At 60.7% G+C, this 57,007-nt stretch carries 53 protein-coding genes and 11 pseudogenes (2 of these 64 cut by a window edge); 25 read left to right on the forward strand and 39 right to left on the reverse strand.

The window, feature by feature from the left end:
* From biuH to E1956_RS43655, 6 genes and pseudogenes are all read right to left on the reverse strand, one after another.
* Positions 1-294, reverse strand: a pseudogene (gene biuH / locus E1956_RS43625) (biuret amidohydrolase) (it extends 399 nt beyond the left edge of the window).
* A gap of 78 nt (positions 295-372) precedes the next feature.
* Positions 373-1,299: an ABC transporter permease gene (locus E1956_RS43630; RefSeq protein WP_134760100.1), complete on the reverse strand. Its 927-nt coding sequence runs from the start codon at positions 1,297-1,299 to the stop codon at positions 373-375.
* On the reverse strand, positions 1,292-2,446 hold the full coding sequence (locus E1956_RS43635; RefSeq protein ID WP_134760102.1) for an ABC transporter permease: 1,155 nt from the start codon (positions 2,444-2,446) through the stop codon (positions 1,292-1,294). Before E1956_RS43635 ends, E1956_RS43630 begins: the two co-directional genes overlap by 8 nt.
* A 29-nt stretch (positions 2,447-2,475) precedes the next feature.
* Positions 2,476-3,573 carry a BMP family ABC transporter substrate-binding protein gene (locus tag E1956_RS43640; RefSeq protein ID WP_134760104.1) on the reverse strand — a complete coding sequence of 366 codons (1,098 nt, stop codon included), beginning with the start codon at positions 3,571-3,573 and terminating at the stop codon, positions 2,476-2,478.
* A gap of 38 nt (positions 3,574-3,611) precedes the next feature.
* Positions 3,612-5,469: pseudogene (atzF, locus tag E1956_RS43645) on the reverse strand (allophanate hydrolase).
* 1,231 nt (positions 5,470-6,700) lie between these two features.
* Entirely contained in the window at positions 6,701-11,131 is a 4,431-nt protein-coding gene (locus tag E1956_RS43655; protein WP_167760337.1) for a chemotaxis protein CheB, read from the reverse strand.
* A 441-nt stretch (positions 11,132-11,572) separates the two neighbouring features.
* Between E1956_RS43655 and E1956_RS43660 the strand changes: the two are divergent.
* A pseudogene (locus E1956_RS43660) lies at positions 11,573-11,745 on the forward strand (cold-shock protein).
* A 262-nt stretch (positions 11,746-12,007) separates the two neighbouring features.
* Here E1956_RS43660 and E1956_RS43665 read toward each other — a convergent pair.
* A complete protein-coding gene (locus tag E1956_RS43665; RefSeq protein WP_269467651.1) occupies positions 12,008-12,181 on the reverse strand; it encodes a hypothetical protein in 174 nt (57 codons plus the stop codon).
* Positions 12,182-13,417: 1,236 nt separating this feature from the next.
* On the opposite strand from E1956_RS43665, the gene E1956_RS46560 reads away from it, so the two are divergent.
* The gene (locus E1956_RS46560; RefSeq protein WP_167760338.1) at positions 13,418-13,582 is read left to right on the forward strand and encodes a hypothetical protein; all 165 of its coding nucleotides are present in this window, start codon (positions 13,418-13,420) and stop codon (positions 13,580-13,582) included.
* 99 nt (positions 13,583-13,681) lie between these two features.
* Here the strand turns inward: E1956_RS46560 and E1956_RS43670 are convergent, their stop codons facing one another.
* Positions 13,682-13,951: a hypothetical protein gene (locus E1956_RS43670; RefSeq protein WP_134760108.1), complete on the reverse strand. Its 270-nt coding sequence runs from the start codon at positions 13,949-13,951 to the stop codon at positions 13,682-13,684.
* Positions 13,952-14,604: 653 nt separating this feature from the next.
* Here E1956_RS43670 and E1956_RS43675 point away from each other — a divergent pair.
* The 5 genes from E1956_RS43675 to E1956_RS43700 all read left to right on the forward strand — a co-directional run bounded on the left by E1956_RS43675 (position 14,605) and on the right by E1956_RS43700 (position 17,681).
* Positions 14,605-14,931, forward strand: a complete 327-nt coding sequence (locus tag E1956_RS43675; RefSeq protein ID WP_134760110.1) for a hypothetical protein — start codon at positions 14,605-14,607, stop codon at positions 14,929-14,931.
* A gap of 172 nt (positions 14,932-15,103) precedes the next feature.
* Entirely contained in the window at positions 15,104-15,346 is a 243-nt protein-coding gene (locus E1956_RS43680) for a hypothetical protein (protein WP_134760112.1), read from the forward strand.
* 18 nt (positions 15,347-15,364) lie between these two features.
* Positions 15,365-15,877, forward strand: a complete 513-nt coding sequence (locus tag E1956_RS43685) for a DUF1643 domain-containing protein (protein WP_335930062.1) — start codon at positions 15,365-15,367, stop codon at positions 15,875-15,877.
* Positions 15,878-16,099, forward strand: coding sequence for an IS4/Tn5 family transposase DNA-binding protein (locus E1956_RS43690; RefSeq protein WP_232072599.1), 222 nt, complete (start codon positions 15,878-15,880; stop codon positions 16,097-16,099). It abuts the gene before it with no gap.
* 407 nt (positions 16,100-16,506) lie between these two features.
* Positions 16,507-17,681, forward strand: a protein-coding gene (locus E1956_RS43700) for an IS3 family transposase (RefSeq protein WP_134760114.1) whose coding sequence is annotated in 2 segments (ribosomal slippage) — positions 16,507-16,765 and positions 16,765-17,681 — 1,176 coding nt in all. Because the reading frame shifts where the segments join, the coding sequence is not laid out codon by codon here.
* Between the two features lie 156 nt (positions 17,682-17,837).
* On the opposite strand, the gene E1956_RS43705 is transcribed toward E1956_RS43700, so the two are convergent.
* The 4 genes from E1956_RS43705 to E1956_RS43720 all read right to left on the reverse strand — a co-directional run bounded on the left by E1956_RS43705 (position 17,838) and on the right by E1956_RS43720 (position 21,881).
* Complete coding sequence (locus E1956_RS43705; RefSeq protein WP_134760862.1) at positions 17,838-18,854, reverse strand: IS110 family RNA-guided transposase; 1,017 nt, start codon at positions 18,852-18,854, stop codon at positions 17,838-17,840.
* 282 nt (positions 18,855-19,136) lie between these two features.
* Entirely contained in the window at positions 19,137-20,267 is a 1,131-nt protein-coding gene (locus E1956_RS43710) for an IS110 family RNA-guided transposase (protein ID WP_134760116.1), read from the reverse strand.
* A 127-nt stretch (positions 20,268-20,394) separates the two neighbouring features.
* On the reverse strand, positions 20,395-20,997 hold the full coding sequence (locus E1956_RS43715) for a trypsin-like peptidase domain-containing protein (protein ID WP_335930063.1): 603 nt from the start codon (positions 20,995-20,997) through the stop codon (positions 20,395-20,397).
* Positions 20,998-21,596: 599 nt separating this feature from the next.
* Positions 21,597-21,881: a hypothetical protein gene (locus E1956_RS43720; protein ID WP_134760118.1), complete on the reverse strand. Its 285-nt coding sequence runs from the start codon at positions 21,879-21,881 to the stop codon at positions 21,597-21,599.
* A 1,121-nt stretch (positions 21,882-23,002) separates the two neighbouring features.
* Here E1956_RS43720 and E1956_RS43730 point away from each other — a divergent pair.
* Both E1956_RS43730 and E1956_RS43740 read left to right on the forward strand, forming a co-directional pair.
* A complete protein-coding gene (locus tag E1956_RS43730; protein ID WP_134760120.1) occupies positions 23,003-23,287 on the forward strand; it encodes a hypothetical protein in 285 nt (94 codons plus the stop codon).
* Between the two features lie 673 nt (positions 23,288-23,960).
* Complete coding sequence (locus E1956_RS43740) at positions 23,961-24,431, forward strand: DUF892 family protein (protein WP_167760339.1); 471 nt, start codon at positions 23,961-23,963, stop codon at positions 24,429-24,431.
* Between the two features lie 172 nt (positions 24,432-24,603).
* Here E1956_RS43740 and E1956_RS43745 read toward each other — a convergent pair whose 3' ends face one another.
* Positions 24,604-25,719, reverse strand: a complete 1,116-nt coding sequence (locus tag E1956_RS43745) for an ISKra4 family transposase (protein WP_167760340.1) — start codon at positions 25,717-25,719, stop codon at positions 24,604-24,606.
* Positions 25,720-25,722: 3 nt separating this feature from the next.
* Between E1956_RS43745 and E1956_RS46565 the strand changes: the two genes are divergently transcribed.
* The gene (locus E1956_RS46565; RefSeq protein ID WP_167760341.1) at positions 25,723-25,878 is read left to right on the forward strand and encodes a hypothetical protein; all 156 of its coding nucleotides are present in this window, start codon (positions 25,723-25,725) and stop codon (positions 25,876-25,878) included.
* A 405-nt stretch (positions 25,879-26,283) separates the two neighbouring features.
* Here the strand turns inward: E1956_RS46565 and E1956_RS43750 are convergent, their stop codons facing one another.
* Positions 26,284-26,535, reverse strand: a complete 252-nt coding sequence (locus E1956_RS43750) for a hypothetical protein (protein WP_197733035.1) — start codon at positions 26,533-26,535, stop codon at positions 26,284-26,286.
* Here E1956_RS43750 and E1956_RS47235 point away from each other — a divergent pair.
* A pseudogene (locus tag E1956_RS47235) lies at positions 26,515-26,712 on the forward strand (MocR-like pyridoxine biosynthesis transcription factor PdxR); the annotation flags it as partial. The gene E1956_RS43750 and the pseudogene E1956_RS47235 sit on opposite strands and share 21 nt — an antisense overlap.
* Positions 26,713-27,624: 912 nt before the next feature.
* Here E1956_RS47235 and E1956_RS43755 read toward each other — a convergent pair.
* The 3 pseudogenes from E1956_RS43755 to E1956_RS43765 all read right to left on the reverse strand — a co-directional run bounded on the left by E1956_RS43755 (position 27,625) and on the right by E1956_RS43765 (position 30,286).
* Positions 27,625-28,611, reverse strand: a pseudogene (locus tag E1956_RS43755) (MFS transporter).
* Between the two features lie 981 nt (positions 28,612-29,592).
* Positions 29,593-29,968, reverse strand: a pseudogene (locus E1956_RS43760) (SDR family NAD(P)-dependent oxidoreductase); the annotation flags it as partial.
* Between the two features lie 182 nt (positions 29,969-30,150).
* Positions 30,151-30,286, reverse strand: a pseudogene (locus tag E1956_RS43765) (DUF3096 domain-containing protein).
* Between the two features lie 490 nt (positions 30,287-30,776).
* On the opposite strand from E1956_RS43765, the gene E1956_RS43770 reads away from it, so the two are divergent.
* From E1956_RS43770 to E1956_RS43775, 3 genes are all read left to right on the forward strand, one after another.
* On the forward strand, positions 30,777-30,962 hold the full coding sequence (locus E1956_RS43770; RefSeq protein WP_134760124.1) for a hypothetical protein: 186 nt from the start codon (positions 30,777-30,779) through the stop codon (positions 30,960-30,962).
* A gap of 366 nt (positions 30,963-31,328) precedes the next feature.
* A complete protein-coding gene (locus E1956_RS47240) occupies positions 31,329-31,469 on the forward strand; it encodes a hypothetical protein (protein ID WP_232072601.1) in 141 nt (46 codons plus the stop codon).
* Positions 31,470-31,924: 455 nt separating this feature from the next.
* A complete protein-coding gene (locus tag E1956_RS43775) occupies positions 31,925-32,179 on the forward strand; it encodes a hypothetical protein (protein ID WP_134760126.1) in 255 nt (84 codons plus the stop codon).
* Positions 32,180-32,362: 183 nt separating this feature from the next.
* Here the strand turns inward: E1956_RS43775 and E1956_RS43780 are convergent, their stop codons facing one another.
* From E1956_RS43780 to E1956_RS43790, 3 genes are all read right to left on the reverse strand, one after another.
* Positions 32,363-32,719 (reverse strand): hypothetical protein, encoded by a 357-nt coding sequence (locus E1956_RS43780; protein WP_134760128.1) that lies wholly within the window; start codon positions 32,717-32,719, stop codon positions 32,363-32,365.
* A gap of 86 nt (positions 32,720-32,805) precedes the next feature.
* Complete coding sequence (locus tag E1956_RS43785) at positions 32,806-32,949, reverse strand: hypothetical protein (protein WP_167760342.1); 144 nt, start codon at positions 32,947-32,949, stop codon at positions 32,806-32,808.
* Positions 32,950-33,097: 148 nt separating this feature from the next.
* A complete protein-coding gene (locus tag E1956_RS43790) occupies positions 33,098-33,313 on the reverse strand; it encodes an SPFH domain-containing protein (RefSeq protein ID WP_418789386.1) in 216 nt (71 codons plus the stop codon).
* 262 nt (positions 33,314-33,575) lie between these two features.
* On the opposite strand from E1956_RS43790, the gene E1956_RS43795 reads away from it, so the two are divergent.
* Complete coding sequence (locus E1956_RS43795) at positions 33,576-33,929, forward strand: hypothetical protein (RefSeq protein WP_232072603.1); 354 nt, start codon at positions 33,576-33,578, stop codon at positions 33,927-33,929.
* Between the two features lie 87 nt (positions 33,930-34,016).
* Here the strand turns inward: E1956_RS43795 and E1956_RS43800 are convergent, their stop codons facing one another.
* Entirely contained in the window at positions 34,017-34,499 is a 483-nt protein-coding gene (locus tag E1956_RS43800) for a type II toxin-antitoxin system HicB family antitoxin (RefSeq protein ID WP_167760343.1), read from the reverse strand.
* 176 nt (positions 34,500-34,675) lie between these two features.
* Between E1956_RS43800 and E1956_RS43805 the strand changes: the two genes are divergently transcribed.
* Both E1956_RS43805 and E1956_RS43810 read left to right on the forward strand, forming a co-directional pair.
* Positions 34,676-35,257 (forward strand): BPSL1445 family SYLF domain-containing lipoprotein, encoded by a 582-nt coding sequence (locus E1956_RS43805; RefSeq protein ID WP_134760132.1) that lies wholly within the window; start codon positions 34,676-34,678, stop codon positions 35,255-35,257.
* Positions 35,258-35,320: 63 nt separating this feature from the next.
* Complete coding sequence (locus E1956_RS43810; RefSeq protein WP_134760134.1) at positions 35,321-36,187, forward strand: PRC-barrel domain-containing protein; 867 nt, start codon at positions 35,321-35,323, stop codon at positions 36,185-36,187.
* Between the two features lie 639 nt (positions 36,188-36,826).
* On the opposite strand, the gene E1956_RS43815 is transcribed toward E1956_RS43810, so the two are convergent.
* Positions 36,827-37,546 carry a Crp/Fnr family transcriptional regulator gene (locus tag E1956_RS43815; protein ID WP_134760136.1) on the reverse strand — a complete coding sequence of 240 codons (720 nt, stop codon included), beginning with the start codon at positions 37,544-37,546 and terminating at the stop codon, positions 36,827-36,829.
* Between the two features lie 775 nt (positions 37,547-38,321).
* Between E1956_RS43815 and E1956_RS47245 the strand changes: the two genes are divergently transcribed.
* From E1956_RS47245 to E1956_RS43840, 4 genes are all read left to right on the forward strand, one after another.
* Entirely contained in the window at positions 38,322-38,552 is a 231-nt protein-coding gene (locus E1956_RS47245; RefSeq protein WP_232072605.1) for a hypothetical protein, read from the forward strand.
* Between the two features lie 101 nt (positions 38,553-38,653).
* A complete protein-coding gene (locus tag E1956_RS43825) occupies positions 38,654-38,986 on the forward strand; it encodes a hypothetical protein (RefSeq protein WP_134760138.1) in 333 nt (110 codons plus the stop codon).
* A gap of 70 nt (positions 38,987-39,056) precedes the next feature.
* Positions 39,057-39,323: a hypothetical protein gene (locus E1956_RS43830; RefSeq protein WP_134760139.1), complete on the forward strand. Its 267-nt coding sequence runs from the start codon at positions 39,057-39,059 to the stop codon at positions 39,321-39,323.
* A gap of 433 nt (positions 39,324-39,756) precedes the next feature.
* Positions 39,757-40,284 (forward strand): hypothetical protein, encoded by a 528-nt coding sequence (locus E1956_RS43840; RefSeq protein ID WP_134760143.1) that lies wholly within the window; start codon positions 39,757-39,759, stop codon positions 40,282-40,284.
* 370 nt (positions 40,285-40,654) lie between these two features.
* Here E1956_RS43840 and E1956_RS43845 read toward each other — a convergent pair whose 3' ends face one another.
* Together E1956_RS43845 and E1956_RS43850 are read right to left on the reverse strand one after the other, a co-directional pair.
* Positions 40,655-41,677, reverse strand: coding sequence for a S1 family peptidase (locus E1956_RS43845; RefSeq protein ID WP_134760145.1), 1,023 nt, complete (start codon positions 41,675-41,677; stop codon positions 40,655-40,657).
* A 164-nt stretch (positions 41,678-41,841) separates the two neighbouring features.
* Positions 41,842-42,045: a cold-shock protein gene (locus tag E1956_RS43850; RefSeq protein WP_134760868.1), complete on the reverse strand. Its 204-nt coding sequence runs from the start codon at positions 42,043-42,045 to the stop codon at positions 41,842-41,844.
* 952 nt (positions 42,046-42,997) lie between these two features.
* On the opposite strand from E1956_RS43850, the pseudogene E1956_RS43855 reads away from it, so the two are divergent.
* Positions 42,998-43,298, forward strand: a pseudogene (locus E1956_RS43855) (PRC-barrel domain containing protein); the annotation flags it as partial.
* Positions 43,299-43,334: 36 nt separating this feature from the next.
* On the opposite strand, the gene E1956_RS43860 reads toward E1956_RS43855, so the two are convergent.
* The 3 genes from E1956_RS43860 to E1956_RS43870 form a co-directional block, all read right to left on the reverse strand.
* Positions 43,335-43,568 (reverse strand): hypothetical protein, encoded by a 234-nt coding sequence (locus tag E1956_RS43860; RefSeq protein WP_134760149.1) that lies wholly within the window; start codon positions 43,566-43,568, stop codon positions 43,335-43,337.
* 224 nt (positions 43,569-43,792) lie between these two features.
* Entirely contained in the window at positions 43,793-43,990 is a 198-nt protein-coding gene (locus tag E1956_RS43865; protein WP_134760151.1) for a hypothetical protein, read from the reverse strand.
* Positions 43,991-44,268: 278 nt separating this feature from the next.
* The gene (locus E1956_RS43870) at positions 44,269-44,496 is read right to left on the reverse strand and encodes a hypothetical protein (RefSeq protein WP_134760153.1); all 228 of its coding nucleotides are present in this window, start codon (positions 44,494-44,496) and stop codon (positions 44,269-44,271) included.
* A gap of 632 nt (positions 44,497-45,128) precedes the next feature.
* On the opposite strand from E1956_RS43870, the gene E1956_RS43875 reads away from it, so the two are divergent.
* Positions 45,129-45,377, forward strand: a complete 249-nt coding sequence (locus E1956_RS43875) for a DUF1488 family protein (protein WP_134760870.1) — start codon at positions 45,129-45,131, stop codon at positions 45,375-45,377.
* Between the two features lie 210 nt (positions 45,378-45,587).
* Here E1956_RS43875 and E1956_RS43880 read toward each other — a convergent pair.
* Both E1956_RS43880 and E1956_RS43885 read right to left on the reverse strand, forming a co-directional pair.
* Positions 45,588-46,252 (reverse strand): annotated as a pseudogene (locus E1956_RS43880) (dehydroquinate synthase/iron-containing alcohol dehydrogenase family protein); the annotation flags it as partial.
* Between the two features lie 57 nt (positions 46,253-46,309).
* Positions 46,310-47,029 carry an IS6 family transposase gene (locus E1956_RS43885; RefSeq protein ID WP_134760155.1) on the reverse strand — a complete coding sequence of 240 codons (720 nt, stop codon included), beginning with the start codon at positions 47,027-47,029 and terminating at the stop codon, positions 46,310-46,312.
* On the opposite strand from E1956_RS43885, the pseudogene E1956_RS47895 reads away from it, so the two are divergent.
* A pseudogene (locus E1956_RS47895) lies at positions 46,985-47,215 on the forward strand (recombinase zinc ribbon domain-containing protein); the annotation flags it as partial. The gene E1956_RS43885 and the pseudogene E1956_RS47895 sit on opposite strands and share 45 nt — an antisense overlap.
* On the opposite strand, the gene istB reads toward E1956_RS47895, so the two are convergent.
* The 9 genes and pseudogenes from istB to E1956_RS43935 form a co-directional block, all read right to left on the reverse strand.
* Positions 47,189-48,184, reverse strand: a complete 996-nt coding sequence (gene istB / locus E1956_RS43895) for an IS21-like element helper ATPase IstB (protein ID WP_418789387.1) — start codon at positions 48,182-48,184, stop codon at positions 47,189-47,191. The pseudogene E1956_RS47895 and the gene istB sit on opposite strands and share 27 nt — an antisense overlap.
* Positions 48,184-49,637, reverse strand: a pseudogene (istA, locus tag E1956_RS43900) (IS21 family transposase). The gene istB and the pseudogene istA overlap by 1 nt, the downstream one beginning before the upstream one ends.
* Positions 49,558-50,052, reverse strand: a complete 495-nt coding sequence (locus tag E1956_RS47640) for a porin (RefSeq protein ID WP_335930065.1) — start codon at positions 50,050-50,052, stop codon at positions 49,558-49,560. Before E1956_RS47640 ends, istA begins: the two are co-directional and overlap by 80 nt.
* 105 nt (positions 50,053-50,157) lie before the next feature.
* Positions 50,158-51,141, reverse strand: a complete 984-nt coding sequence (locus E1956_RS43910; protein WP_134760157.1) for an NAD-dependent epimerase/dehydratase family protein — start codon at positions 51,139-51,141, stop codon at positions 50,158-50,160.
* A 59-nt stretch (positions 51,142-51,200) separates the two neighbouring features.
* The gene (locus E1956_RS43915; RefSeq protein ID WP_335930066.1) at positions 51,201-52,004 is read right to left on the reverse strand and encodes an ABC transporter ATP-binding protein; all 804 of its coding nucleotides are present in this window, start codon (positions 52,002-52,004) and stop codon (positions 51,201-51,203) included.
* On the reverse strand, positions 51,994-52,740 hold the full coding sequence (locus E1956_RS43920) for an ABC transporter ATP-binding protein (protein ID WP_167760344.1): 747 nt from the start codon (positions 52,738-52,740) through the stop codon (positions 51,994-51,996). Before E1956_RS43920 ends, E1956_RS43915 begins: the two co-directional genes overlap by 11 nt.
* Complete coding sequence (locus E1956_RS43925) at positions 52,737-53,675, reverse strand: branched-chain amino acid ABC transporter permease (RefSeq protein ID WP_167760345.1); 939 nt, start codon at positions 53,673-53,675, stop codon at positions 52,737-52,739. Before E1956_RS43925 ends, E1956_RS43920 begins: the two co-directional genes overlap by 4 nt.
* A gap of 130 nt (positions 53,676-53,805) precedes the next feature.
* Complete coding sequence (locus tag E1956_RS43930) at positions 53,806-54,669, reverse strand: branched-chain amino acid ABC transporter permease (RefSeq protein WP_134760161.1); 864 nt, start codon at positions 54,667-54,669, stop codon at positions 53,806-53,808.
* Positions 54,670-54,713: 44 nt separating this feature from the next.
* A complete protein-coding gene (locus E1956_RS43935) occupies positions 54,714-55,895 on the reverse strand; it encodes an ABC transporter substrate-binding protein (protein ID WP_134760163.1) in 1,182 nt (393 codons plus the stop codon).
* A gap of 175 nt (positions 55,896-56,070) precedes the next feature.
* On the opposite strand from E1956_RS43935, the gene E1956_RS43940 reads away from it, so the two are divergent.
* On the forward strand, positions 56,071-56,742 hold the full coding sequence (locus E1956_RS43940; RefSeq protein ID WP_134760165.1) for a GntR family transcriptional regulator: 672 nt from the start codon (positions 56,071-56,073) through the stop codon (positions 56,740-56,742).
* A gap of 21 nt (positions 56,743-56,763) precedes the next feature.
* Here E1956_RS43940 and E1956_RS43945 read toward each other — a convergent pair whose 3' ends face one another.
* On the reverse strand, positions 56,764-57,007 hold the 3' end of the coding sequence (locus E1956_RS43945) for a PDR/VanB family oxidoreductase (protein WP_134760167.1). Its footprint extends 710 nt past the window's final position; only the last 244 of its 954 coding nucleotides appear in the window; its start codon lies off the right edge, out of view; its stop codon occupies positions 56,764-56,766.

Genomic DNA, 57,007 nt, shown 5'->3' on the forward strand with positions numbered 1-57,007 from the left:
ACCCGCCTGGCGGCTGCGCCAGCGCTTGTTCGCTGCCAGGTCGGACAGGTCCGGGCGATGCCCCTCGCGCGTATGAATGATCGTGAAGCCGAGTTCGCGCATGACCGCGAGCACCCTCCGGATCGGCTCGATCGGCGCGCGCGTGAGCGAGAGGTCCTAGCCCATCTTGTCGACGTAGCCGCCGTAGCCGCAGAAGTCGGTCTGCATGTCGATGACGATTAGCGCCGTGTTGTCGGGGCGCAGATTGCCGTCGTAGGGCCAGGGGTAAGGACGGGCTTCGATGTAGCGGGTCATGGTGATGCTCCGGTGCGTGCGCTGCGTGAGCGCACGCGAAGATCGGTTCGGTCGTTGAAATTGCGGTCCTGCTGGCGTTCAGCGCGTGAGGCTCAGCTCGCCAGGCGCGCCTGCGAGCGTGCGGTCCGGCCGGCAGTTGACGATCATGAGCACGAGCGTCAGCACGTACGGCGCCGCATTGAAGAGGTAGTAGCCGCTCGTCACGCCGATCGCCTGCAACGCAGGACCAAGTGCGCCGGCGGCGCCGAACAGCAGCGCGGCCCACAGGCAGCGCGGCGGCTGCCAGCGCGCGAAGATCACCAGCGCGACGGCCATGAGACCCTGCCCGCTCGACAGCCCCTCGTTCCAGCTGCCGGGATAGACCAGCGAAAGATACGCACCGCCCACACCGGCAAAGAGGCCGCCGACGGCCGTTGCGATGACGCGCACGCGCGTCACCGGATAGCCCATCGCGCGGGCGCTCTCGGCGTTCTCGCCAACGAGGCGCAACGTCATGCCCCAGCGCATCGAGCGCATGCCCCATTGCAGCGCAAAGGCGAGCGCGACGCCGATCACGAACAGCAGGTTCACGTGCAGCGCGTTATGCAGTTGTGGCGAGGCGGACCAGCCGCCGAGATCGATCGAAGACAGCATCGGCGCCTGGGGCTCGATGAACGGCTTGCCGAGATAGAACGCGAGGCCCGTGCCGAACAGCATCAGCGCGATGCCGAACGCGATATCGGAGACGCGCGGCAGTGAACAGACGAGCCCGTGCAGGCAGCCGAGCACGAGTCCGGCGAGCGCGGCGGCGAGCACGCCGATCCACGGCGATCCCGAGAGATACGACGCCGCGTAGCCGCACATCGCACCGGAAACGAGAATGCCTTCAAGGCCGAGATTGACGCGGCCCCCCTTCTCGGTGAGGCACTCGCCGAGGCTCACGAAGAGATACGGTGTGCTTACGCGGACCGCGCCCGCGAAGAGCGAGAGCAGCAACACGGCAACGGGCGAATGAAGATCAGACATGATGGGTACGTTCCAGAGAAACGGAAGGAGCCGCGAGCGCGGCGGCCTGCAGCCTCACGCGCCAGGCGGCAAGACGCGGACCGAGCGCCTCCCACGCGAGCAGGTTTGCGAACAGCAGGCCCTGCAGCACGAGCGTGGCCGCGTCGGGTAGATCGAGGCGACGCTGGAGCAGACTGCCGCTCGCCTCGATGCCCCCAATCATCAGTGCACAGACGATCACCGCGAACGGGTTTTGGCGCGCCGCGAACGCGACGAGAATGCCCGCGTAGCCGTAGCCCGAAAGCAGCGACGCATTGGCGCTGCCCTGCACGGCCGCGACTTCGAACATGCCGGCCAACCCCGCCGCCCCGCCGCCGAGCGCGCACGCCGTGAGCGCAAGCCCGCCCACCGGCAGGCCGACAAGGCGCGCCGCACGCACGTTGCCGCCGGTCACGCGCATGGCGAAGCCGAGCGTGCTTCGACGCACGAGCACCCAGGCGGCGAGACAGGCGAGCACGCCCCAGAAGAGCCCCCAATGCACGTCGAGGCCCGGCAGCGAGCCGACGGTCATGGCGTCCGGAACGGGCAGCGTCGAAGGCTTGTTGAGGCTCGCAGGGTCGCGCAGCGGCTCCTCGACGAGAAATTTGAAGACGGCGATCGCGATGTACGACATCAGCAAGCTGCTGATGGTCTCGTTCACGCCGCGCCTCTGACGCAGTGCACCGACGGCGCTGATCCACAGGCCGCCGGCGAGCATGCCTGCGAATGCCATCAGCGGTGTGGCGATGAACCAGGGCGTGGCATGCGGAAGGTACTGGGGCATGACTGCCGCCGCGAGACCGCCCAGCGCAAGCGCACCCTCCCCGCCAATGACAATCAGACCGACCTGAGCCGGCAGCGCGACGCACAGCGCCGTGAGCATGAGCGGCGCGGCACGCAGCAGTGTGTTCTGCCACGCAAACGACGAACCGAATGCGCCTTCGGCGATAAGACCGAGTGCGTCCGCTGCGTGCTGGCCTTGCACGAGCAGGAATGCGCCGAAGAGCACCAGCGTGGCAACGACCGCACACACTGTGGGTATGGCAGGCAGCACAGCGAGCAGCAGGCGCGCGAACCCGGTGGACACGCTACGGGACGGCCCGCGAGAGGGCGAAACAGAAGCAGACATCAGGACTCCCAGGAGGACGCGTGCGCCTCTCAGATCTGGCCGACCACACCGGCGACGAGGTAATTCATGCTTTCGAGCGCGATATCGGTTTGCGCGTAGTTCGTGCCGGCTGCGATGGCATTGCCACCCTTGTTGTCCTTCATCGGCCCCTTGAAGATCACGTACTGGCCGGCCAACATCTGCGCCTTGACCGCGTCCGCGTTCTGCTTCGCCTGCGGCGTGACCTTCGCACCGTAGGGCGACATCTTCACGAAGCCCTTCTTGAGCCCGCCGCGCAGGATGTTCGGTACGGGCTTGCCGCTCTGTGCGGCGGTAACGAGCGCCTTGTACGGCGTCACCCAGTCCCACTCGGCGCCCGTGAGATAGCCCTTCGGCGCGAGCGCCGCCTGGCTCGCGTGATAGCCGCAGCTCATCGCGCCGCGCTTTTCCGCGGTCTCGATCACGACCTTGGGCCCGTCCACGTGGCAGGTGAGCACGTCGCAGCCCTGATCGACGAGACTGTTGGCCGACTCCGCCTCCTTTACGGGCATCGACCAGTCGCCGGTAAAGATCACGTGCGTCGTGATCGACGGGTCGACCGACTGCGCGCCCAGCGTGAACGAGTTGATGTTGCGCAGCACCTGCGGAATCGGCTTGGCGGCAACAAAGCCCAGCTTCTTCGTCTTGCTCATGTGACCCGCCACGACGCCGTTCAGATACTGGCATTCGTCGATATAGCCGAAGTAGCTCGTGATGTTCGCGGGGTTGCCGCTCTTCCAGAGGCCGCCGCAGTGCGCGAAGCGGACCTTTGGATATTTGGCGGCCATCTTCAGCACGTGCGGGTCGAAGTAACCGAACGACGTCGCGAAAATGAGCGTCGCGCCGTCCTGCTCGATCATGGCCTCCATCGTCTTCTGTGCCGCCACGGTTTCGGGCACGTTCTCCTCTTCGACGACCTTCACGTTCGGCAGCTTCTTGATGATCGCGGCGGCCTGCGCCTGTGCTTGGTTGTAGCCATAGTCCCCGCGCGAACCGACGTAGATGACGCCGACCGTCAGCGGCTCAGCGCCGAAAGCCAGCTCGAAAGGGAATGCGCTGCCGAGAGCGAGCGCGCCTGCGCCTTTGAGAAAATCGCGACGATTGCTCATGGTTGGACTCCTCGTGATTCACGCTATTTGATGAACGTTTAGCGGCTGGACTGTGCTTCGGTTTCTGCTTCGGCTGGATTTGCCAGCCACGCGCGCCAGCCGCCGAACGAAGTAATGTCGCGCGCGCCGCTGGCCGGCCCGACCGCCGCCGGCTCGCAGATGAAACCCATGACCGTGCGTCCGTCCGCGGTCACCACGCTGCCGATGCCAAGCGGTGCTGGGACCTGTGCGACAAATGCCCCGAAATTTCGCAGCGGCATCTCCCACAATTCGATTTCGATTGCCTCACCCGCCTCCTGCGGCGTGTGGACCAGCGCGGGCTTGGGTGGCATCGTGCGGGCGAGCGCATACAGACGGTATTGCGACGAAGTCCTGGTCGTCTGAGCGAAGCGTGCTCCCGCTTCGAGCAGTTGCCAGCAGAGCGGTTGGCCGCGCAAATGAGCGCCGACCACCGCGAGCAGCACCGTTTGCTCCTGGAACGGCAATGGCGTGGCGGTGATTGCGGCAGCATCATCTGCGCAGGCGTCCGCCATGAAGAGCGCCTGGATCTGCGCGCCGAGCACGGCGAGCCGCTGGTCAGCGCCCGCAGGGGCAATCAGCGTCACGCCGGCCGGCAGGCCGTCCGCGCGGCGCACGCCGGGCACGGCGAGCGCACACAGGTCGAGCAGATTGACGAAGTTGGTGTAGACCCCAAGCTGGCTGTTCGCGCCAATCGGGTCCGCGCGCACATCGTCAAAAGTCGGATGCGTAGGCGTGGTCGGCACGATTAGCACATCGACCTGCTCGAATATCCCTTCGACCTCGCGGCGCAACGCGGCGAGTGCGTACTGGCCGTTGAATGCGTCGGCCGCACTGTAGTTGTCCGCCTTCGCAATCACCTCGGCGACCACCGGATTGATGTCGGCACGATTCGTTTCAAAGAAGGTGCCGAGGGCAGCACGCCGCTCAGCCACCCACGGACCGTCGTAAAGCAGTGCCGCAGTGCGTTGCATCGGTTCGAACGAAACACGCACCGGTGACAGACCGAGACGGGAGGAAATCGAATCGAGTGAGGCGACAAAGGCTCGTTCTGCCTTTACGTCACCGAAAAAGGTCAATGGCTCGGGCACGGCCAGACGCAGCGGCACATGCGCAAGACCGAGCGCCGGCACACAGCGCGCGAAGCCATCCTCCTCGTCGTACTTTGTACTTTGCCATTTGCAGCAGAACCTGCCAGGCATCGCCGACGTCGTGCGCGAAGATCGACACGCAGTCGAGGCTGCGGCACGCCGGCACCACGCCACGCTTGCTCACGAGACCCGGCGTGGGCTTGAGCCCAACCAGCTCGTTGAAGCCGGCGGGCACGCGCCCGGAACCGGCTGTATCCGTGCCGAGCGCGAATGCCACGAACCCCGCCGCGACCGCAACGGCCGAACCGGAACTCGAGCCGCCCGATATGTGTGCGTCGGACTCGAACTGACGCACGCCTCCATACGGCGAACGCGTGCCTACGAGACCCGTGGCGAACTGATCGAGATTGGTCTTGCCGACGAGGATCGCTCCCGCATCGAGCAAGCGGGCGACAACGAAGGCCGAGGTCGCCGGCGTGTACGCGAACGCATCGCAGGCCGCGGTGGTCAGGAGACCGGCAACGTCGATGTTGTCCTTGATTGCGAAAGGCACACCGAAAAGCGGCATCCGGTCAAAGACAGCCTGACCATGACGTTCGAGCGCGCTTTCGAGCACGGTGATGCGCGCGGCGAGGTTGGCCGCGCTCACGCGCGAAATCCAGACCTCGGGGCGGCCGGAAGCATTGATGCGTGCGGTCAGTGATTCGATGACCTCGCGAGGTGCGGTCTCGCCACTGGCGTAGGCGTCGAGCAACGCACGAACCTTGAAGGGAGCGTTCTGAGACATGAGTCCCATCTTGAATACAAGTTGGCGCTCATCAGAGCAGCAACTGTGCCAAGTTCCGACGCCTCGGTCTGGAACGCTTGCAGGACAAGGGTTTTCGCCTCAACGCGAGCGAGTGTTCGATATCCGGTCAATGACCCATCGTGGTTCGCAGCATGTTCAACTTGGTGCGCCACTCCCTTGGATTGGTGCATTACAGAAAGCCTTCGTGGCATGTCGGCAAAAAAGGCTGAGGATCGACCAGCAACCGCTGGCTATGGATTGGCTATTTCACGGACTTGCTCGTCTTCTATCTGCAGGCCAGTTGGTTGCCCACGCTGATGCAGCGTTCTCCATTCGCTTCGCGTGAGTCGGCTTCGATCGCCGCGCTGCTGCCATTTGGTGGAGTGCTCGGGACAATCGTAATGATTGATAGCACCGGCCCGAAAATTTCTTCACGGGCGATGGCCATTCGGTAAGCAGGAGCTTTGACACTGTCGTGGTCGCTGCACTGACTTCGAGCAGCCTCTCGCGCAGGCCATCCGACAGCGCCAGATGACCATACCGGGTCATCGACTCGATCAGCGTCGAAATCACGGCCTTCAGGCGCTTCCTGCACACCCGGTCAGCAGCTTCCCATAGCGTGATCAGCGCCGCGCGCACCTCGTCGTTGTAACGCCTTTGCGGGCCCGGTTTGGCCTTCGGTGCACAGTACCCGGATCGCGTGCTTGCGGTGATAGCCCGTTAGCCTGAGAAACTCCTCAAGGATCTGGCGCTTGCCATCCCGGCTCGCTCGCCGGTAACGCTCGCCGACTGCTTCTATCAATTCCCGGCGTGTTGCCATGCTGAGTCGCCTCGCCATAAGTCACCCCTGCCAGCCCTCTGGCAGGTAGCAAAATACATGAGGCAACAACCACGATCGGGTAACAAATATCCTGAGTCAATGCGCCGGCCAAAATGATTGTCGCCGCGCATCAGCTCAGGTGAAAAGCCGGGAGCACGTCAATCGGTCCGTAATTGGTCGCAAAGCTAACATTCGTATTCATCATCAGGCGATCCACGAACCACGCCGGCCCATCTCGTCTGATGGGCCACTTTTTATCTACGTCCGACACGCGAGACATGCCGGACGTCCACCGACGCCGCGGTTTCGCGAATTTTCGCAATGGAGGCATGGATGGGTCGTTGCACGGGGACGACCGTCTGCCCCCATCGCGGGTCGCCGCGACTCCGGGATTTTTACTGGCGACTGGCGTCAATTGTCCTGGTCTGGCTCTTCGGACGCGGCAGCATCATCGACCGACAACCGGGCAAGCAATCCTCCGATGTCGTCGATCGCGACGGGCTTGACGAGGTGGGCGTCGAAACCGGCTTCCCGGGAGTGGCGCCGGTCTTCTGCCTGCGACCAGCCGGTGAGTGCCACCAGCAGATAGCGCCCGTCAGCCCGCTGCGCGCGGATCCTCCGGGCGGCCTCGTAGCCGTTCAACCCTGGCAAACCGATGTCGAGCAGGATCAGGTCGGGCAGCAGGGCCGCCGCGTCCTCAACTGCCCGGGACCCATCGTACGCAATGTGGACATCGTGACCTAGCATTCGCAGCAGTGTGGCGAGCGAGTCAGCCGAGTCATGGTTATCGTCAACAACCAGTATGCGGCGGCCCTGTGCCGTCGACTCTGCGTGTCCGGGTCGTTTCGGGCGCTGTGGCTGCGACCGTTGCGCTTCAGTAAGCACGGGCAGCCGCACCACGAATTCGCTGCCCTGGCCTGCGCCAGCGCTGTGGGCGGCCACAGCCCCGCCATGCATTTCCACCAGCGTCTTGACCAGTGTCAGGCCGATCCCCAAGCCGCTACGCGTGCGTTCCAGCGAATTATCGGCCTGCGCAAACATGTCGAAAATGAGTGGCAGTTGCACTTGCGAAATGCCGATGCCGTTGTCGCGCACACGAACGAGTGCATCGTCCCCTTCGCGTTCGAGGCGCAGTTCGATCCGGCCGCCGCCCTCGGTGAACTTGCTTGCGTTGCTCAGCAGATTGCCGATCACCTGCAGCAGGCGCACAGGGTCCCCGTCGACGTAGATCGGCTCGGGCGACACGCTGACCACCAGCTCCTGCCGCATCGCATCGCATTCGCTGCGGGCAGCCTCGGCAGCGTGGTGAGCCAGCGAGTTCAGTTCGACCTCACCCCGGCGCAGTTCGATCTTGCCGCGACTGACGCGGCTCACGTCAAGGAGCTCATCGACCAGCCGAACCATCTGCGCCATCTGGCGTTGCATGATGTCGACCGCGGACCGATCGGCCGGCGTGCGTGTGCCCGACTGCTGCAGTATCTGCAGGGCGTTGCGGATCGGCGCAAGCGGGTTGCGCAGTTCGTGGGCGAGTATCGCCAGAAATTCGTTCTTGCGCCGGTCGGTTTCGGCAAGCCCGGCGGCGAAGGCTTTCAGCTCGTCCTGCATGCGCCGGCTCTCGCTGATGTCGCGCACCACTCTCGATATGCCGATCACCCCGCCGTTTGCGTTGCGAAGCGGCGAGATGGCGACCGACAGGTGCACCCGCCGCCCTTCCCGGTTCGTGATCGCGGTTTCGACATGGGCGATGCGCTCGCCCCGCCGCATCCGTGCCTGGACATCGGCCTCGCCGTTATCCTGTGCGGACGGCATCAGCCGCGCGAGAGGCGTGCTGATCGCCTCATCGGCGCGCAGCCCGAAAATCCGTTCCGCACCCGCGTTCCATGTCGTGATCACGTCGTCAAGGGTCGTGCTGATGATCCCGTCGTCGGAGCATTCGACAATCTCGGCCAGCCGCGCCTGGACCTCCCCCACGCGGGTGCGTTCGGTCACGTCCTCGAGCGCCAGCAGGATCAGTCCCGTCTCTTCCCCGTTGCGAACGATGCGGCGGGCATTGAGCAGCATGGTCCTGCGGCCGATCGCGTCGAAGGTCGCCTTGACCTCGTAGTCCTCGAAAGGCTTGCTCTCGGTGAGCACCTGCGCGAGCAGTGCGTGCAGCTCGGGAACGTTCCACTGACCGTTGCCCAGTTCGAAGAGACGGTGCCCCTGCGCATCGGTTGGCATCTGCCCGAACGTGCGATGGAAGGCCCGACTCGCCAGCTGGACGCGCAGCTCGCTGTCGAGGACCAGCAGCGGGTCGCGCGCTGTTTCGATGATGGCCTGGGCGTAGTCGCGTGCGTCGCGCAGCGCGGACTGAGCGAGCTTTGCGGCGTGAATGTCCTCGAGCGCGAGCACCGCGCCGTCGATCCGGTTGTCCGCGGTACGATAGGGCAGGACCCGGAACGCGTACCAGTGACCGGCTCCGTCCTGTACCTCGTGTTCGCGCATCTGCACGGTCTCGATGACCTCGCCCAGCAGCGCTTCAAGACCGGCAGTCGGCACGGGAAGTCTGATCTGGCTGGCCGGGCGGCCGACGTCGCTGGCGTGCAGGTGCAGCAGTTTCGTGGCGGGCGGGGTGAACCGGCGCACGCACAGGTCACTGCCGAACACGACGATCGGAACATTGACGCTGCCGAGCAGGTTGGTCATGTCGTCGTTGAGCCGGACGAGCTCGGCGTTGCGGACCTGCAGCTGTTCGTTGACCGTCGTCAGCTCCTCGTTGAGCGATTGCAGCTCCTCCTTGGCGGACTCGAGTTCCTCATTGGTGCTCTGCAGTTCCTCGTTCGACGACAGGATCTCCTCGTTGCTCGCCTTCAGCTCCTCATTGGCGGCATCCTGCTGCTCGATCACCGACTGCAGGTACTCGCGCGTGGAGGCCAGTTCCAGGCGTAGCGATGCCAGTTCATCGCCAGGCGGCTTCGCCGGCGCCGCGCTGGCGGGCGCCGCCGGCATCGGACCGGTGCGATGCACAGGCTCGGCAAACGAAATCAGGTAGCAGCGCTCCACCGCATTCGGCAGTTTGACCGGCATCACGTGCAGATCAATCTCCCGCTCGGCCGCTTCGGTCCGCACGCGTATGCCCTGACGGTGCACCGGGACGCCCTGCTGCTGGCTCTCGGCGAGCGCGGCACGCAACCCGACGAACAGCCCCTCGCGCGCCATCTTCAGCAGATTGTGGCTCGGCTCCCCGGGTGCCGGGGCAAGGAATGGGCCGGTCTGGCCGCGAAACTGCAGGATGTCCAGATTTTCGTTGACCAGCACGCCAGGTGGCGCGTACCGGGCCAGCGCGACGCGGTCAGCCTCGCGTTGCCAGTCTGCGACCGACATCGCGGGTGTCGGGGCGACGCTTCGCCCGGGCGCCACGACGGTTCGTTCAGTGAGGAAGTAGGGATACGACCGGGTTGCGGTTGCCCTTTTCGCGTAGATGCGGTTCGGCGGGTCGACGGCGGCGAAAAGCACGTCGAATGAACCGATGGTTTCAGACGCACCGAGTACGAGAAAACCGCCCGGGTTCAGGGCGTAATGGAAAGTCGGGATGACGCGTTTTTGCAGCGACGGCGCGAGGTAGATCAGAAGGTTGCGGCAGCTGATCAGGTCGACCCGGGAATAGGGGGGATCGGCTGCCACGTTCTGCCGCGCGAAGACGATCATGTCGCGCAGTGAGGGGGACACGCGATAGTGGCTGTCCTCCCGGCTGAAAAACCGGTTGAGCCGGCCGGCCGGCACCTCCACCTCGATGCTGCCCGGATACAGCCCCTGACGTGCCTGCTGGAGCGACATCGTATCGCTCAGGTCCGTGGCAAAAATCTGGACCGGCAGCGGGGCGCGATGCGTCTCCTCGAGAAATTCCGTGACGACAATGGCCAGCGAATAGGCTTCCTGGCCGGTCGAGCAGCCCGGCACCCAGATGCGCAGCGGCGTGCCGGGCTCCCTGTTCTTCATGATCGCGGGCAGCACGCGTTGTCTGATCGCATCAAACGCGTCGGGGTCCCGGAAGAAGCTCGTGACGTTGATCAGGATGTCGTGGTACAGCGCCTCGAGCTCGGTGCGGTCATCTTTGAGTCTGGCAACGTACTCGGCCAGACTCCCGAGGGAGTGCAGCACCATCCGGCGCGTGATGCGCCGCCTGACAGTCGTATCGCGATAGTTGCCGAAATCGACCTTGAACGCCACCTGCAGCCGGCCCAGGATCTCCCGGTAGTCCCGGTCTTCCGCGACAGTTTCGGGTTCCGCTGCCCGGGCAGAGGCGACATAGGGATGACGTCCGATGCGCGCCAGTTCGCGCGCCATGTCCGCGGGCGCCAGAACCATATCGATACAGCCCGAGCGGATCGCATTCAACGGCATGCCGGCATGGGCTGCGCTCTGTTCGTCCTGGGCAAACGTGATGCCGCCGGCAGCCTTGATCTCCTCCACGCCCAGGGTCCCGTCGGTGCCGGTACCCGAAAGGATCACGCCGATTGCGCGGGCCTGGCGGTCTTCGGCCAGTGACTTGAGGAAATGGTCAACCGGCAGATGCACGCCGCGCGCCTCGCCGCGTGGGCTGACCCGGAATTTACCGCCGGCCATGGCCAGCGTCGTGTTGGGCGCAATCACATAGATCTGGTCCGGTTCGACCGGCAGACCATCAAAGGCCTCGAGCACGGGCATCTGCGTCACTTCGGCCAGCAGGTCACGCAATCTGCTTTTGTGCTGGGGATCGAGATGCTGCACGATGACGAAGGCCATGCCCGTATCGGCAGGCAACTGTCTGAGGAGTTTGCTCAGCGCCTCCAGTCCACCAGCCGACGCGCCGATGCCGACCACCGGCCCAGGGTTTTCCCGGGCACGGTCTTCCCGTTGGTCAGCAGGGACGGCGGACCGTGGTGGTGAGACCACGGACGGTCGAGACGTTTTCCGGCTCATACACCATGCTCCAGCAGGCGAATCGCTGTTGCTGCCCGGCGCGACTGGCTCCAACGGGTTTCGACGAGGCCGAACGTGCAGTCGACAATTGAGCGGACCGAACGCAGTGGCACGGCGGGAATCCTCGCATCTATCGGGTGGCTGTGGAATCCGGCGCGCTGCCTGGATGTCGGGTCGAGAGTCCTGGGACGTAACCCGCGGTGCGCGATCGCCCTACCTTCACGGCGGCTCGCGCGAAACGCGTTCGGGCTCATCTTGCTGCAATTCGCTGTCCACCTTCGCTACTATACTTCGCCGGCGTCGGAATGGAGCCCGACCAGCCAATGGGCAGATCCGTCCCGGCTGTCAAAGGGCTTTGGCTTCACTACGCCCACGATGGCGGCGAAGACCTGTTTGCTCATTCTTCGGAAGTGGAGGCCGAGGGCTTCAAGTCTCTCAAGGACGGGCAAAAGGCGAGCGTCGTGGTCAAGCAAGGTCCGAACGGAAAGGAGGTGGCCAACATTCAGCCATCCTGACAAATTAGCGCACTCGCTGCACGCAAAAGAATGGTCCGCCTCGGCGAACCATTCCTTCCTAGCTATGCGCCGTGACACGGTCTCCCCAAGTTTGCTGGTTTCGGACATGAACCGGCAACAGGCGTAGGCGGACATCACGTGCGCCGGAATGAACGACCAGCGTACACGAGAGTTGGGCTTGTCGGGTCGCGGTTACAGCGCAATGTGCGCCAGGCGCATGCTAGCCGCGTCGTGCAACCCCGGGTTCAACGCTTTTTTTGAATTATTGCTTCGCCGTCTTCGCCGCTTTTTCGACTGACTGGTCAGCCGCTTCAGTCACCTCCGATGCCCCTTTTGTTGCGGCGTCCAGGTTACCTGGCGCGACTTCGACTACCTGCTTCGTTGCCTTTTGAACGCTTTCCTGAGCGGCGCTGGCCAGCGCGATAGCTGGTTTCACAAATGCAATTGCCGCTTCGGAGCCGACCGGGGCGTTTTGCGCCCTGCTTCCCGGTGATCTTGACGAAGGATTCCACGGTCTCTGGCAATGGCTGGTCTGCTCGTGCCGGCTAGCGCCCGCTCCAGCTCGGCCAGTGGGTCTACGTACCGCTCGATCGCCCCCCACGCCACCGCCCATGGCTAGGCACCAACCAGCATCTGTAGTACTTCCTCGCGCGCCATGATGGCCTACAGTGCGGCCGGACTTTCGTCGTAGGCGACGATTCAAGCTTCACGAAAAAAGAAGCCGCGGGTAGGCTCTCCCGCGGCCTGTTCCATTTGCAGCGCCGAAGTCCCTCCTGCGCCATCGCATCATCCTTTCACAAATATTACAGCATGAACAATAGGCGTATACGCTGCGGCGCAGAATCGCAGTGAGCGCCATGGCCACTCACTGGCCCCGCCGCTTGCGCAGCCGAAACGTTGCCGTATGCCAGCAGCAACCTTGCAAACAGAAGCCAAAGGCGCCTTCTGCACCCTATTTTGAAGTGATCGTTTAAGCACAGATCTGTGCCCCCCATTCAGCGCGTGGCGCAACTAAAAGCAAATATCTAGGCATTGGCTTGACGCATGACGTAGGCCTCGCCTAAGCCACCTTCACGCACTCATCGAACGCCGCGAAGCTCTGAAAGGGCGCGTCTCAAGTCGGCGCTGCGACTCTAAATAGCCCGTAACGATCTCCGATACGTGGAAACGGAACGAGACTCCCCCGCTCAGTGCTGCGATACCTAACGGAGCTTGAGATTTGAATCGAGCAGTCCGTGACAACGCCCTGCTCGGCGCGTGCAATGAACTCTACGGAAAGGTCGCGCATGTTGCCGGTGCTTTCGCCATGTTTGCCGGCGTTGGCCTTAGCTGGTATCTGATCGTCGCGCTTCGCGCTTAGCCCCGTAAAGGCTCACCTATGAGGATGCCTTATGTTTTCTTAGTAATCCTGCTCGTTCGGTTGTGGGTTTCTACGATGGATTCATCGCGGGGTCGCTTTGGTCGACGATCTGATTCCTCGATCGCCAGGCGCGCGAGCACGAATTCGCCGCTGACGCGCCCTACCTGCGCGTCCGGGAATGACCGCCATGCGTTGCCAAGTCCGCGGCTACCACTGCGCCACGTGCCGCTGCTTGAAGCGAAAACTCGACGAGTACATCCGCTACCGGCCTGCCCGGTTTGCGGCCGTCGCTCGTACCACGTCGACCGGTGGATGAATCGCCGCAACACCACGCACATGGCGTGTACCTGCGCGGGCTACTGGTTCCCGCACCGCCATGGCTCGCTGTTCTGCTGGAACCGCGCAGACGGCTCTCAGCGATACCCCGGCGATCCGAATTTCGCCTACTGCAACTACGACGGCCTCGCGGCCGCATAGAACAGTTTCGCGACGGCCCCCCGTGGGTGACGTTGTGTGTGTTGGCCGGCGCCCGTATGGGCTGGTCCTCTTTAGGGCTACAGGAAAATGCACATCCGTTCACTCGTCACTTCGCGGTTTGCGGGCATTGATTTCCCTGTCTATGTCGCGTCTGCAATCCCGGAATGCGGCCTCGAACGCTTCCTCTGCACTACGGAACGGACCGTCAACATGACCTTCCATTGCAGGTTGACGCACTCGGCTACTCGGAGCTTCCTGGTACGTGACCGGCTGAACGATGTAGAACTGAGTCGCGCCCATTCTGTTGACTCTGCTTTTGACGAAGACCTCCATCGTCCAGCCTTCGTAGATCTCGGTATGGGCTTCCATGCGGTATTCAGTGGAACATTTCGGGCGATCGTAGCATGAACACCTCTATGCCCAAGACTCCAGCATCACTCGCAGTCGCTGCGGCGCATTCATTCGGCAGGCGAGAGACGATCTCTGCCAGCAAGAGCCGCGCTATTTTGAGGCCCGCAGTAAAAGGAACCCCTCTAGCTGAAGCTTCGCCGATTGCGCAATCTGATCACCCGCTCGATGGATTGCCTACAGACCCTAAAAGCAGCGCGAAAAGCATCATCAGGACTATTAAACGGACCAGAGCAACCGCTCGCCACGATTGCTTGATTCTGCCGGACTACCGAAGATTCCCTGTATGTGACGGGCTCCACGATGTAGTACTTTGCCTCGCCCTTCGAGGTGAGCCTGCTTTCAACGACTGCCCGCATTTGCCAACCATTAAAGGTGTCGAGGCGCGTTTCCATAGATCCTCCCATCTAGAGTCGGAAAGACCATCGTGAGATCGAAAGTACGATTCCCGAACCTATGGTGCGCCTAATCTTGCACGATCACAAGGCATATATAACGAGCGCGATGGCAGAGGTTTCGCCATGCCAATGACAACACTACCGGCATCAATCGCAGTCGCGGCTACTGTGACTGCGGCATGCCTCTCGATCCTCTCAGGTTGGCAGCGCGGCGGCTTGCTCGCCGAGCGCGTGCTCTGGATCGCCGTCGGCGTCGTGCTCGTCGTCGCCGCCCTCGCTGACCCGGGGACTGGTGCCATGATCATCATCAGGCTTTCCGCCGCGCGCACCGACCTGATCGCCGGGCTCGCCTTCGCAGGTGCGCTGGATTGCTTGCCTGTTTCGCCTGGGTGCGCGCACTGCGCCCGGTGCCAGTGGCTGAAACCCCCGGTAACGCCCGTGGCAAAAGGCAGTCACGCCGAAGTAGTAACGGCGGTCACGCCGGAAAGTAACGCCGCCCCGACGGCTGTGGATCCCGTTATCGCGCCCGCCGCCGAGCGTTAGCCAGTGCTGGAGTCACCGGCCGCCGACCAGTCCGACGACGTGACCCGAGTCCGGGCCGCAGCCACCGCTGGCGAACTTCGCCGACCGTGATCGGGATCCGGAGGTACCTCGGATGCTCCCAGGCTCGGGCAGCAGCAGTCCGCAAGCGAATTGATCCAGTAAAGGAGCCGGCGTGAATCTATATGTCGCGTCGCGCGGCCATATGCTTCGTGACAACGATTCCCTGTTCGAGAGTTTCATCCTCAGTGGGGTACTCGATCCCGCTATCGAATATGGTTTCCGTGACTCCGTCGCCATGAAACTCGCGGTGAACAACGGTAACCGTATGGTCTCCGCCAACAAGTGGCACGGTGGTAACGACGAATTCGTGATTTCCGACAGCAAGCTCGCGCGTCGCCATGACAGCCCCCTTTGAGATCTGGGGAATCCTAGCATGAGCGCAATAATCAGCCCCTGCTGCAACTATCGCTACCGCTTCGAGCGAGTTCGCGCAGCTGGCATCGTCGCCGCCTCCTGCGGTATCAACCCGTCACGCGCGGATGCAAGCGTGCGTGACCAGACCGACCTGAAGTGGACGTGCTTCGCGCACCGCTGGGGCGCCCGCAAGTACATCGCCGGCAACCCGTTCGCGTACCACACCCCGTACGTCGAGGATTTGGTTGCGGTTATCGACCCGATCGGCCCGGAAAACGATGTCCACCTTGCGCGGATCATCGCCGATGCCGACGTGCTCGTGCCGTTCTGGGGTGACCGCAAGAAGCTGCCCGGGATTCTGCGCCCAGTCTCGACGCCGCCGCAGCGATGCTCCGCGCGTCTGGTATGCCCCTGCAGGCGTTCGGCCTTACGAAGGGGGAGATCCGAAGCATCCCTTTATGCTCGGCTACGACACGCCACTCGTCGAATGGCATGCAGCCTGATTCCCACCTCGCACTGCACCGAGATCTAAATGTCACATCTGTCCTTTCCACGTCACGACTTTCTGCTGGAGCGGTTGTGGAAAGGTCTGGGGCAAACCATCCCGCTTGCCTGCCAGGACTGGGCCAATACCAAGGCAGCTTATCGCTTCCTGGACAACGAGCGCGTCAATGAGCAGGACATTTTGAGCGGGCATTCTCAAGCGACGGCGCAACGCTTTGCAGTAACGGAAGAACCTCTCCCAGTCCGTTGAACCAATGAAATTGCACTGGCCCAACGGACTGATATGACTTCACGAGTCAATGGGATCGGTTTTCAGCTTCCTGAGTACATGTCATGTGAATTTCCTGAGGGCGACGTAGCAGTAAATCTCGACGGTGGATCACACTGATATTCGCGGGTTGGCTACCGCATTACAGAGGTCTACATGAACGCCCCCCGTTTGCGAGGGTTTTCGCATGTGTTGAGTGACAGGATAGGTTGCAGCTCTACATTCGGCCTTTTTGCAGCCTGCTTCGCTGCGGGCCCCGATGAAATCCGCTAACTCGCGCCTCATTCCGTCCTCGAGCTCAAGGCTCTCTCTGTAATCCAGGCTGAGCTTGCCCGCAAAAAATGGATCCCTTGCTGAGTGTGTAAGACTCACGCAAGGAGGAAGGAAAGATGGGTAATCCGAGAGCACGGTACACGCAGGAATTCATGATAGAAGCCGTGCGCATGGTCCGGGGCGGCCAGAGCATGGCGGCGGTGGCAAAGATATTGGGTATCAGCCCTAAGACGCTGCACAACTGGGTCAAGGCCGATACTGCTGGCAAGCTGAACGGCGCGGGCAAACAGGTTTCTGCTGAGCAAATGGAGATTGCGCGGCTGCGCGCGGAGTTGGCGCGCGTGAAGATGGAGCGCGACATATTGGAAAAAGCAGCGGCGTACTTCGCGAAGGGGTCGGCATGAAGTACGCCTGGATTGAGCGTCACAGCCGACAATGGCCGGTTTCGTTGCTCTGTCAGGCGCTGGGCGTCAGCCCCAGTGGTTACCACGCGCGCAAGGCCCGGGATATCGATACGGAGCGCCCGCGCCGGCGCATCAGCCACGACTCCCTGCTGGTCCACATCAAGGCCGTGCACGCGCAATCCAAAGGCGAGTACGGCTGGCCTCGTGTGTGGAAGAAGCTGCTTGCCCAGGGCATTCGTGTTAGCAAGGATCGTGTCCAGCAGCTCATGAAGCTGCACGGCATCAGGGCGAAGACCAAACGCCGCTTTAAGGCCACCACTGACAGCAACCACAGCCTGCCGGTCGCGCCGAACCTGCTGCAACGCGACTTCTCGCCCGGCCGCCCTGATCAGGCCTGGAGTACGGACATCACCTACCTCTGGACTGAGGAGGGCTGGCTGTACCTGACAGTCATCCTCGACCTGTTCAGCCGTCAGGTAGTAGGCTGGTCGATGCAGCCGCACATGCGCACGGAACTGGTGTCTGAAGCGCTGCGTATGGCGTGGTTTCGCCGCCGGCCGCAAGCGGGCCTGATCGTTCACAGTGACAGGGGTAGCCAGTATTGCAGCCGGGAGTTCCAGGACCTGCTCAAAGGCTACGGTATGCGCAGCTCGATGAGCCGTCGAGGAAACTGCTGGGACAACGCGCCGACCGAGAGCCTGTGGGGATCGCTCAAGCGTGCACGCATCCTCGGTCAGCGCTTTGCAACGCGTCGCGAAGCGATGGACGAGGTAATTGACTGGTTGAGCTTCTACAATCATTCGCGCTTGCACTCGACGTTGGACTACGTCAGCCCGATGCAATTCGAGCAGGACTGGCACGCCGCCCAGAATCAACGGGTGGCATAATCTGCACCCAGTTAAGGGATCCGAAATTCGCGGGCAACGTCAGGCTATGCGAGTTCCGGTCCGACCTGTCATGTCATCACACTCGATTGCCGCCGCAACCTTTGGACGCGCCATCCGTCCTGTAAGGGGTTCATTGCTCCATAAAACGTCCCGCGATCACGCCGTTTTGCTGACGTAGCCTTTTTCGTACGACTTCCCGTGGGCAAGCACGGCCCAGATGGTGCGGGCCATCTTGTTCGCGATAGCTACTATGGCGACGTTACGATGTCGCCGTTGGGTGAGTTGTTCGATCCATGCGCCCGGCTCCCGAGAGTGCGACAGTACACTTCGGGCGCCGTGAACGAGCAAAGTTCGCAAATATGTATCACCTCGCTTACTTATACCCAGTAGGACGGTCTTGCCGCCGGTGCCTACCTGCTTGGGTACCAGGCCGAGCCATGCAGCGAATTCGCGGCCGCTCCTGAACGCTTTCGGATCGCCCATTGTCGCGACGGCGGCGGTGGCAGTCAGAAGCCCGACGCCCGGGATCGCGGCAATTTTCCTGCATGCTTCGTCATCCTTAAGCCATGCCTGCAGGCGTCGCTCAATTTCGGCAATCTGCCGGTCGAGATCCTGAAGGTCATTCCACTGTTCGCGCAGTGACTCGATCAGCATTGCCGGTAGACGACCGGCGAGCCGCTCCAGTACCCCTGGGATTGCTTTATCCAGGGCCGCCCGGCTCTTGCCCATCACTTCGCCATATTCGGTCAGCAGACCGCGCAGGCAGTTCATCTGCATGGTGCGGAACTTGATCTTCTGTTGCCGTATCCGGTGCAGAGCAAGTACGGCTTGCTGGGCTTCCGTCTTGACTGCCACAGATTTGCCCGGCATCTGCGTGGCTATCCAGATGGCGCGGGCGTCTGCAGCATCGTTTTTATTGCGAATGTTGAACGCCTTGGCGAACTTAGCCGGTATCAGCTTCACCTGATGTCCCATTTCCATCAGTCGTCTGGCCCAATGCTGGGCGCCGCCGCATGCTTCCATGCCGATCAGGCAGGGAGCGCGATTCGCGAAGTGCTCCAGAAATGCCGCTCGCTTGATTGGCTTGTTGATGATCTCCCCGGTCTCCGGATCCACCCAGTGCAACTGCATCACGTTCTTGGCGATATCGGCACCAACTATCGTATAGTTCATTGTGGATCCTCCGGTTTGCCTTGGGAAATCGTCATGATCTCCCACCTTGGGCACTTTGATGCCGTCGGCCCGCGAGGATCCACCTTCCTGCATTTCCTCACCGGCCGTGGTGGGGGCGTTCATTCCATCCCGTCCAACGAGCCTGCCGCTATCTAGTGCCGCAAATCGGATGTTGTCCGTTGCGTAGTCCACGCGCGGGTTACTCGCATGCCGGGCTACGCCGCCTTCAGGAAACTCTTCCTCCAGTGGTTAGGGTGAGGTCAAGTGGGTTCAGGTGTTGCATTAGGCTGCGTGCACCTCGCGCGGTACAGCGAGCGACATCGCCAGCCGGCTGATGTCCCAGATGAACCCGCTGAGTTCGCGGGCGACGGCGACCACCGCGATGTTCTTCTCCTTGCCACGGGCGATGAGCTTGCGATAACGCCGACACAGTCGCACCTGCGCGTCCCAGGCGCGATCGATGATGGGCTTGGGGATGCCTTCATGTCGCCGCTGAATCTCGGGGCTCACACGTGCCGGGTGCTGGTATCTCCAGGCAGCCTCGACTAACAACTTTCTTGCATAGCTGTTACCCGTCTTGGTGATGCTGCCTTGGCGCCGTTTGTTGCCGGAGGAATGTTCTGACGGGGTAACGCCGAGCCAAGCCATCAGTTGGCGCGGGTGCGCGAAGCGTGAGAGATCGCCTAGCTCGGCGAGCATGCCCACGGCCGTAGTGAACTGCACACCGCGCATGGCCTGCAGGCCGAGGACCGCCGGATAGAAGCGCCAGTTGAGGACCGCCTCGCGCAGGGCGGCTTCAAGACGCTCGCATTGCGCGAGGCGGTCCTCAATCGTGCGCCGAAGCTCGTCGAGCGCGAGTTGCTGCCAAAGGTTGTCGAATGAAAACGCGCTTACCCAGCGACGGTGCGCGGCCCCCCAGTCGGCACGACCCACATAGCGCACACCATGTGAGAGCAGGAAGGCCTTCAGGCGTTGACGTGCACGCTTCATATCGTCTTTGGCGCTTACCCACGCACGTGCCAGATCACGGAACGCTTCATCGTCTACGGTGGGCACGTAGACGGCCGACAGGTCGCCGGTGCGGAGCAACCGCACGAGTTTTATAGCATCGCGCCGGTCAGTCTTGACGCGCTCGCCGGGCTTTCTGGGAATCAGTGACGGTGCGCACACCATGCAGTCAAAGCCCTTCTGCACGAGCTGACGGTAGAGCCCATAACCGCACGGACCCGCCTCGTAGACGACGCGTATGCGGGGTGCTTTGGACTGCAGGCGTTTGCACAGGCGATCGATGTCGGTCTGCGTCGTCCCGATCTTGCCAAGCAGTTCGACCTCGCCCGAACCGAGTGCGTACGCGACCGTGATCGAGTCCTTGTGAACGTCCAGGCCGACGTATAGCGTGCTATCGTGTTCCATGCTGGCCTCCGTGCGGGAAATCGCCGGGTGTGGCACCGTCCACACCGTGCGGCTCTGGCAGTAATGCTAACCCGCGTTTGATTCCTCACGGCAGGCCAGCCGTCTACCTCACGTGAAGTCATACTGCCTAGTGTGCCGTCAAGACCATCAAAATATCCGCATACCATGCGCTGTTCAGTCCGAGCGACTCATCGATATGCACATCCCTGCCGCCCATATCAATGCTCGAAGAATGGACGCCCAAAAGCAGCCACGGCAGTTCCTCAGGCGTCCGGCCGTCCGACGTTGCTCTCAGGACGACAGGTGCACCACTGGTGCCGCGGTGGGTTCGTGCGTCCGTGACGAAGCAGCCCTTCCCCTGAAAACGCAGGCCGAATGCCGATGCCAGCACACCTTGCCGAACGATGGACAAATGCTGCAGCGAGTCGTGGAACCCGAGCGGAAAACCAACGATCAGCAGCGACGCCCCAATCGGCATCGCATCACCCGGACGCGGCAGATGACCGGGGCCGAATGCCTGAAATCTCGCGCCCGGCGGCAACGCAGCCCTGTCGATCTCCATTACGGCTACATCGATCTCGCCACCATCATCCGTTCCCTGACGCCAGAGAGGATGCCCCGCGGTGTATAACGGAACGGCCAACCACGTGGCAGCGGCCAGGTTCTCAGCGTCGACATGAAACTCGATCTCCAGCCGATCGGGGAAATGTTCACCGGACACGTCAATCATGACGTGCCGGCTGCTCACGAGAAACAGGCGCCCCCCTGTCGGAAGAAAAAGCCGCTTGCATTGGTCAACCGACGCTCTTGCGCAAACGTACATACGCGCTTCACGGCGAGAAGCAGCGTGTCCGCAGCCCCTGTGGAATGCGACTCCGCAGCGCATAGCAGAGACGCCTCAAGGCCGCCGTGTGGCTGGGCAGGTTCTCTGCCGGGCGGAATTAGTACGGAAAGCAGGTCAACCAGGGCATTGTGCTCGGGCCCGTACCTCTCCGACGATAGAAACGCCGCAACCGCAAGTTCCGATACGACGCCCGACGACGCCGAATTCGGCACGTTGCGCACGACGGTAGTTTTGTGCCCACCGCGGCACAGAAGCCATCTATCACCGTTAGAACTGCGATAGAATTCGAGTGCATCCTCGCTCGATCCAGCTCCGGAATCCGGCTCGGTCATGCAAGAATTCATCGACACTCCTGATGTGACCGTGATCACAATGACCGATGGAATCGCGAGACGCAACTCCATGACACGACAGAATCGCCCCGATCATCCTGTTCGCTGGCGCGCGAGCGCATCCTGACGCGTGGTCTGCTGTGGTTGGACCACTCAAGCGGATTCCCAGATGGTGCGATCAGCCCCGTCACCATCAATCAACATTTCGGCGTAGGCCACGGACGCGCGCCGTGCGTCGCCGGCATTCAGGAAAGGACGCTTGCCGGGCACACGGAATAAGCGGCTCCGGGGACTGTCTATCACGGAATCTGGTTCGCTGATACGAATCGACGCGTCGAACCCCTCCTCGTAATTGTGACCATATCCCGTCTGGGTCGGGCGATGGGGATACACGAGCAGGGCAATATCGAGACCTCGATAATACCGAATGGTTGTCATCAGGTAACTCCTTCTGGCCACAGCACGCAACCGTTTTTTGATCACTTGCGATATCCGAAACGGCTGATGAGCCACAGCAACGAGGCGGAGCGGCCCGACGCGGGTTTCTTGGCGTAAAACTCGGACACAGGCAAGACAGTGATTTAAGCGGCTTCGCGACGGCCCTGCCAGCGAGCGTCGTGCCTCACATCGGCAAGCGCTCGCGCAGCCGGCATTCCGCTTACGTCTGCTGGATCGAACACCGCGCAGCCCTGAGCTAACGAAGCGGGGCACTGCCAGCCTCGCCTTACATTCGCCACATCATGGGGGGGGGCGCATCAGTCGCATGTGCGACGCAGCCGGTATCCTGGATCCGCCTCATCGCGCGACAAGCGGGCGTGGGGTCGGTGAATGTTCTTGAAGAACTCGCCACGTACAGTGGAGGAGGACCGAGGCTGATAGCCGTCATCAGGTCATCTTAAATAGCCGACTGCCGTACGGGCAGCAAACCGCTTTGCAGACCTCCAGATTCACCATACGCGCGAGGTCACATTCGGTCAATTCAATTCTGGTAACAGTCTCCGCGCCGCGCTACGTTGCTCGTTCCAGGGTATAGTGAGTCGTCCCTTGTGGAGTGACCAGCATGTCGACACACCCGCTTCTTCTTTACAAGGGATATGAACTTCATCCCCTCGTCTTCGCCCACACATTCAGTCGCTTTGACGGACATTCCCGTTACGCCGAAGGGTAGGAAATTGCGGTACAGTTATGCCGCCCGGGCGCGACAGCAACTTTCACCGCAAGCCGTGTTTTGAGGCTGAACCAACCGCATGCATTCTCCGACTTCGGTATGGCGAGGCGTGCCGCCCAGCATCAGGGAAAGGACCTCATCGACGGAAAGGTGAGCGAAGCTTCGGTCATCGACACGTGATAGGGCTGCTGGCGTGTGGCTTCAGAGCCGATTTGCTCAAGCGGCAAGTTGCTCCCTCCTTGATGGCCGATTTGACCGGCGTTGTTTCAGAAAAATGGCCACCGGCGGAGAGTATCCTTCGGCGCATTTCTTCGTTCGGTCAAAAGCAGCAGTCGGCCACGGCGGCGCGAGAAGCTGAACGCACGCATTCTTCCGCGCTGGTATCGCCTCCATGCAAGATGATCGCAATGAGATTCCGTACTACCTCGGTTTACGTAATGAATGTCCGCCCTACGTTCTGAACGCCGACCGCCATGTCCTGCGCCGCGAGGCCAGCCTTCTCCTGCGAGCGTTCGCGAGAGCTCGCGGCGCGCCGACTTCAATTGCGGGTGACGCGTGGAACGCTTTTTCCGGCTCGGAATTCATTTCGCTCCTTGAGCGCGCCGAGGTGCGGGCCTACGCACTGGTTCGCGGGGCCGAAAGTGAACATCAACTCCGGTTGTTGACCGCTCTCTAACTGCGCCAGCGTGCACACTCCTTGCCGACGGGGAACTCATCCACCAAAGCGTTCATTTGTCGGTCGCCTCGCACGGCGTATCCAGCCATCAATTCAATGGAGTGCTCCATGTATCGGATGATCGAGAATCGCGGATTCGAGATCCACGTCGAACTAGGTCACTCCGCAGGAGACCTCAAAGATGTAACGTTTCAGATCAAGGGCGGCCACAAACCTTACGTCGTGGGAGAACGCGAAGGTCGAATTCCGCTCCACAATGCCCCTGTACACGCCAAGGGACGTACCTTTCGCTGGAGCGGCAGGTCAGGCCGCAGTCGACGTGCTCCCTGGAACGATCGTCACTGACTGCGATAGCTGGCTGCGTCATCGCCATCGATCGACAGACGGATTTTCCGGATTGAAAAGTGTTACGAGAAATGCCAAGTGTTACCAGGAATGCCTTGACCGTATCTCGTGCGGTGTCTATTTTGAATTTGGTAGACAGGGATTTCAGATTTCCGCCGATCTATCACGCGCCCTGCCTTCAGTATTCGCTGGGCCCTTTACTGCCCCTAATTCGAATAGCGAATATCAATATCCTTCAATAAATTACTATGAACTACTTTTCTCTCGTGGCGTCTCGCAGCAATGGGCATTCTTGTTTGTCGACGCGATTACGAAACGGCGATTCCTCGTGAGTACCCGTCGAGAGGAATTGCTTTGCCTGCTGCGCGGCGCCTATATGTGCGAGCAAGGCACGGCAGAGTTGCTCATGGCGTTCCTCGAGCGTCACCCCGATCGCGGGCAATTGTCTGCCGCGATTGAAGCTCTACTGGCGAAAACGCTTGAGCATCAACGCCTGCTCGCCGAGTGCCTTGCACGGATAGAGGAAAGGACACATATTCAGCAACCGCAGGAAGGCGACTTTTTAACCTCACAATATCCGGGGGATCCTTCAACGGAAGATGCGCATCGCGGATTAGCTCACGTGCGCACATGCATACGTCAGGAAATTGAACTTTATCCTTCCGTGATCGCTTCAGCTGAAACCGGCGGTTTCTTCGAAACAAGGTTTGTTTGTGAGGGCATTCAGGCAGAGAAGTCGTCAATGGCCACGTCGCTGGAGGCACTGACATCTTCATGCGATCAGCCAAGGCCAGACTGACGACGATGCGCAGCTAGGGACCTTCCGCCCCCCTCCGATGTGTCATTGCTGGAACAGCCATGGAGGTAACGGCACGGATCAAAGCGATTGTAAACTTCCCCACCTGTTGGATGCATTTCGCTCCTCACACAGCTGTCAATGAGAGTGTGTAAAACTTGGGATGACGATTTCGTTAGGCATCCATAGTTTTCGGCATGGTTGCAGGGTCTGATTTGTTCGGTGGTCGGTGCCGACGTGGCGGTGCTGCTCCGATGCATTTACCGTGATGCGAGGCCGCCATCTCGAGCGCCAGGATGCGGTGGGGCGAGAATTCTCCGTTCAAAACCGCGACCCTGACCTGCGCCATGCAGTGCGCCCCTTCGTCACTCCAGCGCATCTGTCGCTTCTTGGCCATGCGATGGCTGATGACCTGGTTCACCGCGGACTCGGCGATGCTGCTGCTGATCGGCAGGCCATTGCGATGCCGGGCGCCATAGTTGACCAACGTGTGCGCGTTGTTCCTCAGATAGCAAGAGACGGTGTTCAGGTTCCACCACAACGTGCTGAATTCGTATCCTTCCCTCGTCAGCAGGCGACCGTTCAGTGCCTTGATCCGCTCCACCGCCTTGCTGCCCTTGCCATGCCAGACTAGCCACTTGGCGTGGATGATTTCGGTCTCCACCGACTGCCGTTCCATCGGGTCGATCATCTTGCTGCCGAACACGGAACGCTGCGCCGCCTGGAACTTCATCGCGATGTGGAACCAGTCGAGGATCTGGTTGCGAGCCAGCTGACTGCCCTGTACGGCCTTCTCGAATTCGCCAGCGTCGTCGCTGATCACGGTCACGCGTTCATCGGTCCCCACGCCGTTTCGGCTGAGAAACTGATCGAGTCGCGCTGCAGCCGAGATGACTTCCTTGTGCACATAGGCGTACAACTTTGGGGGACCATCTTTGAACATCGCTCGCCCGGCGACGATGTTCACGTTACGCAGCCCAAGGCCTCCCCCGGAGCCGCAATGCCACAACCATGCCGAGTCTACGCTCACGGAAATGACATGGCTGGATTTGCGAACCTGTCCGTCTGCACCGGCCTGGGGCAACTTGGCGATGTCACGCTTGATGTCGGCGTCGAGTTGTTTTCCGAGAGCGTGAATCCGATTCCGGGTGCCGCTGAACGAAATGCACTTGTCCAGCGGCAGCACTTCCTTGAGCATGGCCGTCGCCTGCCGGTACGGCAGATGGGCTGCCCACTCCGCCTGGAGGTATTCCAGCTCCGGCGTGGTATGGTTGGTCAGAACCTTGGACAAGGGATGCACCACACGCCGCGGCGCCCGCGAGCCTGCTGGCAAGCACACGACCATAGCCGCGGGCTCTTCGCCGTCACCTTGCCGTACACGGTGCGCAGCACCGTCGAGCGGCTGTCCTTGTGGCTCAACGCCGCGCCACAGCGCCGGCAATGGGTCTGACCCGAGAACCACCACTCCACCTGTTTCGAAATCAGCCCGGCCTACACCTTGGCCAGCAGCGATCGTCCCTCCGCGAGGGTCAAGCCCAGGTGCGCAAGACTGCAGTCACGGCGCTCAACCACCGCGAGGACTCCGTCACCGTCATGAACCGTGTCGCTGTCCTCGTCTGCCATCCTTGCTTCGATGATTAGCCGCATCGTTTGCTCCCATCGTTGCGATTTCGATCAGCGTATCCTGCACGAAGCCGGCCCCGCGTCTGGATGCGCGAGCGCGCCCCTCCCTGGAGGCCTCCCCGGGTTTTGCACACTCTCATCGCCCGCAACCCCTTGCCCCTTAGGGCCCAACATTGCTACATCCTACTGAAACCAGAAAAGTCTCAGCTTTAGTAGCAAATTCGTACCAACTTTAGTCCGTTTGACAACAGGCAGCAGTCAGACTGCGCCACTGTTCCTCACTGAGGGTCTGGTCGCCCAGTGAGAAGGCCAGCAGACGAGGCATCGCGGCCTTCATGCGCGGGTCGCGGTAAATCTCCAGGCGGAGGGCAAACAGTTCATCGGACAGTGCGTCAGGATCCAGAAGCGGCGCTTTCAGGGCAGCGGAAACAGTTTCCCAGCTCGGTTCGGCTGCGGCGGAAGAGCGGCGGGTCTGGGCGACCACGCCGTGGTCCAACCGGCCGCTCAGGAACGCGTCGCGGTGCGACCGGTGTCTCCAATGTTCGCACCAGGGACCGCATGCCCGGGACTCGTCCTTGGATTTGGTGGGTTCAGCAGTTCGCAGATGCACGATGGCGCTCAACGCCAGGCGAAAATCATCAGGCGTGCCGCGAAATCCTGAGCGCTCTTGCAGAGAGGCACGACGTCTTCGCACCACCCGGTTAGCTAGCCAGGAACCCCGACACATACCGCCACACGCAAGCCGTGGCATTCAAATCAATACGACCCGGATTAATCGTTTGTGTTATGAGTAACAATTCACTCATATAGTATGTGCGTCAGGCGGACGACACCTCCGGCCGGCGGGGTGCGCTCTTTGACCTCACCCGGTCCGTCCGGGTTATCCCGATACAGCGTAACGCGCGCACGCGCCCGAGAGGTGCGGCTCAACACCGCGATTTGAATGCCTACTTAAACACGCTTGAGCCCTCCACGCCCGCGCCGCCAAGCGCGCGGGCTTTTTTAGCGTGAGACGATCAGGCGCCGTCGGCCCCGCGCGTTGATAGGCGAACACGACGAAACCCTCGACGGCGTGCAGTATGGGGCGTAATATCCGGGCGCGATGCGATATCTTTCTCGCCGGCGGGCGAGTGGATGAAAAGAGGCCCGCAAGCGGGCCCCTCGGGATAAAACGTCAGCTCTCTACTGACTGTGCTAACCTGACTGTGTTGTTTGAAAAACCAACAGCGTTTTAAGAAATCTAAAACCCGACACAGTTGCGCATAGTTCGGCTCAATGAGTCAACGCAATGGCGACGCACACCGAGCCGGCGCAGTAGTACGCAACGGCAAGGAGCAAGTACAGGTTTGCTGTACCCATGTGCCCTCCCTAAAAGTGGGTTGCATGGCTCGAAGGGGCCGTCCAGGTTCCTGGAAAGATTCAGGACGGTTCCCTTCCCCTTCACAAAACGGCGCGAAATTCTCGCGCCGTTTCCTTTTTGGGCGCACAAGCATAACGCCCAAATCAATGCTAACAGGGTTTGGACCACTTCCCTAAATTGGGGGTGATACCAGCGCACTGTTATGTGCGTTTCTCAATCACTTGCCCGAATTGCTCTTTGGGGCAACACGTGCATATTGGCTGCGATTATAAGCCAGCACAGCACGAGCCCCGAGCACGCTTAGAACACCGCGCTCGCGCTCTCGCGCTTGAGCAGCCACCCGCCCACCACGCCGCCGAGCACGAGCCCGATCGCCTGGGTGGTGTTGTAGCCGCGCCCATGCGGTTGCCCGGCGCGAGCTTGGACACCAGCGAGGGCTGCGAGGCCTCCAGGATATTGAACCCGAGGAAGTACACGAACAGCACGGACGCCACAATTGCAATGGTATGCGCAAGCGAGCCAAGCAGAAGCTGGCCGATCAGGATAAGCCCAATGGCCGAGACGACCACGGCCTTCATCTTGCCCCGCTTTTCCGCGGCGATGATGGCGGGTACCATCAGGACAAACGAAAGGCCCAGCACCGGCAGATAGACCTTCCAGTGCGACGCCACGAGCAGGCGCGGCACGACGAGAAAGAGCGCGGTCTGTGTGGCTTGCAGCACGAGCACGCCGACGTTCAGGCGCAGCAGCTCCACGTTGTGCAGGACTTCGGCGAACGGCGCGCGCACGTGCGCGGGCTTGGGCGCATCGGGCACGATCCACAGCACAACGCCGACCGCCAGGATCGAGAACACGCCGACGAGCGCGAACAGGCCGCTCATGCCCAGCCAATGGAACACGATGGGCGCGCCCACGATTGCGACCGCGAAGGACATGCCAATCGAGCTGCCCACCATCGCCATGGCCTTGGTGCGGTGCTGCCCATGCCCTGGATCACCCGGCCGACGATGATCCACATCATGTCGTGCGCCCCCGCCGCGACGAAGCTGCCGGTCGCGAGACGTAGGCGCCGAGCGCGATCCCGACGAGCAGCACGTTGTCGCCGCCGAGGATGGTTTTCGCGTAGCCCGAAAACACCGGAATGATCTTGAAGAGGCCCGGCATGCGCAGCGCGAAGATCACGCAGTGCCATTCGGTCATTTCCTTGAACTCGCCGAACGCCTTGTTCTTGTAGCCGATCGGCAGGCCCGCGCCCACGAGCCTGCGCAGAACGATGAGAAACAGTGCCGTCTGAGTGGCGTGTAGCACGACCTCCTTTTGAACTCAGCTTCAGGCTCGCCAAGATTGTCGACGAGGATCACCTTGTTCAGCGGAGACCATGAGCTTCGCCCGGTGACGCGGTCCGGGCGCGGCACGCCGAAGTTCAGGCGCAGCAGCTCGACGTCGTGCAGCGCTGTGGCAAACGGCGCGCGACGAGCGGCAACCCGATGTCGGGGTCGAGCCGCTCCCTGTTGCTGCAATGCCGTCACGGCTTTGTGTGAGCGCGTCCGGTCCAATTTTCAGGTTTGCAAACGTCGCTAAGTCTTATCATCCGTATTATCGGCTTTACAGGCAGAGAATCGTCACAATAGACCGACGATGGGAGAAATTATTGACGACGCGTGCCGTAGTTCGGAGCTTTTCAGGATTTAATCTTCACGCGCCGGAAATTAATGTTTGCAAACCTAAATAAACGTGCGCCAAATTGGTATTATGTTAAATTAAGTGAACCCGGTCCATTCCCTATTAACCGAGCAATCGTTTGCCTCATGGACGGGTCGGGTTCTCATTCAGGCCGCAGAGGCCCACCCCGCAAGGGATTCCCGATTCGGGGGTGCGAGGCTACCCCCAGCTCTACCCACAGCGAACGGCGGAACATAGTGGACCGAGAGACCAGGGGAAATGCCGCGCGCCCCGCTCGCGCGTCCTTGCTGACTCCGTCCCGTTGTCACATTTTCGCAACGTACGACTGATACGCGTACGTTTCTGGCCGTCCTGCGTTTCTCGTTCGCCAATCAGACACCCCAGACCTCGCAGACCAATTGGCGTCCACTCCCCGCTTGACTGCTATCAATACTTTCAAGGCGCTCTCCTGACCTCTGGAATCGACCTGTCCACACATACCGTACCGGACGGCATCCGTCAGCGCATGCCGCAATCGATATCGATCGTCATGGCATTCAGATACGCATTTTCAACGATATGCCGCACGAGGCCCGCGAATTCCGGGGGCCTGCCCATACGGCGTGGGAACAGCATCTTCTCGAGCAGGCCGTCCGAGACCTTCTGCGGCATGCCGGCAGACATGCCCGACTCGAACAGCCCCGGCGCGACCGACACCACGCGAATACCGTGTTCGGCCAGGTCGCGCGATATCGGCAGCGTCATGCCAATCACGCCCGCCTTGCTCGCGCTGTACGCCGCCTGCCCCATCTGCCCCTGCCGCGCCGGAGGACGTGTTGATGATCACGCCGCGCTCGCCGGTCTCGTCGGGCTCGTTGGCCGTCATCGCGAGCGCATAGGAATACGAATTAACAATTTCTCATTTTATTTTTAAAATCAAATTAGTCATGCCAATTCTCTTGGTTGAGCAATCAGAACTCGAAAAAATATCGCTGTACCCTATGATGCCCACCACAGTACCGAAGCACCTTTGAGGCCGCTGGACGCGCAACGCAACCGTCGCAGCCGCGGCCTGATTCAGCGAATATGGCTACCAAAAAGCCCCAGCAGCCTGATGACGGTCAAGTAGAGAGTTCAAAAGGCGTGGAACCACAAAAATCAGGATTCCCGCAATCAACGAGACCAGCAGACCAGTGCTTGTGAAAAATTGCATGACATCCTCCGTCCCAAATGTCCGAAACGAGCCCTACGCAGGTGCTGAGCAGCGCCCCCCGGAAAATCCCCTGCAAACTTATTGCGATTGCACTTGCTTTGCTACACTAAAGAGCGCATAGTCATAACGTTCGGTGTGTCCTTAGCCACTGGCTCTGCATCGACGTCGCGCGAATCCTTCGGCTAACGCGGCTTCCCAAAAAGCATGTTATAACGATCCCGACTGCAGAATGGGAGCGACCAATTTCGTGCGCCGTCCGTTTGGCTTTAGCCCTGCATTAATCGGTTTGCCGGGCACTTAAGACGCTTTCCCACAAATTTCCCGGATCGGGACGATTTCAATCAGTAATCAGACCGGGCGACACTCCGTGATCTGCAGGAGGACGAACTTGGGTTGCGCCGTGGGGACGGACCGAAATTCGGTGTGCGTAACGAGTGCCGCCGCCAAGCTCGCAATTGAGGCTCCCTTTTTAATTTTTTATGGAATCAGCATGCGCCAACGAACCAAAGCGTATTCAGCTTCACCCATCAGGCAGTGCGACTTCGCCAGCACCCAGAAGGCGCGCGCCGCTGTCCTGGAGAAGGCGGAAAACGAACGCGCCCAGAAGCGCCGCGATAATGACGCTCGCCTCGATGTCAACGCCAGCAAGTGGCGATATGTCTGTACCAGCAATTAGACGAGGAAAAGCAACGCGTTGCTGGCAGTCTTCGACCACAACCGTAACCGAATTCTGGGGCTGGCAAGAGGGTCATATAAAGGCGGCCCGCAAAACAGTTACACAATCGCGTGTGTTAAGTATGCCTGTTGGCATTATTCCCACGCGCTTTCCTGAGAAGCTCCATTACCGTGGAGTAAAGCTCCACTCGCCTGAGAGTTTCTGCGCCGGCTTCGTGTATCGACTTTGGAGTGAGGCGTGTCCGGAGGTACTGGATCAATCCACTCGCGTTGTCTCACCGCAAAATAAGTAGCGACAAGGTTCCCCGACAGGCCCAGAATAGTGACATGGCAGCTGCTTCCGCGACTGAAAGATGGGAGAAATATCATGGCAAAGAGTCAACTGCGTGGTAACCGTGAGGCAAAGAAGCCCAAGCAACCCAAAAAATTGCTGTCTCCTACTGTAGAGGGGGCATGGCCGACACCGTCGAAAACCACTGTAACCAGCAAGCCAGCAAAGAAGAAATAGCAGGCTTCCCGTGCGTACTCCTGGCAGAGTCATGAGGGGCGTCACATTTCATCGCTCCACCCAGCCAGATTAGCGGCACAAATACAAACGTATCGCTCACCCCGATAACCGGCATGAGTGGCATGTACGGGTTGTGAAACAACTTGTCCGATGCCTGATAATAAATGAGCGTACCGAGCAGCGAAACAACCGTAAGCTCGGCAAGACGCCCCCTCCAGTTGCACGTTGAACGCCCGCACGGCACCGGTCATGACCGTGCCTGATGTGATGCGAGTGCGTTCGCTATCACTCCAAAGGCGTGCCCCTCTCCACCGGTCGCGATACCAAGGGACACCGTAACGGCTCGAGGCTTGTCTTCCACCCGAGGAAGAATCAGTACGGTAGCGTGCAGACATCCGAAGCCGGACTGAGAACAATCCACTCGATCCGTTAAGCTCACCGTCTCGAGGACTGCCATGCTGCATCATCAATTCGAAAAGGAGCTGACGCATCTCGAACTGATCTCCCCGTTATTTTCCCGGGACGGCCTTTTCGCAATGTCCTATTGGAGAAACCGGATAGCAGCGTTATTGGCCGACCAATACGTCATTCCTTCGGGAGCGCGGCGCATAGCCCGGCTGCTCGATCTGCTCGACGAGGTCGAGCAGCGGCCCCGCATCGAAGACCTTCGATTCCGCCACAACACGCCGGCATCGTCGTCGCGAACGTAAAATACCTCTGCGGGTGGTCGCTCACCGGATCGGTCGACTATGGCGTCAGCGGATGGTCGCGACGGTTCGAGACTCAGGTGTAGCCGCTGCCCTCGGTCGATCTCCGGATGCCGACGATCGCGCAAGTTGCCGGACTGGCCCGGCGCGCTCTTCGGCCACAACCATCTGCGAGGGAGGATCTGCCTATTTGTTGCGTGGAACGCCCAGGAATGCATCACGTGATTGGACTGGGGCAGAAAATGCCGTCGAGCCGCCCATTGCCTGATCAAGAATAGCAATCGCGCGGTTTATAGACGACACTTCGGCCCCATATTTCCTGGCTTCGCGCATATAGAAGTTCATTGCGTCAAGGCCCTCAATCTGACGATATTCATTCTCGAGCTGTCCGGGCCAACGTGCTCTGAGCATCGCCTCTTGGGGCAATGGGTCGCGGTCTTCCATGGAAAGCACACAGCCTGTCCCGATGTGAACAATCTCGCAGGCGAGACGGTCGGCATGAAATTGCGGGAGCGTCGCGAGAAACTCAAGGAGTGGGTACATATGTCCTCCGGCGTTTTGGTCGAGATCCCCACCCTGTTCCGGCAGGGGTTAAGTATGTGCGGCTGCCTGAACCGAACCAGGACCGGCTAAATACCGTCTTGCATACCCGTCGCGCGCCACAAGGCAGCACCTATCGACTTCAGCAGCGCAATGTCGGTCTCGCTCAGGCCATTCCACACGCCAGCGAGCCATTTTGCGAAGGCCGCGCAGACATGATGCAGATCGATCATCGCGCGACCTTCGCTGTTCAGTTGCTCAGAGTGTTGGTGCCGAAGCCTGCTTCGACACCAAGGGCGAAAATTCCGCTCCCTGGATCAAACGTCCGTCGCCCGGATCCACCGGCTCGACCGGCGCCGGCTACAACAGAACTCCACCTGCTCATGCTGCAGTCTTGAGTGCAGTCAGCGAAGCGCCGACTTGTTCATTTCCAGCAATCGCGAACGCGAGCGCCGGATTCAGGCTATCGACCATCGATGTCGGCAAGAGAGTTGTCGCACCACGTTCCTTGGTGGTCTCGTAGATGATATTCATGGCGCGAAGTTGCAGCGCGCCCGGCCGATTGCCGTACACCTTCGCGGCCTCGACAAAGCTCATGGCAATTGCAGCCTCCGCTTCCCCAAGGATCTCAGGATGCGCTCCATCCTCATGAAAATCGGTACGGTGACGTACGGCGCGTTGGGTGGCCGCACGCCGGACGGCACTGTCGCAGGCCAGTACGGCAGCGTACCGACTCCGCGCCCGCACGCGAGCATCGTATCCCTATGGGCCAAGCGGCCCGCGCTCCGGCTCCCGCCGCCCCCTTCCGCAACGCGTATTGCCGAAGCCGCCTCTTCAACCACGACACAACGGTGCACTCATGGTCATCAGCAAAAAAGTGACTTACCTCGTCAGCATCTTCATCGTGACGCCCACTGAGCAGCACGCGAGAATCCGGGACATCGTGATGAAGATATCGGGCGGTGACTATGAATTCGTCCATCTGCATCGGATGGGGGTCTTTCTGATTCTCAACACGAGCCGCGACGCCAAACAACTGGCGAGCGCTTTTGCTGAAGCGATCGCATCGGATGACCGGATACTGGTCTGCGAACTCGGCGACGATTACCACACGGTCGGCCTGAGCAAGGCCTCGTACTGGCTGCAAAACCATCTGGTCACGGCGACGCAAGCACCGACCACGAAGAAGGGCAATCCGTTCATCGAGTTGTGAGTTCCGAACGGCAATTCGCGCGGAACCCGGTCTTCTGCTAATCCAGCGTCGCGTCACGCCGGACGAAGCCCGCCCAATCCTTCTCGTTCAGAGGCGTGGGAGCGCGCGGTCATCACCCTCATGCGCCAGTTCATGGACGCAGGCGAGTGCGACATAGGCCGACCTGCCCATATGATGCCGTCGGGCCGACTGGTCGATCTCCTGCAGCAAGCGCTTGCCCAGGCTCAGCCGAACGAACACGGAGCTCGACTGGACGTCCGCGAGGTCGATATCGACGAAGATCCACAAGCCATCGCCATCGTCCATCTCGAGCGCCTGCAGCTTTGACGTATCGCTGGTCGGCGCAGGGATAATGCGCGCACTTCGGTGATACATCCGTTGCACGAGACGCTGTGCGACTAGCGCCAGATCGTCGATCGTATCCCGTTCCATTTCGAGCCATGGAAAATCCGCGAATGTGCCGCGATAGCCTTTGCCGTCGCGCCGTTGAACATAGAGGGGGTAGTGCACAAGCGTCTCCTCACTGACACGAGAGAGGTCCCTCGCGCGAACCCCGATCATGCGGCCCATGCGGTTGCACGTCTGTACGGTGCGGGACTTTCCCGCGCTCTGCGCCGCGATTCTTGTTGCAGTACTTCGATCACTCGATTCAACCCATCGGACAACGAATTTGTACGGTGTCGTACCGCATCTCGTGCAGATTCGGCATAACGTTGCAGGCATTATCGATTGATCAGGAGAAGGTCATGCGTGGACGAACCGTAATCTGGAACACGTCGGCTTTCGCCCTCGCCCTGGCCGTGCCCGGCTGCACCACCCCCAGCCCTTCAGATGCTAGTGGCGAGCAGATGGACAAACGTCAAACAATCGACGCAGGTTTCGACTCGACCCTTTCGCGTCTTTATATCGACGCAGAGGGCTCTCGCGAACTCATTTCCAAAGCGAAAGGCGTACTGATATTCCCGTCCGTGATTGAAGCGGGCTTCGTCGTCGGCGGGCAGTATGGTGAAGGATCGCTGCGCGTGGGCGGTCACACGGTTGGCAACTACAGCACGGCGACGGGTTCAGTCGGCTGGCAGATCGGCGCCCAGTCCCGCGCAATCGTCTTCCTGATCGTGACCGATGAATCTCTCAGGCAGTTCCGTAGCACGGACGGCTGGTCAGTGGGCGCAGACGCATCTGTCGCCATCCTGAAGATCGGCGCGAACGGCAACGTCGACACGAGCACCGCGAGTGGTCTGGTCGATGCGTTCGTGCTGACGAACACCGGCCTGATGGCCGGCGCATCGCTCGAAGGCACCAGGATCACACGGCTCAATTCACTCTGATTGACGTGGCGGCCGGCGCTCCGAATGCCATCGATGCGCCGGTTTCGACATCATGGAGGCGTCATGTTGCGAAGCATAAAGGATTTGCACGGATGCGACATCTGTGCTTCGGACGGCGAAATTGGCGGCATCTATCAGGTCTATTTCGACGACGAGACATGGGGTATTCGTTACCTTGTGGTCGAGACCGGAAACTGGCTCCATGACAGACAGGTGCTCGTTTCGCCTTACTCGCTCAAGCACGTGGACTGGTCATCCAACACGGTCTATGTGAATCTGACGCGGCAACAGGTGCGTGACAGTCCGACGCTCGACACGCACAAGCCGGTATCGCGCCAGCACGAAATCGAGTACCTGCGCTACTACAGCTATCCGACGTATTGGGATGGACCGAATCTGTGGGGAATGGGGGCCTGGCCGGCGTTCGATCCCGTGGCGCAGAGGCCCGCGGCACCCGCCCCACCACACCTCATCCCGCACGTCAACCGGGCGTTGCCGGACGTCCATTTACGCAGCACAGACGAGGTCAAGGGCTATCACATCGAAACGACAGACGGGACTATCGGCCACGTGTCGGGGTTCATCTTTGACGATCGGGCGTGGGTCATGCGCTACCTGAAGGTTGATACCCGCAACTGGTGGCCCGGCGGGAGGCCAGTCCTGATCGCTACGCGCTGGATCGAGCTTGTCGACTGGTTCGCCGCAACCGTATCGACATCGCTCACGCGCGATACGATCCAGCGTAGCCCGGCCTACGACGACGCGACACCCGTTCATCGAAGCTACGAGGTGGCGCTACACGAGTTTTACAACCGCGAAGGATATTGGTCGGAAGCTGGGGCACTCCCGCTGCCTCGCCGCCTCGAAGGTGAGCCGGACGCCGATCCGCGGGACATCCAGGCGGGATCCCGCCAGCCACGCTACGAATGAGCGCGCTGCATGCCCGCTAGTGTCTGCTAGCGGGCCGAGCGGGTTGCAATTCCCCATTTGCTGACCAGGCTACCCTCCCCGCTCGAAGGCGGACTGTCGCCGCGGATTCTTCGCTCGCCTGGTTGATCTCCATCGCGCGCATGTCTTCGTGCTTCAAGCGATATTCCAATATTTTTCATGAAAAAGCCGACGCTTCGCCGGCTTCCCCGTTTCCGTCTTTCAGGACGGACTGCCGGCCCTGATTGAGTTCCGGCTCTGATCAAAATTTCATGGCATCCGTGATGGTCCGAGGCTCCGCGCAACTCTTCGCGCTTCGGCCCTCGCCCGCCGCGCCGTTCTCGACCGCCGGTCTCGCTTGAGCTGCTGTTCTGCGGCACATTGCGTATCTCCGGGGTCGCCGGCCGCATTGCTCACTTCGCCGCTGCCCCGGCAGTGCATACGACGTATGCGTCGGCCATGCATCAACGATTCCGTAAGTCGGGACGCGCGTCTGTACGCAATTGGACAATGACTCCATCTCGATGCGGAAAAAACCTCCTTGTGGATCTGGTCCATCTCGAACTGATCGTCTCGCCGCTGCCGTGAGGCAATGCTATTGCGCTCTGCTACTGGCGGCAGTCGAGCAGCGTTCCTCGCCCATCACAGCGCCTTCAGATCGGGTAGCAAACGGTCGAATTCACGCTTCACCACGCTGTAGCACTCGCAGACGCGCTTTTCCAGCCCGGGCCGATCCAGTACCTCTATGTGGCCGTAGCTATAGCGGATCAACCCGGCTTCCTGAAGCTTCATCGCTGCTTCGGTGACACCCGGTCTGCGTACGCCCAGCATGTTGGCAATCAGCTCCTGGGTCATTTTCAGTTCGTTGGATGGAAGGCGGTCGAGGCTCAACAGCAGCCAGCGGCACAACTGTTGATCGATCGAATGATGACGGTTGCACACGGCGGTCTGTGCCATTTGCGTGATCAGTGCCTGGGTATATCGCAGGAGCAGCCGTTGCATCGGACCACCACGATTAAACTCCTCCTTGAGCACGCGGGTGTCGAGACGGTACGCCTTGCCCGCGCTCTGGACGACTGCGCGGCTTGGCGTCGTTTCGCCTCCCATGAAAATGGCGATGCCGACAATCCCTTCGTTGCCCACGATGGCAATTTCCCCCGATGCGCCGTTTTCCATTACGTACAGCAGGGAGATGATCGATGTCGTCGGGAAATAGACGTGGCTGAGGTGGTCACCCGATTCGTAGACAACCTGCCCCAGCGGCATGTCCACCTGCACCAGCTGCTGGGAGAGACGCTCCCACTCGGCCCCAGGAAGGACCGAGAGCAAGTGATTTCCGGTCAACCGCTGTTCGTCCGTCATGTCCTGCTCCATGTATGCGTACCGGAACCCGCGACCCTGAAGGGCGCATCGCATGATCGTTCCCGAATTCAGAAAATACTGTCAAGCGGCCGAAGCCAGGGCGCCCATCGGCGTACCGCCATGATATGCGCGGCCCACCTCGCTGCTTCTCAAACTATAGGACGCACATTCCGTGCTGCACGGCGCGCAACTGTCCCGCCCCGAGCAGAATGCCGACACCGCTGTGCCTGGGATTGCACCATTGCCCTCACGATGGCGTGGCCGATTCACAGACCGCCCGTGGTTTCGGGTATTGCCGGACGGCACCAGGCCGACAGACAGGAAATGTTCGCTGGCGCGTTGCCACCGGTCTCACCGCGATCCAGGGGCGATGCTGACGCGCGACGGTAGCGGCGCAACAAGATAACCGCACCGTCCGATGCCGTACCGACTGCCACGCAAATCTACCTTATTCTAAGCCTGTCAGACCGGTTCATTCCGGTCAATGCGGTCGGTACACACTTCAGGAATTTACCCTCACCGAGGCTACCCGACGGACTATGAGGCTACGGCTTCCACCCGAGCGAGTCCTGTGCATGAATGCATCGCATCGCCGCCAAAGCGAAGCCATCATGCCCCGGATCAGGCATCCACTGGCTGTGTTCCTCTCGGTAATAGCCGTGATAAATGGGCCAACCTGGGCTCAAGGGACGCCGCAATCCATCGCCACGAAGCGGGTCGAAGTGGTGCACGTGACCACTGGGCATCGAGCCTCGAAGATGAAAGGGTGGCGTCGGTGTACCACAACGGCAGGGACAGGATCGGAACGATCGATGATCTGATCGTCGGTCTCACCAGCCCGACGCCGTATCTCATCCATTCGGTTGGCGGCGGATCTGGTCTGACAGCTCATCGGGTTGCCGTTCCCTTCAGCAGTATTCAGATCGTCGACAAGGAGTTGCGATTGCCGGATGCGACCCATGAGTCCATGAAGGCACTCCCCGAACTCAAGTATGCATCAGACTGACATGGCAACCGGCCAGGATAGCCGGACGAGATTATTTACCAGCATTGCGCGACTGATCTGCGCCTGTCCCAAACGACAGCGGATCTCATATAGGGGGTTTTATGGCCAGGCAACATCACAGGGACAACGTCCGTAGCGCGAACAACCACAGAGCCGAAGCGACGCTGGTAACACTGACAATACAGATCTGCGGACTCCTCCACGAAGGGGCGCTCGATAGCCGCTGCGCCGCCAAGCTTGTCAGGCGGCTCAGAAAGGAAGCCGAAATCGTCTCGGAGGCCGGCAGGATAACGAAGTCCGGTCAGAAAGATCTGTTACATGCGTTCAACGCAGTCGATGTGGTTCTACACAGCCACGATGCGGGGCTGTTGGTCGCGGCTAACGCGGCGCTGCGCTCTACCGCCGGAGCACCCGGCACCCTGGCATCAACCTGACGACCGCGTCCGCAATCGGCTGTGTCGCTTACGACCGCCGGGGCGAGGTCGCATACTGAACGGAGTCATCATGACCTGTTTTTCGATTGGTCTATTCGACGTCTACGTCGACGTATTCGTCATCAATCGCGGAGTCGGACATCCGCCAGGCGAACCCGAGTTCTTCGGATTCTGGGGCGAAATAGTCCCGGCTGGCGGCATGCGGACATTTTCGGCCGCGCATCACTTCCGCTCGGTCGAAAAGCAGGGATACACGGACCGAAAGGAAGCGATCAAGCAAGGTCGCGAGCATGCTGAAGGGTTACTCCGCTCTTGCGAGCGCTATTTGCCTGGCTAAACCCAATCGCATTGTCTGGAGGTGACTATGCAACGGACGATTCAATACCGCGGCTGCGAAATCCACGTTGAGCTCGTTTCCACGTCAGTGGGCATGTTCGACGCTACATTTCGCGTCGAGTGCCCAGCATCGTCAACACAGCTTTCCTCGATGGGACCGCACGTACCGATCAGCAACGGGCCGTTCTCCCGCCGTTGGGCCTATCTCATCTCGGAGATCGTTGGCCGGTCTGCGGTTGACGTGATGCTTGGCCGACGTGATTCCCGACCGGGCCACACGATCTGAGCCGAAGTCCAGGGTCGCCGCCGCATGCAGTTCGGTGACCGGCGAGCAGGCCCAGTCGCCGCCGCTGCCCTTGAATGGGCTGCACCACTTCTTCGGATCTTCGTTTTCGTCGTGACGGTCGGGATTATTTGTCTGATAGCGGACAGCGATGTTTTCACAAACCGCAGACGAAAAAAATGCTGACGCGACCTCGACATCTCCAGGTCCAGAACTCCAGATCCCTCTGATTGAAGTAGGGTTTCGTGCAACGATTCCTGTCACGATTTCAAACAGGCTGACCTGCACCACCTTCAAGGCGATGGAATCATCCTATGGTAGCTCCGCTTTGGTATCTGCTGTCCGGGGGACTGCTCCTCAGCATGGTGCTCGCGAAGGCATGCTGGCACGGCTCCTGTTGAGCAGCGCGACGATCTATTTGTGCGTCGGCTACGTGGTAGGTCTCGGAGTCCTCAAGTCGGTCGCCTCCGACCCCGTGCTGGCCTCGGGCATACAGACCGAGCGCGGCACAGACCCTGATCGATTGCGCTTCAATCTTGCAGGTGAAGGCGCGTTGAATGACGCTACATCCTGGCCGTTCGTGATACTCGACTTGGCACTGTTGTCGCAGCACGATGGCATCTCCTTTAGCTTCTGGAACTGGGTTGTATTTGACCTGATGTGGGCAAGTTTTTTTTGAGGGGGGGGTGTTGATAGGTGCGACGCCTGGTGCTCTGATCGGGCATCTGATCGTGTATCTGTGAACACGGCATTCACAGGCCGTTGGCCTGGATGAATTCCTGGCGGTCGGCGTAATCACCATTACTTTCGGGGCAGCGCAGCTGTGCGACGCTTCGGGTTTCCTTGCCGTTTTCGCCGCCGGGCTTGCGCTTCCGAGGGGGGAGGACCGACCTCAGCCTGTACCAATTTTCCCGCTGTGGCCAGCGTGCGCTCGCGACTCGTCATTGAGCGTCGGTATGTCCCGATGAGGGACGCCGTGCGACATAAGGTCGGCGGCCCCGCGTCTTTGGAAGAACCGCGAATGCAACCGGTTTCGCGCCACCACTCGGCTAATTGTCCGTCAGCGTCATCAGAACGTCGGCATACCACGCGTTGTTGAGACCCAAACTCTCATCGACGTCTCTGTCGCGTGGTCCAATGTCGACGGTCGACGAATGAATGCCCAGCAGCATCCACGGCAGCGACGACGCCACTCCGTCCACACGCAGCGAAGCGGCACTCGTCACCACAGGCGCACCGCTCGTGCCGCGGTGCGTTCGCGCGTCGGTGATGAAACAGCCCTTGCCTTCAAACCGCAGTCCAAACGCGGACGCAATGACGCCCTGCCTGACGATGGGCAAATGATGCAGCGAATCATGAAAGCCCAGCGGAAAGCCAACGATCAGCACGGAAGCACCAACTGGCATCGTGTGGCCGGGCGCAGGCAGATGTTCGGGGCCAAAAGCGTCTAAGACGGCGCCGGGCGGCAATCGGTCTTTCCAGACTTCCAGCGCCGCGACGTCGACATCGCCGCCGTCGTCCGATGCTTGACGCCAAAGACTGCTCCCTCCCGAGTACAGAGGCAGGGAAAACCATGCCGAAGCGCCGAGGTTGTCGCGATCGACGTGGAGCTCCACCTCGATACGATCCGGAAAATGCTGGCTGGGCGGGTCAATCAGAACGTGACGGCTCGTGACGAGAAAGAGACGATCGTTGCGGGTGAAAAAAAAGCCGCTCGCATTTGTCATGTGATGCAGTTGCGAAAACGTGCGCACGCGGGCTGCGCTCAGCAGGAGTGCTTCGGCAGCGGGTTTGTGGACGATGCCGGCGGTGTTTGCTGGAGGTGATGACGGTGCGGTATCGCGCGGGGCCTCGTCAGACGTGGTTAGTGTGAGCAGTTCCTGCAACGCATCGTACTGCGGCCCCCTTTGCCAAGATTTTCCCGCTGCAAGAAATGCTTCAACTGCCACGTCCGTGACACTTCCACCCGACGCGGCGTTTGGCACGTGCCGTATGACAGCCGCCGCATTCACGCTGTCGCAAAACAGCCATCTGTCACCGTTCGGACTGCGATAGAGTTGAATCGTGGCCATTTTCACACCCTCCCTTCTTGTGATTTCGACATGCGCTGCAAAAACTGCATCGAATCGCGAACCGCCTCAGCGCGTGCCGTTCGGTCGCACTGTCGCTACGCGAAAAGTGCGGCCGCAGAGAATGCAGCGCCTCAGTCGCAGCAGCCCCGGCAAGCAGGGCACGCTCAGAGCGGCGTGATATCGGTCGCCTGCAAACCCTTCTCGCCGCGTTTCGTGTTGTATCTGACCTTCTGGTTTTCTGCCAGCGTCCTGAAGCCTTCCCCGCGCACCTCGGAGAAGAGTGCGAAGAGGTCATCACCCCCAGCGTCGGGTGTGATGAAGCCAAATCCCTTGTTGTCGTTAAACCACTTGACTGTACCGGTTTCGATGGAAATTCCCTGATGAGTAGACAAACCCGTCCACGAACAAACGGAGACGTGAGATCAAGGAAGAGAGAGGACAACGAATACCGCCGGGGGCGATTATTGATGAGCAGCAGTCAGATTCCTGAATTCACGGTCCAAGCTACGCACCACGCTCGATACGGTCAAGTCATTTCTGGTAACAGCGGCGAACCCAATATCGCGGCGCACGGGCATGGATACGCCGTCGTGCTTCTTCGTCCAGCGTTGTAACTATGCTGCTAACGGCAGCTCTTCATAAAGGTGGAACAGAGCCGGCCACGATTACCCGCCCCTGGATGCCCTACCGGCAAGGACACCCGCGCGCGGCTACGAGCGACTTGTCGCGGAAAGCCCCTGCGCGGTCTGGCACGATTGGTTATTTAGGAAACTTTACGGTATTGCAGACGATCGACCAGCGGATCTGGCAAACCGATCGCCGGAGCCCCGTCAACTACGCCGTTTGGGCGGCAAATTGACTATGTAGCTAGTTGCAACCATGCAAAGGGTTGCCGCAGCGACGACAAAAGAGAGGATCATGAAAATTGTTGCTACCCATTCAATGGCGGCAACAAGGATGGCATCCATTTTGAGAGACCTTTGCTTGCTTCACGTGCATGCTGCACTTGTGCGGATTCGAGTCTATCTTCGCTCCACACGCCGTGCAGGCAGAGCCGGCGCCGCCGCTTTGTCGAGGCCGTGAAACCCTGCGTTTCTTGTCTCGCGCTTCGTCGGCGGCGCCCCTACTCCACGCGTTATCCCATGAACGCCGGTCATGCTGTCGATGCCAATGCACGTCTGTACGAAACAGGACTTACCTGCGCGCTGTGGTTTCAGCTCGTGACGTGGCACATCGGATAACGAATTTGTACGGTGTCGTACCGCGTCCACTTTGGATCTGGCGTACCGTCGACGATATCTTCGGCGTCAAGGAGGCATCATGTTGCGATGCATTGAGGATCCGCACGGACGTACCTTTCGTACCTCGGACTGCGACGTCGAGAGCGTCAATCAGTTTTATTTTGACGACGAGGCCTGTGGCATTCGCTATCTCGTGGTCGAAACAGGAGACTTGCTGCATAGCAGGCTGGTGCTCGTCTCCATATTCCCTCAAGCACATAGACCGCTCATCGAAGGCGGCCCATGTGAATTTGGCGCGGTAACAGGTACGTGACAGTCCGACACTCGACACACACAAGCCCGTATCGCGTCAGCACGGAATCGAGTGGCTGCGTTACTATTGCAGTTGAGGCACTTGCGTGCGGGCGAACGCCACCTCAACGCGATTTGCGGCGCGTGAACAGACGCACCATGCCGCCACCGTCGATACCGCTTCCTTGACGCCAGACTTCTTTGCCTCGCTCCGTCAATTCGCCGCAACTGTGTTGCATGTCCGCTTCGGTTCCTTCTATCGCCATGCTGCCCCCAGGCTGCTCGTGCGCCCGCTGCCGGCGTCCCGCCCGAGCAGCCACCGCATCATCATGCGACTTTCCCGCATAGTATTGAGTCATCTTTTCGAACTCCTCATGTCTGAAGCCCACGAGTTATCGGTCGTCGCCCGCGCGTATATGCTGACGCTTCGCCTGCCGACGGCCGCTACGGCATCGGTCAGTGCGCGCTGTCATCGCGTGCCATAGTTCTATCGTTGTTGTCCGTGAAAAGGCCGACGTACCCCTGGCCTTCTCGCCTTCGACATTGCGACGGATCGCCTGCCCGGCCTGGGATCAGACGCCGCTCACGAATCCATCACGTTCGTCATAGCCCCAAACTTTCCCGGGTCTTTCCTTTTTCTCCGATCTCGCGTATCGCTGTGTTGTTGACCGGCCACCTTACGCGAAGCTCCATCTTCCGGCGCATTGCGCATGCCATCGTCCGTTGCGTTGTTGACGTCGAATTCCAGCCTTCTGCTTTCTGCGAGCACGTCGGCGTTCACACGGTTAGTCCTCATCTCATGCTCCTTTTGCCAACGACTTCCACGAGAGGACAGGCCGGACACCAAGGTCGGTTTCCCGCATTCATCGCACGTTCGACCCACCTATCATTCAACCAGTCGGGCCACACGTCTGTACGCTATCGGACCGTAGCCGTGTCCGAACCGCTACATCTGGTGCGCCGATTCTGAAGCTTACCGCGAGCGAGGCGTACGGGCGTCAGGCGCACTGCAGCGCCCTGTCCGCCCCGGATTTTCATATACGTACGTAAGCGTGTCCTTCAATGCATTCTCGCCTTCTCATCCCATGCTTCTTCCTCCCGCCAAAGCAGCATGCCCACGTGGACAAGAGCGTCCCAGTCATCTGCATTCATCGTTGCGTGCTCGCGCGCGAGGAACTCTGCCAGCCACTGCAGGCAATGGGCAAGAACCGGCTGGTCGGACGGCACCTCGGTACCTGAGCGAAACTGTTCGAGGATCGCTTCCACGCTGAGATAGGGCCTATTCATAGCGATCTCCGTCCGAGGGATGCCACCTGCTGTGCAACTCATCACGACCGTGCCTTTTCTCTGATAGCGTGAAGCGACTAGTGTTTGCGATGCATCCACCTCATATGATGTGAGTCCATCCACTGAATCACTCCCTCCCCTGGATATTCGACTCCGTACCGGCGAGCCAACGCGAACACGAGAACTGAGAGGACGACCAAACCCACTACAATACCAATCATTGACTGTGACATGGAACTCTCCTGCCGGGTCGCACGACCGCCACCCGTAGTTGAATTGTAGGCGTCGCAGGGAGCATTTACACGGTCGCGCTTTTTCCGCTTTGGAGCCGCCAGTCCGTGCCAGATCGACGGTTGCCAGACTCGGCGATTTACGTCGCTTCCCATATGCACGCGAATTTTTGCACGACCTCGGTTGGGTCGGCAGTTGCATCGCAAGATGCGACTAAAACGATAATTTCGCGATCTCACTTGCATCGCTATGGTAATAAGCGCATGCTCAATATGGACAATTTGCTGCCGCCACCAGTTCGAAGTCGACGCCCCCAGCTTGCTTCGGTCGCTATCGCAGACATTCGATTGCGTCGCTGATATGAATCCGTCCCAGAGAGTAGATTGAAAAAAGGTGGCGTGATGCTCAACTTTCCCAATCCCAGTCGAATCTACGACGCTTCCCGGCGCTGCGTGTGCTTCTGGGGCTACGACAAAGCTCGCGAGATTGCTTTTCTGGTCGACAATGCGATGCTGATGAAGCTGAACCCCGGATTGAATTCTGACGAGTCCTCGTTGCTCGCAACTTTCGACCACAACCGGGACCGGATTCTGGAGCTCGCACGAACCCTATATAAAGGCGGTCCCCATAACAGGTACACGATCTCGTGAGTAACAAGGTCTATAGGAACATTAACGGTTCTGTTGCAATAAAGGAGGCTGGTATGCTGCGAGACCCTACAGAATGAGGTGAACGACATTGAAAACGCTGAGGCCCGCGGTAGTCAAAGTGCTGATATGATCGCCAAGGGGCAAATAAATGAACTTCGTGTCCGACACCCAGAGTCGCGAAATGGGCCTTCGATTGTAATTGCCAGGCCTATACGCGGCACGATAGATAGTCAGTGCAGCGTGCTCGTCTAACGGTCGTGGATTGTTCAGAAGGAGCCGCGTTTGCAGCATCGCATCGCTCGCGAGGCGCGGCAGGTCCTCAGTCTCGATGCCCATTTCTCGCAATCGACGGGGAATGCCGGTCGCTTCAATCAAACGCTCGAGGTGTGTGATCAACGCTTCTGCTTTCGCATCGTCGTTTCCATGGCGTGTGAGGTCGGGCACCACGATATCCGCAACTTGCGCATAGAGATGCGATGGAGCCGGCGCGTTGAACCGCATGACGTGGGGGGCGGCACGAGCGCGTTCGACAGTCCATGCGGCACGTGAAAAATACCGCCTATCGGGTAGGCAAGCGCATGCACGGCCGCCACTGGCGCATTCGCGAACGCTTGCCCGGCGTACATCGCGCCCAGCAACATCGCTTCACGCGCGGCCAGGTCTGTGCCGCGATCGCAAGCGGGTAGCAGATGCCGCGTGAGCAGCGTCAGCGCCTGCGTCGCCAGCAGGTCCGAAACCGGATTCCTCAGCCTCGCCGAGGTAAAGGCCTCGACGGCGTGCACCATCGCGTCAATGCCCGTTTCCGCCGTGACATGCCGCGGCAAGCCCACTGTGAGCTCTGCGTCCAGGATAGCAAGGTCGGCAACCAGTTGCGGCGGGCTCTGGTGCAAATAGGTATGCAGGTCGAGAAATGTCTTTATATACAGGATACCTTATCGAGTAGACAGGACAACATTCCATACGGCAGGCGCAGTGACGTTCTTCAGCCCGAACTTCGCGAGATCGAACTGCCCCTTGCGAATTCGATGCATCAACTCGATGCCTGAGATCGTGATCGCGGCGCTCCTGAACCGTTTGAAACCGAGCATCACATTCGTTCTGGATTTGATGTGGCGATGGTCCTGCTCGATCACGTTGTTCAGATATTTCGACGATCGCACCATCGTGTCTTCGGGCAGCAGACCATCGGCCTTCATCTCTCGCACCGCGCGGTGCGAGGCAGCATAACCATCGAGCGTGATGGTCTCCGGCGACTGGCCCTGATGCCTGATGGCTTTGCTGAAGAAGGCTTTGGCGGCGGATACGTCTCGCCTCGCCCTGAGCATGAAGTCCACGGTCTGGCCGGCCCGATCTACCGCACGGTAGAGGTAGACCCACCTGCCACGAATCTTCAGGTAGGTCTCATCGACACGCCACGAACGACCTGTAGGTGTCGTAGAGCGGTTCCGGCGTTTGACGAACTCGGGCGTATAACGCCTCACCCAGCGCAGGATCGTCGTGTGAGCCAGCGACAAACCCCGTTCGGCCATCATCTCGACCAGATCGCGCAGGCTGAGCTTGTAGCGCAGGTACCAGCGAACACACAGAATGATGATCTCCCGATCGAAATGGCGTCCGCCGAACAACTCCTCCAGACTCTTCAGCATGCTCATCGCGCGGCATCAGTTCGCTTTGTTCCGACAACTCTAACCGATTCGCCGAGTTCATTTGCACCGGAGCCGGCGCTGCTGCAGGGGCTGCTGATATGCGGCTGCTGCGGCCGGGCGCTGACCGTACGCTACCAGGGTAACGGCGGCCTTTACCCGTTGTACTTATGCAGTGCTCGCCGCCGCGAGGGGCTGGCGACCACCGATTGCATGAACATCCGCAGCGACCTGCTTGACAACGCGATTGGCGAGGCAGCGCTCACCGCCCTGCAGCCACCCGAACTCAAACTCGCCGTCACTGCGCTGAACGAACTGGCGCTGTAGATCGTCAACTATCTTGGCCAAGTCGCCATAGTTGTCGCTCCTTCCGAATCGGTCTCGGGTAATTGACGCTTTCGCGCGCTTGTTGTCGCTGGCGTTACGACGCCGGTAGCTTTCAACGTTGAGCTCGAAGATCGTCGAGTGATGGACCAGGCGGTCGATGGCGGCGACCGTCATTGAGGGATCAGGGAACACGTCGTTCCAGCCCGAGAATGGCTGGTTGGCCGTGATCAGAAGGCTGCGCCGCTCGTACCGCTCGGCGATCAATTCGAACAGCACGCTGGTCTCGGCCTGATCCTTGCGTACGTACGACAGGTCGTCGAGGACGATCAAGTCGAAGCGGTCGAGCTTGCCGAGCATGGACGGCAACTGAAGGCTCTGGCGAGCCACCTGCAGTTTCTGGACGATCTCGCTTGTACGGGTGAACAGCACGCGGTAGCCGGCTTCGATCAGGGCATGGCCGATGGCGGAGCCCAGATGCGTTTTGCCGCCGCCTGGTGGGCCGAACAGCAGGATCGTGGCGCGTTTCTCTAGCCAGGAGTCGCCTGTTGCGAGTGCCATCACGTGGGCCTTTGAGACCATCGGCACCATGCCGAAGTCGAAGGTATCGAGCGTCTTGGTCAGGTCGAGATGTGATTCAATGCGGTGGAGTTCGATGCGTCGCTTGACCCGCTCAGCGAGCTCGTGCTCGAGCAGCGCGCCAATCAGGCGGGTGGCCTGCCAGCCCTCCTTGTCGGAACGCTGTGCAAACTCGGGCCATAGCCGCGCGATTGTCGGCAGCCTCAGCTCATTGAGCATCAGCCCCAGGCGTGCAGCGTCATAGGCGGCGGGCGCAGTCATCACGTCACCTCCGCGTCGAGCAAGGTGTCATACAGGGCCGCCTCAGGCATCTCGACTACAACATCCGGACACTGCGCTTGGCGAGGCGCGAATTCGTCGCGCAGCTTCCCGAGATCGGGCAGCTCGCCTGCAGCCAGCAAGGCATCGAGACGATCTGCGAGCACCGCCTCAACGCCGTGGTTAGCGGCCAACTCGAGTAACCCGACCATCGTCTTACAGGCGTCGCGCTGCGTCATCCGGGCGTCGAGCTGTTCCCACATCCGGCGATACGCCTCGCGCGGGAACAGGTCATCGCGAAACGCCAATCCCTTGAACGCCTGAGGTTTGCGCTTGAGCTCTTCGATGAAGTGCCGGTAGTCCAGCGCGCGGCGGCGGCTGCCGCCCGCGTGGGACCCGCGTACAGTGCTGTGCACAAGTGCACCCGACAGATAGCAGTCCGGACGGTCTGCATAGACACGGACCTTCAGACGATGTCCAATCAGACGAGACGGTGAGCTGTAGAGGATGCCGCGTACCGTAAAGGTTCCGCAGCGCGTCACGCGTGCTTCCTCTTCGACGAAGTCGGTGGTGCGCCGCAGCGGCAGGTCCTCCAAGTGCTCCCGTTCGACATTGAACGCAGCGGCGTTGCGGCGGTTGCGACGCATCACGACTTCGCGCACGAAGTCCTCATAAGCGGCGCGGTCGGCGAAGTCGCGATGGCCACGCAGCAGAGCGCCTGATCGATCGCCTCCTTCAGATGGCGATGTGAGGATTCGACGCTGCCATTCTCGTGTGCCACGCCGACGTTGTTGCGTGTGCCTGCCATGCCGTAATGCTCGAGCAGCGCCGCATAGCGCGCTGTGAAGTCCTCTTCGCGCTGGAGATTCTTGAACGCCGCCGACAGGCTATCGGTGCGATGTTCGCGCGGGCACCCGCCGGCCTGCCAGAGCGCATTCTGCAAGCCGGTAGACAGTGCTTCGAAGCTCTCACCACCATCAACGACGCCGGCGTATTCCCAGTGCGAGAAGGCAAGCACGAAGTGATACAACCGATGATGGAACGGCGCGCCGGCGACACTTACATGCAGGTCACCCATGTCTGTGAAGTCGGACAGCCCCTGCACACCGGGAAGGTGTTCCTGCGGGAAGAACACTTCCTTCCCCGGCCCTTCGATAGCTCGCCACTGGCTGACGCGCCGCTCTAGCGTGCGGCGCATGCTGTCCGGGAATTGATCGGGATGCGCCTCCTGCAGTCTGGCTAGCAATGTAACGGCCTTTAGCTTGGGCAAGCGGCGCAGGAGCGGGACGATCTCGCTGTCCCAGACGTCAGCGAATGGATCGGGACGAGTACGCCATGTGCGGGCCACCTTCTGCGAGGGCAGGAGGACGCCGTGCTCAATTCGCCGTGCCGAGCGCACGCTGATGCCAGCCATGGCTGCGGCAACTTCCTGAGTATGATGTTTGCGCTTGTTCATAAAGAGGCGGACCTGCTGGTCCGTAATGTGGGTTCCCGACATGGCTGTTCTTCTTCTTGATGAAGTCGATCAGTTCCGCCGATCCACCAGTAGTTGCTGGTCGCGTCGAAAAGGGATCGCCGGCGGCGTAGATATTGGGCCCCATCGTGTCGCCCGGCAGCGCCCAGTAGATCTGTGAGTACTGCCGTCCGAGCGTCAGCGTTCCCCAATGCCCCGCAAGCCCGACGTACGCTTGCCGGCCAAACAGGCGGCCGCCCTGGTTGAGCGTGCCCTGCGAGGGCGCGAAGGCTGACTCCATCACGAATACTGCGCTGAGCCCGCCCCCAAGGTCTTGTTTGCCGCGAAGACCCCACATCGACGGTATCGATCCCGTGAGAGTCAGCACGCGCACGGCACTGGACTTAGTAGCGCCCACGTTATTCCCCCATTCGACGCCCGTATCGATGATCCCGTATAGGGCAGGACAAGCCCTGGTGCTGTGTCGCGCCGAACTCGCAAATCCTCGCTCCGATGCCTGATTTCACGCCTCGTGGATCCGAAGCCAGTTCGCGTACTCTGCGATTGCGTGCTCCATCGAATATCTCGGTGCATAGCCGAGTTCAGCGCCAATGCGTGAAATGTCCATGTAGAAGTTGCCCATGCCAATCTCGCGGCCGAGGGCGGGCGTCGAAGCCGGCTCCGTGGAGCGAAGCTGGACCTGGAAGCCGGGAATCGCCTTTTCCACCGCGCGCGCGATCTCGCCATAGGTAGTTGCGCGCCCGCTGCCGAGGTTGTAGATGTGATGCTTCAAATCCGGTGCGCGCACGACGAGACTCATCCCGTGCGCAATGTCCTTCACGTACGACTGGTCGTAGCCGTCGCTCTCGAGAGGCACACCGCCCTTCGAGAAGTCCGGCGCGGTGCCGGACAGGCCTGCCTTGATCAGTCGACTGGGCAGGTTGAGGAAGGTGCGATAGAACGGGCCGAACATGCCGCTGCATCGTACGGTCACGATGTCCACGCCCTCCTGGCGGCGATAGAGATTGGCGATCACTTCGAGCGTTTTCTTCGCCCACGACTGAACGATGTAGTTGTCGCCGTCTTCCTGCAGTGGCACCGGCATGTCCTCTTTCAACGGCATGGATTCGGCGCCCAGCCCCCAATACGCGTCCGATGAGCTGGTGAGCACCACCCGCCTGACGCCGTTGAGCTTTGCGGCCTCGAGCAGGTTCAGTTGCGCGGTGACGCGCGCCCTCACCTCGGCCGAGGGCGCCAGCAGTTTCGGCGCGTAGCCGGACGTGTCGACAAAGGCGTCCGGCTTGTGCGTGGCGACCACCTTCATCACCGCATACGGATCCGTCACGTCGAGATACTCGACGAACGCCTGGCCCCGATCGATCGCATCGGCCAGAAGCCGCGGCACCTGGCGCCGCAGCCCGGTGACGACGACCGTTTCTCCGTGGTCGATGAGATCGCGGGCCGTGTGCTGCCCCAACATGCCTGTGCCGCCGAAGACAATGATCATGGGTAGGACTCTATGTGAAAGGTTGTGTCACCAATGCATGCCTGGTGTTGCCAGAGAGATCATGCGTAAACGCCAAGCAGGCGGTCGATCAGCGCCGGGTTGTGCAGTAGTTCGTCGCTCGCACCGCTGTGTACGACGCTGCCGTGATCGATCACCGCGCAGCGTTCCGAATGCGCGAGCGCGAGGTCGTATTTCTGCTCGACCATCACGATCGTCATTCCGGTTTCGATCCGCATGCGGTCAATCGCGTCGAGCATCTCTGCCACGATCAGCGGAGCCAGCCCTTCGACCGGCTCGTCGAGCAGCAGCAGCGTCGGGTTGGTCATCAACGCGCGGCCAAGCGCGAGCATTTGCTGCTCGCCGCCGGAGAGCTGGCTCGCGTAGTGGCGCCGGCGCTCCTTGAGCCGCGGAAACAGCGTATACACGCGCGCAATGTCCCACGGTCCCGCGCGACGGACGACGCTCAGGTTCACCTCGACGCTCAGCGAGCGGAAAACCTCGCGCTCCTGCGGCACCCAGGCAATGCCCGCGCGATTGCGCCGATGGGCAGGCAGACCGTCGACGCGCTTGCCGTCGAACCAGATCTCTCCGGCGTGGTGCGTCGTGAGCCCGATGATGGTTTCGATCAGCGTGGTCTTGCCGACGCCATTGCGCCCGATCACGACCAGGGTTTCGCCGCGCCGCACCGACAAATCGATATCGTGGAGCACGCGAGCCGATCCATAGCCGGCACACAACCCGCGCAGTTCGAGGAGCGTGCCGGCCGTCGAGGCCACAGGCTCGCGCCGCTCGACGGCCGGTGCACCCGCGCCGCTGGCGTCCGCCGGCACGGCAATCGCGATGTCATTCGGTCTAGCTTCCAAGGTATGCCTTCCTTACACGCTCGTTTGCGCGCACTTCGTCGGGTGTTCCTTGGGCGATCACGTCGCCGCCCGCGAACACCGAAACGCGATCGGCATAGCGGAACACCAGATGCATGTCGTGCTCGATGAAGAGGATCGTCGTCTCACCCGCCAGGCTCGTGAGCTGATCGAACAACGCAACGCCCTGCGCGGTTGACAAACCGGCCGCTGGCTCGTCGAGCAACAGCACGCGCGGGCGCATCGCGAACGCGAGCACCACCTCGAGCAAGCGCTGCTCGCCGTACGACAACGTGTGCGTCGGGGCGAGCGCCACATCGAGCAAGCCGAACCGGTCCAGCAGCGCCGACGCTTCATCGATCTGCTTCGTCATCCGGCTGACGGAGCGCCACGACGGACGCGCCTGCCCCTCGCGCTGGCACAGCGCCAGCACCACGGACTCGAGCGGATTGAGTGTCGGGAACAATGTGTTGATCTGAAAGGTGCACACGAGACCACGCCGCACACGCTGCTGGGGCGTCGCCGCAGTCACGTCGCGGCCGTCGAGCAGCAGTTGCCCACCGGTCGGCTTGAGCAAGCCCGTCACGAGATTGACAAAGGTGCTCTTGCCTGCGCCGTTCGGGCCGATGACCGCATGGCACTCGCCGCGGCGCATCGAAAAATTCAGGTGTTCGAAGATCTTCAAGCCGCCGAACGACATTTTCAGGTCGCGCGTCTGCAGTACGATGTCGTGATTCATGCGCGAGCTCCCCACCATTGCGCAAAGCGCCCAGCGAGCGTCGGCAGAATGCCCTTGCGGAACATCGTCACGATCAGCACGAGCAGCAGGCCGATCCAGAAGTACCAGTAGATCGGGTTGAACGCTGCCAGCTGATCGCGCAGCAGAATGAATACGGCCGCGCCGATGAAGCCGCCGTACAGAACCGCGGCGCCACCAATCACGAGCATCACGAGGACGTCCGCCGAGCGCGTGAACGCCAGCACTTCGGGCGACACGAACTGGCTGGTCTGTGTGAGCAATGCGCCCGCTATCCCGGCCAGCATTGCCGACATCCCGAACACGACGGTGACGTCGCGATCGATCGGCGTACCTAGCATGACCATGCGTCGCGAATTCTCGCGCGCGCCCAGCAACGACAGCCCGAACGACGATTTGACGAGCGCGCGCACAACCAGAAAACACAGCAGTACAACGAAGAATGTATACAGGTAAGCGGTGCGCCCCACCATGTCGAACCGGAACACGCCGAGCACGGGGGCGATATCGATGCCCTGCAAGCCGTCGTCGCCGCCTGTGAGGCTCGTCGAGCGCTCGACGAAGTCGAACAGGATCATGTTCAGGCCCAGCGTGACCATCAGCAAGCCGACGCCATGCAGCTTGCGCACGATATGACCGGTCGCGAGTCCGGCGAGGCCAGCCGTTGCTCCCGCAACCATCAGGCCGCTGATCGGCTCGGTCCAGCCGTACCTGCCGAGAAAACCCGCGGTGTAGGCGCCGATCCCGAAGAATGCCGCCTGACCGAGCGAGGCGATGCCGCGGTAGCCGAGCAGCAAATCCAGCGAAAGCGCGAAAAGACCCCAGACCAGAATCTGCGTTAGCAGCACGAGATTACTTTCCGGGACGAAAAACAGCGCAATCCAGGCCAACCAGAACGCGCATTCCCAGCGGCTCACGCGGGCGCGTGAATCGAAGTAGCGAACGGCGTCGCGATGCGTCGTCCCTATACTCGTCGCGCTGCCCCGATCGCGCTGGAGATCCCTTCTGGAAAGCATCGAACGAACTGAACGAAAGAGTCGCGTCATATCAAGCCTTCTTGCCGAGCAGGCCCTGCGGCCGCCCCATCAGGACGAGCACGGTCAGGACATAGATGAGCGCACCACCAGCTTCGGACAGGTAGTACTTGCCGAAGACATCGGCCACGCCGATGAGCACCGCCGCAAACAGGGTGCCGAAGATACTGCCCATGCCGCCGACCGACACGACGATCAGCACATAGACCAGGTAGCGCAACGGGAAGTTGGGATCGAGACTCAGCAGATTCGCGGACAGCGCGCCGCCGAGGCCCGCCAGCCCACCGCCGAGCGCAAACGTCAATGCGAACACGGTGCCGGTGTTCATGCCGCAAGCGGACGCGGCGCGACGGCTGTCGACGCAGGCTCGCACCCTCGCGCCGAACCGCGTGCGCTCGATGCCTAGAACCATCGTCGCGGCGATCAGCACGCCCGACACGAGCAAAAAGATGCGGTAGCGCTCGAGGTTGACACCGAGCACCTGTGCCTGGCCGCTGAGCCAGGGCGGAACCGTGACCGGCTGGAACGACGGTCCCCAGATGAACGCCACCGAGGAGATCGACATGAAGACGAGACCGAGCGTCAACAGCACCTGGGTCAAATCGCCGGCGTCGTAGAAGTGGCGCAGCACCAGTCGTTCGAGCGCGATCGAGAACGCGCCGACGGCGACGAACGCGAGCGGCAGACTCGCGAGAAACGGCATGCCCAGCCCATCCATCGCGCTGACCATCACATAACCGCCGAGCATCGAAAGGCTGACCTGTGCGAGGTTCACGAACTGCATCATCCCCATCGTGACGGACAGGCCGACGGACATGATGAACAGCAGCGCACCATAGGACAGCCCGTTGAACAGCAGCGTCGCGATAGTCGTCATGGCAGTTCCCGAGGATGAAAATGGCGTTGTCGGTTCACGACCGCTCACCTGGCCGGTACGTCATTGAAGGTCTCGATCTCGACGTTCTGCAGCACCCCGTCGCGCTTCTGAACGCGGCGGATGTAGACGTTCTGGACGATATCGCCAGTGCGCTTGTCAATGACGATCGGTCCGCGCGGACTTTCGATCGAGCGGCCCTTCACGAAGGCCATAAATTTGTCGGCGTCGAACGGGGCATTGCCCTGTGCGGCGAGTCCCTCGTAAATGAGCCGCATCGCATCCCACACCGCCACACCCGAAGCGGTGACGCGCGGCGTCTTGCCGAACCGGGTCACGTAGTCCGTCACGAACTGCTTGTCGAGCGCGGAGTCGTGCGCAGTGGAATACACCCCTGCCGTCACGATGCCGAGCGCCGCGTCGCCTGCCGCATCGATCACGCTTTCGTCGCTCATGTCCCCGGTGCCGATCAGCTTGATGTTGCTGTTCTTGAGGCCCGAGTCGGCGTAGGCCTTGAGGAACTGAGGCACCAGTTCACCGACCGGGAAGAAAGCGAACACCGCGTCGGGCTTCGCGTCCTTGATACGCTGCATGTAGCTCGAGAATTCCGGGCTGCGCAAAGGCACCCGCACCGTGCCGGCGATCTTTCCGCCGAGCCCGGTGAACGTTTGGGTGAACGTGGCCTCGGTGTCGTGGCCAGGCCCGAAGTCCGCGACCAGGACAAACGCGTTTCTCACGCCGTTCTTATACGCCCATTGCGCGATCGGCCGCACGGACTGCGGAATCGAATAGAAAGTGCGCACGTAGTACGGAGAGCGCTCGGCAAGGCCCTGCGTCGCGGCACCCGTGATGAACGTCGGCACCTTTGCCTCCGTGACGAGTGGCGCCGCCACAAGAACGTTCGGCGTGAAGTCAGGACCGATCAGCATGTCGACCTTGTCGCGCACGATGAGCTCCTGTGCGACGCGCTTGACCACTTCAGGGTTAGGGCCGGTGGTGTCGCGCTTCACGAACTCGATCTGCCTGCCGCCGACTGTGGTGCCGTTCTCCTGTTGAAACAGCTTGATGACGTTGTCGGCCACCTGCCCGGTCATGCCGGACGCGCCGGAGTAGGTCAGCAGCAGGCCAATCTTGATCGGCGGTTGCGCCTGTGCCGCAGCGATCACGCCGAGACTGAGCGCGGTCGTACCCACTAGCGCGGTGAGAGTGCGAAGAAAGCTGCGACGCATGGAGGTCTCCGTTGCAATGTCAGGAAATGAAGCCGGTAACGGCAGCCGTCGAATGCCTCACACTTTATTGAATTCAAATTTGGATTCCATCGGTAATACTCCCAGGATTGAATTCAATCCTGTATGACGATCGACTATACTGACGAAAACCCAGAAGCGAACAAGGAGAGGTCTCATGTCAGAACCCGTCCAGAAGGCCAAGGCGATGGAGCGGGCACTGCAGCATTTGCGCGGGAAAGTCATGTCGGGCGCACTCATGCCCGGTGAACAGATCCGCCAGCAAGAGATGGCCGAGGAGCTTGGGGTCAGCCGGGTTCCGCTGCGCGAGGCGCTGAACCTGCTTGCCGATCAAGGCTTGCTGGTGCACCGCCCCAACTCGGGCTACTTCGTTGCGAAACGCGCGCCGGACGAACTGGCGCAGATCATGCGCATTCTTCAGTTGCTGGAAAACGAGCTACTCGCGTCGGTGCAGTGGCCCGACGACACGCACATCGCGCAGTTGCAGGCGCTCAACGACCAGATGCGCGCGATCGCCGCTTCGGCGGACTGGACGCCGCTGGTCCGTCTGAACCGCGAGTTCCACATGTCGATCTATGCGCTGTCGCCGTACAAGATCATCCTCGAGGAGGTCAAGCGTCTGTGGACGATGGCCGACAGCTTCATCGCAACCACGATGTCCGACACGCGCGCACGCGTGCAAACCGTGAAAGAACACGATCAATTGATTGCGAGCCTGGCCGCGCACAATCGCACATCGCTTTTTGCGGCGATGGACGTACACCGTGCCAGCACGGCCGGGGATTTGTCGCCGGGGATATTGATGCTCCAGACACTCGCCTCGAATTGAACGGGCCCTCACGTCAGCCGATCAAAGATCCAGCACCAGTACCCGGCTTACGGCCCTGGAGCAGCACGGCAGAAATTGGTCGTTGAGCGCCTTCTCTTCGTCTGTGAGATACAGGTCGCGGTGCTCGGGCGTTCCGGACAGCACCCGTGTCAAACAAGTCCCGCAAACGCCTTGCGAGCACGACACCGGAATATCGATTCCATTGTCCTGAAGCACGTCTGCCACGCTACGGTCTTCGGGCACGGTCAGTCGAATCGACTTGCTC

Source organism: Paraburkholderia pallida, from assembly GCF_004524855.1.
Taxonomy (GTDB): domain Bacteria; phylum Pseudomonadota; class Gammaproteobacteria; order Burkholderiales; family Burkholderiaceae; genus Paraburkholderia; species Paraburkholderia oxyphila.

Coding starts and splice junctions, on each gene's coding strand:
- E1956_RS43630 (WP_134760100.1), bottom strand. CDS start 1,299: ATGTCTGATCTTCATTCGCCCGTTGCCGTGTTGCTGCTCTCGCTCTTC.
- E1956_RS43635 (WP_134760102.1), bottom strand. CDS start 2,446: ATGTCTGCTTCTGTTTCGCCCTCTCGCGGGCCGTCCCGTAGCGTGTCC.
- E1956_RS43640 (WP_134760104.1), bottom strand. CDS start 3,573: ATGAGCAATCGTCGCGATTTTCTCAAAGGCGCAGGCGCGCTCGCTCTC.
- E1956_RS46560 (WP_167760338.1), top strand. CDS start 13,418: ATGAATCGCCGCAACACCACGCACATGGCGTGTACCTGCGCGGGCTAC.
- E1956_RS43670 (WP_134760108.1), bottom strand. CDS start 13,951: ATGGAAGCCCATACCGAGATCTACGAAGGCTGGACGATGGAGGTCTTC.
- E1956_RS43685 (WP_335930062.1), top strand. CDS start 15,365: ATGAGCGCAATAATCAGCCCCTGCTGCAACTATCGCTACCGCTTCGAG.
- E1956_RS43690 (WP_232072599.1), top strand. CDS start 15,878: ATGTCACATCTGTCCTTTCCACGTCACGACTTTCTGCTGGAGCGGTTG.
- E1956_RS43705 (WP_134760862.1), bottom strand. CDS start 18,854: ATGAACTATACGATAGTTGGTGCCGATATCGCCAAGAACGTGATGCAG.
- E1956_RS43710 (WP_134760116.1), bottom strand. CDS start 20,267: ATGGAACACGATAGCACGCTATACGTCGGCCTGGACGTTCACAAGGAC.
- E1956_RS43715 (WP_335930063.1), bottom strand. CDS start 20,997: ATGATTGACGTGTCCGGTGAACATTTCCCCGATCGGCTGGAGATCGAG.
- E1956_RS43720 (WP_134760118.1), bottom strand. CDS start 21,881: ATGACAACCATTCGGTATTATCGAGGTCTCGATATTGCCCTGCTCGTG.
- E1956_RS43730 (WP_134760120.1), top strand. CDS start 23,003: ATGCAAGATGATCGCAATGAGATTCCGTACTACCTCGGTTTACGTAAT.
- E1956_RS46565 (WP_167760341.1), top strand. CDS start 25,723: ATGCACCACACGCCGCGGCGCCCGCGAGCCTGCTGGCAAGCACACGAC.
- E1956_RS43770 (WP_134760124.1), top strand. CDS start 30,777: ATGCGCCAACGAACCAAAGCGTATTCAGCTTCACCCATCAGGCAGTGC.
- E1956_RS47240 (WP_232072601.1), top strand. CDS start 31,329: ATGGCAAAGAGTCAACTGCGTGGTAACCGTGAGGCAAAGAAGCCCAAG.
- E1956_RS43775 (WP_134760126.1), top strand. CDS start 31,925: ATGCTGCATCATCAATTCGAAAAGGAGCTGACGCATCTCGAACTGATC.
- E1956_RS43780 (WP_134760128.1), bottom strand. CDS start 32,719: ATGTACCCACTCCTTGAGTTTCTCGCGACGCTCCCGCAATTTCATGCC.
- E1956_RS43785 (WP_167760342.1), bottom strand. CDS start 32,949: ATGATCGATCTGCATCATGTCTGCGCGGCCTTCGCAAAATGGCTCGCT.
- E1956_RS43790 (WP_418789386.1), bottom strand. CDS start 33,313: ATGAGCTTTGTCGAGGCCGCGAAGGTGTACGGCAATCGGCCGGGCGCG.
- E1956_RS43795 (WP_232072603.1), top strand. CDS start 33,576: ATGGTCATCAGCAAAAAAGTGACTTACCTCGTCAGCATCTTCATCGTG.
- E1956_RS43800 (WP_167760343.1), bottom strand. CDS start 34,499: ATGGGCCGCATGATCGGGGTTCGCGCGAGGGACCTCTCTCGTGTCAGT.
- E1956_RS43805 (WP_134760132.1), top strand. CDS start 34,676: ATGCGTGGACGAACCGTAATCTGGAACACGTCGGCTTTCGCCCTCGCC.
- E1956_RS43810 (WP_134760134.1), top strand. CDS start 35,321: ATGTTGCGAAGCATAAAGGATTTGCACGGATGCGACATCTGTGCTTCG.
- E1956_RS43815 (WP_134760136.1), bottom strand. CDS start 37,546: ATGACGGACGAACAGCGGTTGACCGGAAATCACTTGCTCTCGGTCCTT.
- E1956_RS43825 (WP_134760138.1), top strand. CDS start 38,654: ATGGCCAGGCAACATCACAGGGACAACGTCCGTAGCGCGAACAACCAC.
- E1956_RS43830 (WP_134760139.1), top strand. CDS start 39,057: ATGACCTGTTTTTCGATTGGTCTATTCGACGTCTACGTCGACGTATTC.
- E1956_RS43840 (WP_134760143.1), top strand. CDS start 39,757: ATGTTTTCACAAACCGCAGACGAAAAAAATGCTGACGCGACCTCGACA.
- E1956_RS43845 (WP_134760145.1), bottom strand. CDS start 41,677: ATGGCCACGATTCAACTCTATCGCAGTCCGAACGGTGACAGATGGCTG.
- E1956_RS43860 (WP_134760149.1), bottom strand. CDS start 43,568: ATGACTCAATACTATGCGGGAAAGTCGCATGATGATGCGGTGGCTGCT.
- E1956_RS43870 (WP_134760153.1), bottom strand. CDS start 44,496: ATGAATAGGCCCTATCTCAGCGTGGAAGCGATCCTCGAACAGTTTCGC.
- E1956_RS43875 (WP_134760870.1), top strand. CDS start 45,129: ATGCTCAACTTTCCCAATCCCAGTCGAATCTACGACGCTTCCCGGCGC.
- E1956_RS43885 (WP_134760155.1), bottom strand. CDS start 47,029: ATGAGCATGCTGAAGAGTCTGGAGGAGTTGTTCGGCGGACGCCATTTC.
- istB (WP_418789387.1), bottom strand. CDS start 48,184: ATGACTGCGCCCGCCGCCTATGACGCTGCACGCCTGGGGCTGATGCTC.
- E1956_RS43910 (WP_134760157.1), bottom strand. CDS start 51,141: ATGATCATTGTCTTCGGCGGCACAGGCATGTTGGGGCAGCACACGGCC.
- E1956_RS43920 (WP_167760344.1), bottom strand. CDS start 52,740: ATGAATCACGACATCGTACTGCAGACGCGCGACCTGAAAATGTCGTTC.
- E1956_RS43930 (WP_134760161.1), bottom strand. CDS start 54,669: ATGACGACTATCGCGACGCTGCTGTTCAACGGGCTGTCCTATGGTGCG.
- E1956_RS43935 (WP_134760163.1), bottom strand. CDS start 55,895: ATGCGTCGCAGCTTTCTTCGCACTCTCACCGCGCTAGTGGGTACGACC.
- E1956_RS43940 (WP_134760165.1), top strand. CDS start 56,071: ATGTCAGAACCCGTCCAGAAGGCCAAGGCGATGGAGCGGGCACTGCAG.